At 67.7% G+C, this 56,658-nt stretch carries 59 protein-coding genes and 3 pseudogenes; 44 read left to right on the forward strand and 18 right to left on the reverse strand.

Features of this window, described 5'->3' with window-relative positions; all coding sequences use genetic code 11:
* The 4 genes from M8H82_RS32235 to M8H82_RS32250 form a co-directional block, all read left to right on the forward strand.
* The coding region (locus M8H82_RS32235) for a hypothetical protein (RefSeq protein WP_250078649.1) at positions 1-529 on the forward strand (529 nt) is incomplete at its 5' end.
* Between the two features lie 119 nt (positions 530-648).
* Positions 649-948: a hypothetical protein gene (locus M8H82_RS32240; protein ID WP_250078650.1), complete on the forward strand. Its 300-nt coding sequence runs from the start codon at positions 649-651 to the stop codon at positions 946-948.
* Between the two features lie 866 nt (positions 949-1,814).
* Positions 1,815-2,063: an RRQRL motif-containing zinc-binding protein gene (locus M8H82_RS32245; RefSeq protein ID WP_308293295.1), complete on the forward strand. Its 249-nt coding sequence runs from the start codon at positions 1,815-1,817 to the stop codon at positions 2,061-2,063.
* Between the two features lie 131 nt (positions 2,064-2,194).
* Positions 2,195-2,824: a class I SAM-dependent methyltransferase gene (locus M8H82_RS32250; protein WP_250078652.1), complete on the forward strand. Its 630-nt coding sequence runs from the start codon at positions 2,195-2,197 to the stop codon at positions 2,822-2,824.
* A gap of 1,320 nt (positions 2,825-4,144) precedes the next feature.
* Here M8H82_RS32250 and M8H82_RS32255 read toward each other — a convergent pair.
* Complete coding sequence (locus tag M8H82_RS32255; protein ID WP_250078653.1) at positions 4,145-5,077, reverse strand: hypothetical protein; 933 nt, start codon at positions 5,075-5,077, stop codon at positions 4,145-4,147.
* Between the two features lie 158 nt (positions 5,078-5,235).
* Here M8H82_RS32255 and M8H82_RS32260 point away from each other — a divergent pair, with 158 nt between their 5' ends.
* From M8H82_RS32260 to M8H82_RS32335, 16 genes are all read left to right on the forward strand, one after another.
* Positions 5,236-5,391, forward strand: a complete 156-nt coding sequence (locus tag M8H82_RS32260) for a hypothetical protein (RefSeq protein ID WP_250078654.1) — start codon at positions 5,236-5,238, stop codon at positions 5,389-5,391.
* Positions 5,388-5,738: a hypothetical protein gene (locus tag M8H82_RS32265; protein WP_250078655.1), complete on the forward strand. Its 351-nt coding sequence runs from the start codon at positions 5,388-5,390 to the stop codon at positions 5,736-5,738. Before M8H82_RS32260 ends, M8H82_RS32265 begins: the two co-directional genes overlap by 4 nt.
* Positions 5,735-6,712 (forward strand): ATP-binding protein, encoded by a 978-nt coding sequence (locus M8H82_RS32270; RefSeq protein WP_250078656.1) that lies wholly within the window; start codon positions 5,735-5,737, stop codon positions 6,710-6,712. The genes M8H82_RS32265 and M8H82_RS32270 overlap by 4 nt, the downstream gene beginning before the upstream one ends.
* 163 nt (positions 6,713-6,875) lie before the next feature.
* A complete protein-coding gene (locus M8H82_RS32275; protein ID WP_250078657.1) occupies positions 6,876-7,646 on the forward strand; it encodes a hypothetical protein in 771 nt (256 codons plus the stop codon).
* A 95-nt stretch (positions 7,647-7,741) separates the two neighbouring features.
* Positions 7,742-8,047, forward strand: a complete 306-nt coding sequence (locus tag M8H82_RS32280) for a hypothetical protein (RefSeq protein ID WP_250078658.1) — start codon at positions 7,742-7,744, stop codon at positions 8,045-8,047.
* A gap of 93 nt (positions 8,048-8,140) precedes the next feature.
* Entirely contained in the window at positions 8,141-8,818 is a 678-nt protein-coding gene (locus M8H82_RS32285) for a GGDEF domain-containing protein (protein ID WP_250078659.1), read from the forward strand.
* On the forward strand, positions 8,815-9,255 hold the full coding sequence (locus tag M8H82_RS32290) for a hypothetical protein (RefSeq protein WP_250078660.1): 441 nt from the start codon (positions 8,815-8,817) through the stop codon (positions 9,253-9,255). The genes M8H82_RS32285 and M8H82_RS32290 overlap by 4 nt, the downstream gene beginning before the upstream one ends.
* A 139-nt stretch (positions 9,256-9,394) precedes the next feature.
* On the forward strand, positions 9,395-9,541 hold the full coding sequence (locus tag M8H82_RS32295) for a hypothetical protein (RefSeq protein ID WP_250078661.1): 147 nt from the start codon (positions 9,395-9,397) through the stop codon (positions 9,539-9,541).
* Positions 9,542-9,559: 18 nt separating this feature from the next.
* Positions 9,560-9,763, forward strand: a complete 204-nt coding sequence (locus M8H82_RS32300; RefSeq protein WP_250078662.1) for a hypothetical protein — start codon at positions 9,560-9,562, stop codon at positions 9,761-9,763.
* Positions 9,763-10,233: a hypothetical protein gene (locus tag M8H82_RS32305; protein ID WP_250078663.1), complete on the forward strand. Its 471-nt coding sequence runs from the start codon at positions 9,763-9,765 to the stop codon at positions 10,231-10,233. The genes M8H82_RS32300 and M8H82_RS32305 overlap by 1 nt, the downstream gene beginning before the upstream one ends.
* Entirely contained in the window at positions 10,233-10,415 is a 183-nt protein-coding gene (locus M8H82_RS32310) for a hypothetical protein (RefSeq protein ID WP_250078664.1), read from the forward strand. The genes M8H82_RS32305 and M8H82_RS32310 overlap by 1 nt, the downstream gene beginning before the upstream one ends.
* Before the next feature lie 22 nt (positions 10,416-10,437).
* Positions 10,438-10,866, forward strand: coding sequence for an NUDIX hydrolase (locus M8H82_RS32315; protein ID WP_250078665.1), 429 nt, complete (start codon positions 10,438-10,440; stop codon positions 10,864-10,866).
* A 500-nt stretch (positions 10,867-11,366) separates the two neighbouring features.
* The gene (locus tag M8H82_RS32320) at positions 11,367-11,639 is read left to right on the forward strand and encodes a hypothetical protein (RefSeq protein WP_250078666.1); all 273 of its coding nucleotides are present in this window, start codon (positions 11,367-11,369) and stop codon (positions 11,637-11,639) included.
* A 57-nt stretch (positions 11,640-11,696) separates the two neighbouring features.
* Positions 11,697-12,206, forward strand: a complete 510-nt coding sequence (locus M8H82_RS32325; protein WP_250078667.1) for a hypothetical protein — start codon at positions 11,697-11,699, stop codon at positions 12,204-12,206.
* Between the two features lie 3 nt (positions 12,207-12,209).
* A complete protein-coding gene (locus M8H82_RS32330; protein WP_250078668.1) occupies positions 12,210-13,172 on the forward strand; it encodes a hypothetical protein in 963 nt (320 codons plus the stop codon).
* Between the two features lie 115 nt (positions 13,173-13,287).
* Positions 13,288-13,539, forward strand: a complete 252-nt coding sequence (locus M8H82_RS32335) for a hypothetical protein (RefSeq protein ID WP_250078669.1) — start codon at positions 13,288-13,290, stop codon at positions 13,537-13,539.
* A 345-nt stretch (positions 13,540-13,884) separates the two neighbouring features.
* On the opposite strand, the gene M8H82_RS32340 is transcribed toward M8H82_RS32335, so the two are convergent.
* Both M8H82_RS32340 and M8H82_RS32345 read right to left on the reverse strand, forming a co-directional pair.
* Entirely contained in the window at positions 13,885-14,160 is a 276-nt protein-coding gene (locus M8H82_RS32340; protein ID WP_250078670.1) for a hypothetical protein, read from the reverse strand.
* Positions 14,161-14,219: 59 nt separating this feature from the next.
* Positions 14,220-14,522, reverse strand: a complete 303-nt coding sequence (locus M8H82_RS32345; protein WP_250078671.1) for a hypothetical protein — start codon at positions 14,520-14,522, stop codon at positions 14,220-14,222.
* Positions 14,523-15,067: 545 nt separating this feature from the next.
* Here M8H82_RS32345 and M8H82_RS32350 point away from each other — a divergent pair.
* The 3 genes from M8H82_RS32350 (at position 15,068) to M8H82_RS32360 (ending at position 20,045) form a co-directional block, all read left to right on the forward strand.
* The gene (locus M8H82_RS32350) at positions 15,068-15,871 is read left to right on the forward strand and encodes a hypothetical protein (protein ID WP_250078672.1); all 804 of its coding nucleotides are present in this window, start codon (positions 15,068-15,070) and stop codon (positions 15,869-15,871) included.
* Between the two features lie 1,760 nt (positions 15,872-17,631).
* Positions 17,632-18,891 carry a ParA family protein gene (locus M8H82_RS32355; protein WP_250078673.1) on the forward strand — a complete coding sequence of 420 codons (1,260 nt, stop codon included), beginning with the start codon at positions 17,632-17,634 and terminating at the stop codon, positions 18,889-18,891.
* Entirely contained in the window at positions 18,888-20,045 is a 1,158-nt protein-coding gene (locus M8H82_RS32360; RefSeq protein WP_250078674.1) for a ParB/RepB/Spo0J family partition protein, read from the forward strand. The genes M8H82_RS32355 and M8H82_RS32360 overlap by 4 nt, the downstream gene beginning before the upstream one ends.
* 284 nt (positions 20,046-20,329) lie before the next feature.
* Here the strand turns inward: M8H82_RS32360 and M8H82_RS32365 are convergent, their stop codons facing one another.
* On the reverse strand, positions 20,330-21,310 hold the full coding sequence (locus tag M8H82_RS32365; RefSeq protein ID WP_250078675.1) for an ATP-dependent DNA ligase: 981 nt from the start codon (positions 21,308-21,310) through the stop codon (positions 20,330-20,332).
* A 615-nt stretch (positions 21,311-21,925) separates the two neighbouring features.
* Here M8H82_RS32365 and M8H82_RS32370 point away from each other — a divergent pair.
* A complete protein-coding gene (locus M8H82_RS32370; RefSeq protein WP_250078676.1) occupies positions 21,926-22,267 on the forward strand; it encodes a hypothetical protein in 342 nt (113 codons plus the stop codon).
* A 58-nt stretch (positions 22,268-22,325) separates the two neighbouring features.
* On the opposite strand, the gene M8H82_RS32375 is transcribed toward M8H82_RS32370, so the two are convergent.
* From M8H82_RS32375 to M8H82_RS32395, 5 genes are all read right to left on the reverse strand, one after another.
* Complete coding sequence (locus M8H82_RS32375) at positions 22,326-22,472, reverse strand: hypothetical protein (RefSeq protein ID WP_250078677.1); 147 nt, start codon at positions 22,470-22,472, stop codon at positions 22,326-22,328.
* A 905-nt stretch (positions 22,473-23,377) separates the two neighbouring features.
* A complete protein-coding gene (locus tag M8H82_RS32380) occupies positions 23,378-23,581 on the reverse strand; it encodes a hypothetical protein (protein ID WP_250078678.1) in 204 nt (67 codons plus the stop codon).
* Positions 23,578-23,883: a hypothetical protein gene (locus M8H82_RS32385; protein WP_250078679.1), complete on the reverse strand. Its 306-nt coding sequence runs from the start codon at positions 23,881-23,883 to the stop codon at positions 23,578-23,580. The genes M8H82_RS32380 and M8H82_RS32385 overlap by 4 nt, the downstream gene beginning before the upstream one ends.
* A 335-nt stretch (positions 23,884-24,218) precedes the next feature.
* Positions 24,219-24,392, reverse strand: a complete 174-nt coding sequence (locus tag M8H82_RS32390; RefSeq protein ID WP_250078680.1) for a hypothetical protein — start codon at positions 24,390-24,392, stop codon at positions 24,219-24,221.
* Positions 24,393-24,523: 131 nt separating this feature from the next.
* Positions 24,524-25,417 (reverse strand): replication-relaxation family protein, encoded by an 894-nt coding sequence (locus tag M8H82_RS32395; protein WP_250078681.1) that lies wholly within the window; start codon positions 25,415-25,417, stop codon positions 24,524-24,526.
* Positions 25,418-26,089: 672 nt separating this feature from the next.
* Here M8H82_RS32395 and M8H82_RS32400 point away from each other — a divergent pair.
* A complete protein-coding gene (locus tag M8H82_RS32400) occupies positions 26,090-27,508 on the forward strand; it encodes a hypothetical protein (RefSeq protein ID WP_250078682.1) in 1,419 nt (472 codons plus the stop codon).
* A gap of 256 nt (positions 27,509-27,764) precedes the next feature.
* Here M8H82_RS32400 and M8H82_RS32405 read toward each other — a convergent pair whose 3' ends face one another.
* The gene (locus M8H82_RS32405) at positions 27,765-29,015 is read right to left on the reverse strand and encodes an IS256 family transposase (protein WP_250078710.1); all 1,251 of its coding nucleotides are present in this window, start codon (positions 29,013-29,015) and stop codon (positions 27,765-27,767) included.
* A 316-nt stretch (positions 29,016-29,331) separates the two neighbouring features.
* On the opposite strand from M8H82_RS32405, the gene M8H82_RS32410 reads away from it, so the two are divergent.
* From M8H82_RS32410 to M8H82_RS32435, 6 genes are all read left to right on the forward strand, one after another.
* A complete protein-coding gene (locus tag M8H82_RS32410) occupies positions 29,332-30,120 on the forward strand; it encodes a hypothetical protein (RefSeq protein WP_250078683.1) in 789 nt (262 codons plus the stop codon).
* A gap of 38 nt (positions 30,121-30,158) precedes the next feature.
* Entirely contained in the window at positions 30,159-31,442 is a 1,284-nt protein-coding gene (locus tag M8H82_RS32415) for a hypothetical protein (RefSeq protein ID WP_250078684.1), read from the forward strand.
* Between the two features lie 187 nt (positions 31,443-31,629).
* Entirely contained in the window at positions 31,630-32,085 is a 456-nt protein-coding gene (locus M8H82_RS32420) for a hypothetical protein (RefSeq protein ID WP_250078685.1), read from the forward strand.
* Between the two features lie 646 nt (positions 32,086-32,731).
* Positions 32,732-33,274 (forward strand): hypothetical protein, encoded by a 543-nt coding sequence (locus M8H82_RS32425; RefSeq protein ID WP_250078686.1) that lies wholly within the window; start codon positions 32,732-32,734, stop codon positions 33,272-33,274.
* Positions 33,275-36,049: 2,775 nt separating this feature from the next.
* A complete protein-coding gene (locus M8H82_RS32430) occupies positions 36,050-36,301 on the forward strand; it encodes a hypothetical protein (protein ID WP_250078687.1) in 252 nt (83 codons plus the stop codon).
* Positions 36,302-36,656: 355 nt separating this feature from the next.
* Positions 36,657-37,205: a pentapeptide repeat-containing protein gene (locus M8H82_RS32435; protein ID WP_250078688.1), complete on the forward strand. Its 549-nt coding sequence runs from the start codon at positions 36,657-36,659 to the stop codon at positions 37,203-37,205.
* A gap of 79 nt (positions 37,206-37,284) precedes the next feature.
* Here M8H82_RS32435 and M8H82_RS32440 read toward each other — a convergent pair whose 3' ends face one another.
* Positions 37,285-37,464 carry a hypothetical protein gene (locus M8H82_RS32440; protein ID WP_250078689.1) on the reverse strand — a complete coding sequence of 60 codons (180 nt, stop codon included), beginning with the start codon at positions 37,462-37,464 and terminating at the stop codon, positions 37,285-37,287.
* A 411-nt stretch (positions 37,465-37,875) separates the two neighbouring features.
* Between M8H82_RS32440 and M8H82_RS32445 the strand changes: the two genes are divergently transcribed.
* The 7 genes and pseudogenes from M8H82_RS32445 to M8H82_RS32475 all read left to right on the forward strand — a co-directional run bounded on the left by M8H82_RS32445 (position 37,876) and on the right by M8H82_RS32475 (position 42,822).
* Positions 37,876-40,002 (forward strand): DNA-binding transcriptional regulator, encoded by a 2,127-nt coding sequence (locus tag M8H82_RS32445; RefSeq protein WP_250078690.1) that lies wholly within the window; start codon positions 37,876-37,878, stop codon positions 40,000-40,002.
* 4 nt (positions 40,003-40,006) lie between these two features.
* Entirely contained in the window at positions 40,007-40,231 is a 225-nt protein-coding gene (locus tag M8H82_RS32450) for a hypothetical protein (RefSeq protein ID WP_250078691.1), read from the forward strand.
* A gap of 2 nt (positions 40,232-40,233) precedes the next feature.
* Complete coding sequence (locus M8H82_RS32455; RefSeq protein WP_250078692.1) at positions 40,234-40,794, forward strand: XRE family transcriptional regulator; 561 nt, start codon at positions 40,234-40,236, stop codon at positions 40,792-40,794.
* Positions 40,795-40,988: 194 nt separating this feature from the next.
* Positions 40,989-41,651, forward strand: a complete 663-nt coding sequence (locus M8H82_RS32460) for a hypothetical protein (protein WP_250078693.1) — start codon at positions 40,989-40,991, stop codon at positions 41,649-41,651.
* 50 nt (positions 41,652-41,701) lie between these two features.
* Positions 41,702-41,959, forward strand: a pseudogene (locus M8H82_RS32465) (XRE family transcriptional regulator); the annotation flags it as partial.
* 354 nt (positions 41,960-42,313) lie between these two features.
* A complete protein-coding gene (locus tag M8H82_RS32470; protein ID WP_250078694.1) occupies positions 42,314-42,559 on the forward strand; it encodes an ecdysteroid 22-kinase family protein in 246 nt (81 codons plus the stop codon).
* Positions 42,559-42,822, forward strand: a complete 264-nt coding sequence (locus M8H82_RS32475) for a hypothetical protein (RefSeq protein WP_250078695.1) — start codon at positions 42,559-42,561, stop codon at positions 42,820-42,822. The genes M8H82_RS32470 and M8H82_RS32475 overlap by 1 nt, the downstream gene beginning before the upstream one ends.
* Positions 42,823-43,255: 433 nt before the next feature.
* On the opposite strand, the gene M8H82_RS32480 is transcribed toward M8H82_RS32475, so the two are convergent.
* Both M8H82_RS32480 and M8H82_RS32485 read right to left on the reverse strand, forming a co-directional pair.
* Positions 43,256-44,200 (reverse strand): hypothetical protein, encoded by a 945-nt coding sequence (locus M8H82_RS32480; protein WP_250078696.1) that lies wholly within the window; start codon positions 44,198-44,200, stop codon positions 43,256-43,258.
* Positions 44,201-44,405: 205 nt separating this feature from the next.
* The gene (locus M8H82_RS32485; RefSeq protein ID WP_250078697.1) at positions 44,406-45,119 is read right to left on the reverse strand and encodes a TIGR02391 family protein; all 714 of its coding nucleotides are present in this window, start codon (positions 45,117-45,119) and stop codon (positions 44,406-44,408) included.
* A gap of 265 nt (positions 45,120-45,384) precedes the next feature.
* Here M8H82_RS32485 and M8H82_RS32490 point away from each other — a divergent pair, with 265 nt between their 5' ends.
* Complete coding sequence (locus tag M8H82_RS32490) at positions 45,385-46,263, forward strand: hypothetical protein (RefSeq protein WP_250078698.1); 879 nt, start codon at positions 45,385-45,387, stop codon at positions 46,261-46,263.
* Positions 46,264-46,315: 52 nt separating this feature from the next.
* Here the strand turns inward: M8H82_RS32490 and M8H82_RS32495 are convergent.
* Positions 46,316-46,495, reverse strand: a pseudogene (locus M8H82_RS32495) (hypothetical protein); the annotation flags it as partial.
* A gap of 1,012 nt (positions 46,496-47,507) precedes the next feature.
* On the opposite strand from M8H82_RS32495, the gene M8H82_RS32500 reads away from it, so the two are divergent.
* Together M8H82_RS32500 and M8H82_RS32505 are read left to right on the forward strand one after the other, a co-directional pair.
* Entirely contained in the window at positions 47,508-48,191 is a 684-nt protein-coding gene (locus tag M8H82_RS32500; RefSeq protein WP_250078699.1) for a hypothetical protein, read from the forward strand.
* Between the two features lie 48 nt (positions 48,192-48,239).
* Positions 48,240-48,665, forward strand: a complete 426-nt coding sequence (locus M8H82_RS32505) for a hypothetical protein (protein ID WP_250078700.1) — start codon at positions 48,240-48,242, stop codon at positions 48,663-48,665.
* A 284-nt stretch (positions 48,666-48,949) separates the two neighbouring features.
* Here M8H82_RS32505 and cdgB read toward each other — a convergent pair whose 3' ends face one another.
* From cdgB to M8H82_RS32520, 3 genes and pseudogenes are all read right to left on the reverse strand, one after another.
* The gene (gene cdgB, locus M8H82_RS32510; protein ID WP_250078711.1) at positions 48,950-50,476 is read right to left on the reverse strand and encodes a diguanylate cyclase CdgB; all 1,527 of its coding nucleotides are present in this window, start codon (positions 50,474-50,476) and stop codon (positions 48,950-48,952) included.
* 87 nt (positions 50,477-50,563) lie between these two features.
* A pseudogene (locus tag M8H82_RS32515) lies at positions 50,564-51,208 on the reverse strand (caspase family protein); the annotation flags it as partial.
* 2 nt (positions 51,209-51,210) lie between these two features.
* A complete protein-coding gene (locus M8H82_RS32520) occupies positions 51,211-51,600 on the reverse strand; it encodes a hypothetical protein (RefSeq protein WP_250078701.1) in 390 nt (129 codons plus the stop codon).
* Between the two features lie 320 nt (positions 51,601-51,920).
* Between M8H82_RS32520 and M8H82_RS36670 the strand changes: the two genes are divergently transcribed.
* From M8H82_RS36670 to M8H82_RS32535, 3 genes are all read left to right on the forward strand, one after another.
* Positions 51,921-54,419 (forward strand): serine/threonine-protein kinase, encoded by a 2,499-nt coding sequence (locus tag M8H82_RS36670; RefSeq protein ID WP_250078702.1) that lies wholly within the window; start codon positions 51,921-51,923, stop codon positions 54,417-54,419.
* Complete coding sequence (locus tag M8H82_RS32530) at positions 54,341-54,709, forward strand: hypothetical protein (RefSeq protein ID WP_250078703.1); 369 nt, start codon at positions 54,341-54,343, stop codon at positions 54,707-54,709. Before M8H82_RS36670 ends, M8H82_RS32530 begins: the two co-directional genes overlap by 79 nt.
* Positions 54,710-54,978: 269 nt before the next feature.
* On the forward strand, positions 54,979-55,500 hold the full coding sequence (locus M8H82_RS32535; RefSeq protein WP_250078704.1) for a hypothetical protein: 522 nt from the start codon (positions 54,979-54,981) through the stop codon (positions 55,498-55,500).
* Positions 55,501-55,783: 283 nt separating this feature from the next.
* Here the strand turns inward: M8H82_RS32535 and M8H82_RS32540 are convergent, their stop codons facing one another.
* Positions 55,784-55,930 carry a hypothetical protein gene (locus M8H82_RS32540; RefSeq protein WP_250078705.1) on the reverse strand — a complete coding sequence of 49 codons (147 nt, stop codon included), beginning with the start codon at positions 55,928-55,930 and terminating at the stop codon, positions 55,784-55,786.
* Positions 55,931-56,658: the final 728 nt, after the last annotated feature.

Consider the following 56,658-nt stretch of genomic DNA (forward strand, 5'->3'; position numbering starts at 1 on the left):
CTCCCCCGTCAGAGACCATCCCGCCCCAACTACCCCGGCCGCGCCAGCGGAACTGAGCCTCGAGGAACGCCTCACCCTCGTGAACGCGGCGATGACCGCGCGCCTGGACGAAGCGGCCGTCGCCTACGAGGTCAACACCGCGCACATCCCCACAGAGCACGTGGACCTGGCCGACGTCATCACCGTCCCGCTGACCCCGACGCTCCAGCCCCCGCCAGCCTCCTACCCGACCCCGGTCGCCGCCCTTCTGCAGCGCGCCCACCACCGGCTGCTCACCAGCGGCTGGTGCTCAGGCGCCCTGGTCGACGAAGACGGCGCCCGCTGCATGCTCGGAGCCATCCGAGCCGAGGCCCGCGGTGACAGCGGCCTGGAAGCCGACGCGGCCTCCGTGCTCCTGGACGCGATCCGCCGCAAGTTCGGCGACGACGTCGACTCCGTGCCGTCCTTCAACGACGCCCACGGATCGGCCCGCACCCCGCTGCGCATGGTCGACCACGCCGCCGGTCTCGCCGACACCCGCGGCCTCTGAACCTTTGCTCCGGACCACCTGCCTCGCACCCGAACCCTCCGCGGTCGGGGGCGGGCCAGGCCCTCCGGCCTGCACACCACCAGCCACCACACCCGCCCGGACAAGGGAGACGCCCCGCCATGCAGTTCCACGACAAGCCCATCACCGGCCAGCACCACCCGCACACGGAGCTGCGCACGAACGAGTTCTGGGTCGGCACCTACCACGGCCGCCACGACGGTCGCCCGGCCACGGTCACCGCCACCCGCGACGACACCCGCCCCGAGCCCTTCGCCTGGACGTGCACTTGCGGAGCCTCCCGCAGCTTCGCCACGGAGGACGGTGTGGACCGCACCGCCTGGCGGCACACGCACCCGACCCTCTTCGACCAGCTGAAGCAGAAAGCCGCCCGACTGCTCCGCACCCGCAGCAGCCGCTGAAGACCTGACGCCCTGCCCGGTCCTCGCCCGTCCCGTCCTGGGGCTGGGCGAGGACCGGACAGGCCGCCCGGCCGCACGTAGCGCCCCGCCGACACCAGCACGGCGCCGGCGGGGCGCAGCGCTGTCCACCGACCACTGGAGGAACCGCTCGTGCTCATTCCCCGCCCGCGCCGCCGGATCGGCCGACCCCGCCCGCAGCGCCCCGGCCCCCGCTATCCGCACCGCCCCGACCGGCTGCCCGGCGTCTGGAGCCGCTGATGCCCAGGAGGCGCAGGAAGCGGCACCGCGAGATCAAGCGCTGCCCCGCTCGGAGGCGAGAAGGGATGCTTCCTGCTCTGCTCAGCTGCTGTTCAAGGCAGTGAGCACGTGGTCCAACTCATTCGGCATCACAGCGACAAGAAGAGGTCCCTCGGGAGAGCTGCATTCGACGATTCTGGACCCACCGTTGATTTTCACCGCCTCGCGCCATGACGGTGACCGCACGCTGACCTGGCGCAGCCCCTCCGGGAGGGACACTGCCGCCCCGGCTTTGCTCCGTGGCTCCCAGCCCATTTCGGAGGGGCCTATCAACAGCCGCCCCCGAAGCCATCGTCCTTCAATGGAAGGGTGCTGGAGCAGACAGGGAATCTTGATCACATTTCCCTGGGCGGCACTGTCTGCCCGCTGCTTCACTCTGCGACGGAACAACCACGCCGTCAGCCCTGCCGCTGCCAGGGCAACCACCAGTTCGATCACTGGAGCATCCAAGCAGCACAGAACCTGAGTGCCCAGCCCTTCCAACGCCCGCCATCTCAGCGGGTCCGCTTCCGGCGGGCCCGAAGTTCGATCGCGGCGCGGTCCCCGAAGGACTCGTCACGTGACGGCAGCTGAGGAACATGGGCCTCAGCCCCGGCGACAACGACGGACCGGTCGCGATCCTGTGCTGCAAGTGGTGCTCGTACCGGCCGCAGTGGTCGTGCAACCACCCCACCCGCGGCTTCCTGCTCCGCGTCGACCTGGCCAAGCCCAAGCGGATGCCGACGCTCGTTCAGGAGTGGGCCCTGGACCGGGCCATGTCAGCCCGTGAGACCTGTGGGGACTGCGGGAGGCGGTTCGTTTTCTGCCTGTCGAAGTAGCTCGGCTGCTGCATTCTCCGAACTACCGGGGCGTCCCGTGGTCAGGTGACAGGACGATCAGTCCTGCGGGGAAGGGGCCGGTATGGGGCCGGAGAACTGCTGTGAACGGCGCGGGTGTTAGCTTCCCTCCCGTGTTAAAACACCAGGACGAGACCAGGGCGGCCTACGACGGGGTCGTCGACCTTTATGCGTCGATGTTCGCTAATCGGTTGGAGACGCAGCCGTTCGCACGGAACATGATCGGCACCTTCGCCGAGCTCGTGCGTGGCACGGGGAATCTGCGGGCAGCCGACGTCGGGTGCGGACCCGGCCATTTGACCGCCATGCTGCACGACTTGGGGTTGGACGCCTTCGGGCTCGACCTCTCCCCGGCTATGGTCGCCCACGCCCGGCGGGCCCATCCGGCGCTGCGGTTCGACGAAGCACGAATGGAGGCCCTGCCGGTCGAGGACGGCGCGCTCGGCGGAGTGCTGGCCCACTACTCGATGATCCATACCCCACCTGAAGAATTGCCCGCGCTGCTCGCTGAGCAGGCGCGTGTCCTGGCACCAGGGGGCCTGCTCCTGGCGTCCTTCTTCGGAACCGAGGGGCCGGAGCCTGTCCGCTTCGACCACAAGGTGGCGCCTGCCTATAGCTGGCCGGCGGAGCAGTTTGCCGAGTTGCTGGCCGGGGCCGGACTCCCCACGGTGGCTCGGTTGCTCCACGACCCAGCGTCCGAGCGGGGCTTCCTCGACACCCACCTGCTGGCCCGCCGCCCGTAGAACGTGGTGCGTGGCCGGGGTGGTGTAGATCATCCGCGTGGATGAAGCTCGTCCAAGCGCCGCGTTCTGTGACTGTGGCCGCTGAGCACGCCAGAGCGACAGCCGTTCAGTCACGCAGGCCCCGGCGGGGTGGCCGCCGTAGTGGTGCGAGCAACGATCTCCCGGAATGTAGGAATGCCCAGGTCGACAGACTCTTGCTTCCGGGAGATCTGGGCGTCGAGTTGGGCAAGCTTCTCCTCGGCGTGGGTCAGGCTGCTCTGCAGCCCCTCGATCTCGCCGAGCCACCCTTCCCTTTCGGCTTCCAAGATGCGCGTGAGGAGGTTGTCGCGGATTTCGACAAGTCGGGGACGCTCTGTCGCGTGGACGATCAGGACGGGGCACCGGACACAAGCGTGTTCGTGAGCACAGTCAGTTCCGTATGCGCGGCCGCAGTCGCCCAGGGCGAGGTCGGCAGTGAAGCCCTCAAGCGGGCGAACCCCTCGGGGTCGCGCGTGGTCTCCAGAGCCGGCCGAAGATGCCGCGATCTTGACCCGATGAGGAATTCTGGGTCGGGTCTCCCAGAAGGCCAGCAAGGCGCGGTCACGATGAGAACGGAGCCCGGCGAAGACCTTGGTGTATATCTCGTCGGGAATCCGCCGTGGGACCCGCTGCGGAACCGTCGGCCGGCTACCTCAAGGAGCTGATGGCGAGGGACAGCTCGGTTTCGGTGCTTCTTCTCACTATCACGCTGTGTCCCGAGCTGGTTGGACGGATCCAGCTCGCCTACACCTGGCGGCGAGATCAGGAGAACCCCAAGCATGCATGCTCACCGTCCCGCCGTCTTCGCCGCCCTGCTCGGGCAACAGGCCGGCCGCGCCGCGATCTACCCCACTGATGCCATCGAGGCACATCGAGCGTTCATCGCCCGGCGCCGGGCTCTGCGACCTGCCGATGAATACCGCACCGTCACTGCTGAGGAATGGGGAGCCCGACTCCTTGTCCATCCTCTCCGGTCGGGACGCGTCATGACGAGCACTGCGACTGCTCATCAAGCACCTCGGGAAGCTAGCAGATAGGCGATCGTCGCCGGAGCCGGGGCCCGTGCGCTCGGCATCCTGACCACAGTCGGCTCGCGACCCGTCTGCGGAACATCGGCCTCCCGTCCGAAGCCGGACGATGCGCCGCCCTGCTCGACCTTTGCACACAGATGCCGCCAGCTGTGCTGCAACGGCTGCTCGGTATCAGCCCTATGGCGGCCGAACGATGGTCTGCCGGCGCGGTCAGAATGGCCTACGCAGCCGAGGTGGCCCGTCGGTCGTGAGCTGCACGTCTCGGCCGCTATCAGGCTTCGATGAGAAGCCACGTGTCGCCAGCGCGAAGCCATAGAAGACCGTCGCGACCCTGACCGCAGCGCATGACCACCCGTCCGGGCACTCGAATCTTGCGCCGCTCGGTCACACTCCAGGTATCACCGTCCAACTCGGCTCGCACCACCTCGGTTGACCTCTGGTTGTGAACACGCTTGGTCAGGACCGCTCGATGGTCCCGCACGGCGAAACCGTCCGGGTCACGTACGGGGCTGGGCCAACTGTTCACCTCACCGGTCGACGGGGTGATCCGCGTCAAGAACGTGCCTCGCCGCCGACTACCGGAATACCAGATCAGCCAGACCTGGTCCCCCTCGGTGGCAGCGGTGCATCCCTCCAAAGGCACGTCAGGAAGGCGACCTCCTGGAGCCCAGGTTGCCCGACCATCGGCACTCCAGCCGGCAAGGCCGGCTGCAGACTCCGGATGCCCTCCATAGATGCCTTCGTCCCCGTAAGCCGTCCAGATCGACCCCTCGCGATCGGTCACCAGAGCAGGGATGTCGTCGCCGATGCAGAAGGTGGCTTCTTGGTCACCACTTTCCAGAGAGAACACCACGGCGTTCGGGCTCCATGCTCCCGACTCCTCCTTGCCCGCTCGACCGCTTGCGATGAGAAGCCGGGCCTCCGGGAGAAGAGCGATGTGGCTCGGCCTGACCGGGACGTCCTTGATCAGTCGACGTTGAAGCGACCCGTCAGCCTGGCGAATCACGAGCACCGCATCGAAGGGGACCTGCGGGCCCCATCCCACCCAACCCTTCACGTAGCGGCTTCGGCGTAGGCACTGCCGATGGACGAGCAGTACAGCCAGCTCCCCCGCCGGGCCAACGGTCCACCACAGAGGGCGTCGTCCCGCCCAGAGGTCCGCTACGGACGGCTTCCAGACCCTCTGCACGTCGACCGTCGACATCACATCCCCCCTGCTTTCAGATGCAGCACCCGAACGTAAGTGCTGATGAGAGGAGTGTATTGATGCCAGAACCAGGAACCGCGCTCGCGTCGTCCGACTGCCCTGCGGTGGGCTCACAGACGCTATTCCGCACAGTCGAATATCCGAACCTGCCGACATTGCTGGAGAGGCTCGCCACCAAGACCGGCAACGGCGGCTTCTACAAGTTCGCCGACTTCGGCATGAACGGCGCCTTCCACCTCGACTCCGCCTGGCACCACGGCTGGGAAACGGTCGCAACCGTGGTCGCCACCAGCAAGGCGACCACCCGATGACCGGCCGCTCCCGCACGCGCCTGGACCGGGTGCGTGCCTCGCTCGGCATCGCCCAGCTCGCCCTCCAACAGGTTCAGGACGACCTGAGCGCCGACGACGTCGACGCCCGCGAGCTCGCCGCGATCCTGCGCGAGCTCCAGGAGGACGTCGACGTGCCCGGCGGTCTCTTCCCGATGCTCGCGCAGGTGGTCAGCACCGCAGCGCGCCGGGCGGAGCAGATCGAGCCGAACGGCGACGGCGACGCCTCCTGCCCGCTGCACGAGGCCGCCGCCCTACTCACCGACACCGCCGGGCAGCGCCTGAACTGGGCTGCCCGCTCCCTCGACCCGCAAGGAATCCCCGCATGACCTCGGTGCTGTACCCGGACCTGCCCGAGAACGGGCTGATCGTGCTCATAGGGGCCTCCGGCGCTGGCAAGTCGACGCTGGCCCGGACCTGGCCGGCGTCCCAGGTCCTTTCGCTCGATGGTCTGCGGGGCGTGGTCAGCGATGACCCTGGCCGGCAGGACGCCACGGCCGATGCCGCCGACGTTCTCAAGCTGATCCTGGAGCGCCGGATGGCCAGGAAGCTCAACACGGTGATCGACGCGACCAACGTCGAACAGAGCGTGCGGATGGAGCTGGTGATGGCCGCCAAGCGGCACGGCATGCCGACCGTCGCGGTCGTCGTCGCCACGCCGCTGGACGTCTGCCTGAAGCGGCAGGGCCCGCGGCCGGACAACCGGCGCGTGCCCGAGGCCGTCGTCCGCGCCCAGCACCAGGCCATGGTGCACTCGCACCAGAGGCTCGCTGCCGAAGGATTCAACACCGTCGTCTTCTCCGACGTCCTGTACCGCCTGCAGCCGTTCCTGAAGCGGCTCTCGCAGGCCCGGGAGGCCGAACTTGGGCGCGACGGCAGCACCGGCTTGGGCGATCTGCTGCTGGTCCGTCGCTTCTTCGGTCCGGAGATCCTGCCGCTGTGGCGGTGGCGGCCGGGATCGGACCTGGTGACCGGCCGGGACCGCGTCGCGGAGATCCGCCTTGGGCAGCAGTACCTCATCCTGGCGTTCCGCGACGACGTCGACGGCGAAGGCGACTTCGGCTTCGACGTCCTGCTGCCCTGCCTCGTCGACCCGGAGTGCACCGGCCAGGCGTGGGCCCCGGTCCACTCGGTCACCGACCTGCACAAGGCGCTGACCGGCGCCATGGACAACGACCCGGACATCGTCTGCACCATCCACGGCGACCCCGTCGACGTCGCCCAGGAAACCGACGACCAGGACGACGACCCCGAGGGCCGCGCGGACCTGGAAGCGCAGGTCGCCAGCGCAGTCCGCGCGTGAGCCGTTCCGCCGACGCTGCGACGAACAACCCCCAACCCACCCGCGAACTCCGTGCCGGAGTCCGCCCGCCCGTCTATCGCGCCTGACCGCCGACGTGCGCACTCCGACCAACACCCGGTTATCGAGCGGCCCCAGCCGCCAACACCCCTTCATGGAGGACCACATGGCCCGCAAGCCTGTCACCTGGTACATCGCCACCCCCGCCGACGGCATCATCGAGATGTCCCGGCACGCCGGAACCCCGGTGAACCTCGCCGCCAACGTCGGCCAAGTCGTCGACCACCCGCAGCCCTGCACCAACCTGTGGTTCGACGAGAGCCCCTTCTCATACTTCCGCATGGTCAAGCGCGTCGGCGAGGCGCTGGAGGACACCGGTATCTGGCCCATCACCTGGCCCGTGCGGCTGTGGATCGTCCAGCCCCTGGGCGAGACCGGCAACTGGGGCCAGCGCCACTACCCCTACCGGCTGCTCTCCCACCGGATCCGCGTCCTTGAGGAGACCGACGCCCACCGCGCGCTCGGCGCCGCCGGCCGTGACGTCCTGGACGTCGTCCAACAGCTGATCCCCGAGCAGGCCGTCCGCTGGGCTGCGGACTGGGACGCTGACCCCGAGGGCATGCGCCAGCGGCAGTGGAACTGGGTGCAGTGCGGCGGCCGAGCCTGCGGCAGCGGACAGTGGGCGCAGGCGGTGGCCCTTACGACGTCGCACGCCCGCCGCGAGTCCGCCGCGCAGACCTGGATCGAGCACCTTGCGCGCCGCGCTGTCGACCAGGCCCTCGCCCACACCGACGCCAGCATGCACGCGTACAGCTACGCCTACGGACGCGCCACCGGCCATGCGGCCGCCGCCCAGCACCAAGCCCGCTTCGACGCGTACGTCCTGGACGCACTCCGCGGAGCAGGCCTCGACTCCCCCGCCGCTGTCGCTGCCTGACGGGCTCTCCGTGCCGCCCCGGCCCTCCCGCACCACGGAGGCCAGGGCGGTCGCGGTGGCCCCTCAAGCACTGGCACGGAGAGGAGATGGGCGTCATGCCGCGCACCGAGTTCTATGAGGTCGACGTCCCGATACACGACACCACCAACCCGGCCCACAAGGGCGTGCACGTCTTCACCGGCGTCGCCGACTCCCCCGCCGCGGCCCTGCGCCGCGCCCACGAGGTGTACGACGCCGCCCTCGCCGCGCACACGGCCGGACTCGAGATCCCCGGCAAGCAGCCCGACAGCTGGGGAGCGCGCGGGCTTCGGCCCGGCTGGCAGATGGAGTGGCCCGCCGCGCAGGCCGGCCCCTGGAAGAGCCCCCACAACTGGACCACCCGCAGCGACTTCGCGCTGTAGCTCCGCCCCGGGACAGGCGCACAAAGGCGTCCAAACCAGTCCACCTGTCCCGGGCCTACCCACCCCGTACGAGACGAGAGTGAGATCCCCAGTATGGACTCCGTCCTGCGCGTGCAGGCCCGAATCGGGCAGCGCGCACTCTTACTGACCACCGCCGCCCTGCCATTGACCGGCTGGGCCGTGCACGCGGTCGCCCTGCACAAGCAGCTCGCCGCCACCCGGAAGGATCCACTGACCGGCCTGCTGCGCCGCGACTCCTACACCGCCCGCGCCCGCCGGCTCCTTGCCCGCCACGGCGACGACACGACCGTGGTCATGGTCGACGCCGACAGGTTCAAGGAGATCAACGACAGCCTCGGGCACGCGGCGGGCGACACCGTCCTCGCGTCGATCGCGGCCCGCCTCACGGCCTGGGCGGGCCCGCGCGCTGCGGCCGGCCGGCTCGGGGGCGATGAGTTCGCCGTGGTCCTGGAGCTGCCTGCCGCCCGCCGCGAGCAGCGCCTCGCGCAGCTGGTCCGGATGCTGCACACGCCGGTCGTCCTGGAAGACGGCCGCACCGTCGACGTCGCCGCCTCGGTCGGCGCCGCGTCCCCGGACGTGATCGGCGCACGCGACCTGACGCGCCTGCAGAGGGCGGCCGACGCCGCCCTGTACGACGGCAAGCACTCGGGCCGGGCGGTCCTGGCGACCACGGCGCACGCCACCGTGCCGTCCGTCAACAGGCGCAGGGCGGGCAGGCCGGGCACGGCCGTGTGGGGGCGGGCCGCATGAGCACCGTGACCCTGCCCGAGGGCGACTGGATCCGGGGCATCAGCATCCGGCAGCCGTACGCGGCCTGCATCCTCGCCGGGGCCAAGACGGTGGAGAACCGGGCCGCGCGGTGGCGGCCCGGCTGGGTGCTGCTGCACGCGAGCAAGACCGTCGACCGGCCCGCCCTGCGAACTCCGCTGATCGGCCGCACGATCAGCGACCGTCAGCTGGTCACCGGCGCCGTGGTCGGCGTCGCCCGGATCACCGAGTGCCACCAGGACCCCGACGGTGCGCCGCCCTGCTCGGAGTGGGCGCACCCGGGCGCCTGGCACCTGGTGCTCGACGACGTCCAGGAGCTCCCCCTGCCCATCCCCGCGCGCGGGCAGGTCGTGCCCTGGAAGCCGACGCCGGACCTGCTGGAGCGTGTGTTTCAGCAGCTGCCCGCCTTCCGGCCGTGACCCGCAGGCGACGCACGAAGGAGAAGCCGCCGTTCGAGCCCGGCCTGATCCCGGCTCCCAGCGAGCCTCTCGTCTGGCGCGACAGCCAGCACTTCGACCGCTAGCAGGACCCTGCACGCTGTGCGGCCAGCCCACGCCCATGCGCTCCCACTCCGGCGAGCCCGCACACAAGGCATGCGCGCAGGACCGGATCACCGCCAACCCCGTTGAGGCCCGCCGCGAGCGGTTCGCCTCCGACCTCGCGCCAAAGCCCAAGTCCAAGAAGGGCCAAGGCGACCACGCCTGACCTCCACCTGGAGGACCCATGAGCAGCACCGACCGCGACGTCGACCACGCCCTCGCCTACCCCGAGCCGCCCCCCTCGCCGCTCTGGCACCGCCACGGCGCGAAGGCCCGGCCGATCACAGACGCCCAGCAGAAGCGCAACCGCGACCTGCTGGTGCTTGCGCAGCGCACCACCCGAACCCGCACCCCTCGCCCCATCGACCCCCTGGCGGAGACCAACTGATGGACACCAAAAACCTCACCGTCGACGGCTACCTCGACACCGTCCCCACACCCGGCGACGCGCCCTACACCGCCCGGTTCCAGCTGGTCGTCTCACCCACCGACGACGCCGTGGACGACGTGACCTGGTCCTGCACCACCAGCAAGCCCGGCATCGTGCACGAGCTGCTCACCAAGATCCAGCCCGGCGACCTGTTGCACGTCTCCGGCGTCCTCACCCAGCCCCACAACGCGGCGGAGCCCGCCCGGCTCACCGTCGATTCCCTGGAGGTTTTGGCCACCGCACCGGCGCGGGCCCTGAAGGAGATGGTCCTCGACCGGTACGGCGATTACGCCGTGGTGTTCGATGCCGACCGCGACCAGGTACCCGTCTTCACCGCGCTCGGGCAGTGGGTCGGCCTGGCGGCAAGCCCCGACGCCATCGCCACCCTCATCGACATCCACGAGCGCGTGAACGGCGGTGACGCCTGATGGACACCACCAGCACGCAGGCCCGCACGGTCCTCGAGCGGTTCCCCGCCGGAAGCCCTCGAGGCTCATGGCCGGCGGAAGAGTACGCCGCCGTCCAGCGCGCACAGGGCACGGACGCCCAGGTCGTGATGGACCTGCCCGGCGACCAGTTCCTCGTGGTCATCGAAACCGCCACCCACTGACCCACCTAACCGCGAGATGAACATGACCGAGACCGAGACCGAGTCGTTCGAGACGATCCGCTACACCGCCGACGTGGTGGCCATGACGCCCGACGGCAGCGTCCTGCTGATCGAGCGGGGCTGGCCGCCCCACGAGGGAGCTTGGGCGCTGCCCGGCGGGCACGTCGACCAAGGCGAGACGAGCCTCGCGGCCGCGGCCCGAGAACTAGCTGAGGAGACCGGCGTCCACGTCACCGCCGACAGCCTGCGCCCGATCGGCGTCTGGGACGCGCCCGACCGCGACCCGCGCGGCCGGTACGTCACCGTCGCGTACACGGCCGTCGTCCCGGTCGGCACCCAGATCGTCGCCGGAGACGACGCCCGGATCGCCCGCTGGTGGCCCCTGGACCACCTGCCGGAGCGCCTGGCGTTCGACCACGCCGACATCCTCCGTGCGGCCACGGCCTCCTGACGCACCAGCACGACACGACACACCACAGCGCCGCGCCCCCGGACCAGACGGCCGGGACGCGGCGCTCGGATCTGCGTCTCCTAAGCACCAACTTTCGTAAACACCGGTTCGCCGCATCAACCGACAAACAGCCGCCCCGCAAAGGAAATCCTCACCATGGCGACCTCCGTCATACTCCACACGCGTCAGGCACTGACCCTCATGCAAGCCGTCGCCTTGGGCCTGCTCCGCGATGGCTTCAAGCAACGCACCATCACCGCCCGCACCGGCGTCCATGGCGACGAGCTGTACCCCCTCGCCGTACTGCACGGCATCACAGCTCCCTGCGGCACGGTAGAAGGTCACGACTGCCACGAAGCGCGCGAAGAAGAACCCTGCACGCCCTGCTCGCACGCCCACGGGCGAGCACACGCCCGCCAACACGCGCAACGCCGAAGGATGCTCGGTGCAGTGCCCCAGTCGCTTCGGCCTCGCGGCCGAGAGGGAAGGAGGGCCGTGCGATGACCATGCCCCAGCCTGCCCCACCTCCCGGTGAACCCGACGGCGTGATCGTCCTTCACGGCTACCTCGACGATGAGACCCTCCCCGACGACCTGACCGGCACGTTGGTCCGGATCCAACTGGTCGTCTCCCCCACCGAAGACCGCATCGACGAACTCGTCATGCCCTGCACGGTCACCAACCCCGAAATGGCGCACGCGGTTGTGAACGATGGAACGTCTCGACGAAACCAGGGGCAGTGTCGGTACTTGTCTGATGGAGTGACGTGGTGACGGCTCTGGTGCAGCGCACCCTGGGCCGGATCTGATCTCTCGGGAGGAAGGGCGAGGATGCTGTCGGAGGCAATGACTGCGCTGGCAGCGGCGGGAGGCACTGCGGTGGTGCAGGCCGCTGGCACAGACGCATGGGCGGTGTTCCGTCAGCAGGTGGCCCGTTGGTTCGGCCGAGGAAACACGCAGCGCGAGAGTGCCGAACTGGAGCAACTCGACCAGACTGCAGGCGGACTGGAGGCGGCCGGGCAGCCTGAGTTGGAGCGAGCGTTCCGTTCGGCGCTGTGGCAGGCCCGTATCGAGGCCCTGCTGGAAAGCCTGGACAACACCGAGCGGGACCAGGCCGCCGAGGAGTTGCGCGCGCTGCTCGCCCAGCACACCTTTCAAGACGGGGCGTCGGCTGGCCAGGACGAACCGGCCGCTGGCGGCATCGTGAACATCATCGCTGACCATGGCTCGATCGCGGCCGACGTTGTGCACGGCAAGGGGGCCTCGGGACCGCCCGTTGTCAGGCACACCTCTCCCGGGCCGGAGAACGATCCGGACGACGACTGGCCGCAGGAGTCCTAATCCGTGGGTGACATCGCCAAGGGCGTCCTTGGGGGCGGATGGGCGCTGGTCGTTGGCTGGGTGCTGCCCACCGCGCTCAACCTCGCGGTCTTCTTCCTCACCGTCGCTCCCAGTCTGCAGCGGACTGCAGCCATCAAGCGTGTCTGGCCCGACACGGGCAGTCAGACGGCCTTGCTGCTCCTCTGTACCGCCGTTCTCTTCGGCATCGTGCTCAATGCTCTCCAGACCCCTCTCTACCGGATCCTTGAGGGTTATCTGCTGTGGCCGCGCAGTGCGTACGACCGTGGATGCCGACGGCAGCGGGCCCGGAAAGAACGGATCACTGATCTGATCGCCCGCCCGGCAGGCCGTACTCCGGTACAGCGTGCACTGCTCAACGAGCAGTTGGCCCGCTACCCGGCGGACACCGACCAACTCGCCCCGACCCGACTCGGCAATGCGATCCGTCGATTCGAGGAGTACGGTCACAACCGCTTCCGCCTCGATACCCAGGTGCTGTGGAACGAGTTGAGCGCAGCTGCGCCCGTACAGGCACGCCGCCAGGTGGAGACGGCACGTACCAGCGTGGATTTCTTCGTGGCGCTGCTATACGGACACGGGGTAGTGGCCGTGCTTGCCCTTCTGGCCCTGACGTCAACCGTCGCCGAGCGGCCCCTGCTGGTCGTCACCGCCACCATGCTGTGTGCACTCATTCCGTTGTGGTACCGCTCCGCTGTGTACGCCACCGATGAATGGGCCGCTGCAGTGCGGGCCATGGTGAACCTGGGCCGCAAACCGCTGGCTGACGCGCTCGGACTGGTACTGCCGCAGCAACTGTCCGAGGAACGCACCATGTGGCAGCTCGTTACTCGGATGTCCCGGCGTCCCTATCGGGATGCTGCAGACACAGCCTTCGCACCGTACCGGGCTGCGCCACCAGATCCGAACTGTCCATTGCATCCACCGGTTCCCGGTCCGGGTGCGTGAGACCTACCGCGCGCTGGACGTCCCTGGCAGAGGAGCCGTACCCATCCCCGCATAGCGCATGCTCCGAACACTGCCTCTTCACCAGTCCCAGTCGTGTGAGCAGTGCACCCAGCACGTGTCCGGCACCACCGTGACCATGCATCCGTTCATCCCCGGTCTCGCTTACACCACCCCGCACGTAACGAGAGATCCCGACGAGCTCGCCCTGCTCATGGACTGCGAGCCCGGCGGAGACGGCACCAACCGCGACTTTCCCGACCTCTGGGACCGCCTGCAAGCTCAGGAGGGATGCGAGGAAGCCGCACGTATCTGGAAGAAGGCATGCATCGCGCGCGACGCGCTTACCCGAACTGAGGACGCTGATTGACCCCCGCCACCTTCCGGCAGCCAGGGACGTATGCCCACTGACTGAAAGGCCCCGCTCCCTGGACACTACGACAGCGCCATAAGCGTGCTACTCCCCTGTGCTCAGGCGCGCGTGCCGCGCACCTGTCTCGAACCGGTGGGTGAGGGGCTTTACCGCATTCAGTGGCGCCATCCTCAGATGGGAAGGGCTGTCTGACGGTCATGGGCGTGTTGCCCGGCGTTGAAAATGCCGATGAGGCGGCGTTCGCGTTGCCGACGGGTTGTGACAGCGACGCCCCGCCGGTGGGTGGTCCGGCGGGACGGTCGTCGGCAAGGTGTCGTCTTCGTCGGCGAGGTGCCGGTCGCGTCAAGGTGCTGTGACTGCTACCCGGCGGATTTCGACTCCAGTGATGGTGACGCCAGGGGCCGTCCAGCCGCTTGCCGGCGGAGTCGCTTGGCGAGCTTGTTCCTCGGTGTCGAACAGCATCATTGAGAAGCCGCTGCCGTCGGCCGGCTCGAGCCAGTAGCCGGTGACGAAGCCGGGTGCTGAACGGATCTTGGGCAGGATGTCGTTCATGAGCGCGCCAGCGGCAGCCGGGGCCTGATCGGGGTCAATCGTCAATGTCACTAGTGCTGCGTGCATACGTCCTCTCCTGTTCGGACTTCATCCTCGTCCAGTAGGACGGCACCACGAGGCAGAAGTCATCGGTGACTTGGCCGAGTGGGTGTAGATCCGTGGCCTGGTTGAGCTTGCACAACTGGAACGAAGAGCAGGGTTGAGATCTTCTTCAGGACCCCGCACGGGTGGTTCAGTCGCCGACCACCTCGCTCACGGACGCGGGCGGCGGCTTCGTCGACCAGGTTCTTGCGGGTTGCGAAAGCGGCGACGAGGGCTTGGAGGGCGAGGTTGTTGACTGCCCTCGGATAGCTGGTGAACAGCTGGTCCGGGCGCCCGGCGATCTTCAGGTGGCGGGCGACGTAGCTGGTCGTCTCGGTCGAGGTCATGCCCGGCATCGTGTAACGCAGAGCAGTCCGCTGTTCCAGAGCGGCCAGAACGGCTAGCTCATGGTCCGTCTCAGCGTGGGCTCCCGCTACCGGAAAGCAGTCAGACCAAGGGCCCGGGCTCCGCCTGGTCACAGCAGGGGGAGCAACAAGCCACCTTTCATGCCGTCCAGGTCGTTAGGGCGCCATGGGGCCCGACCAGCCAACCCCAGTGGTCCGCTGCATCCATCGCGGCCCTCATCGCCAAGCGCCGACGCGGTACAGCGACCGTAGAGAGGGCGCGGCAGCGAAGGCCCGCCGAGACACACACCGGCGAGCCCAGGACGCTGCACAGGGACGGCATCAATCAACCTTGCATACCGACGGCACACCGGTCCCCACCGCCGAGACGCCGTCGGCAAACCGGGCACGAGGCAACATTCCGGTTGCCGTCGGGCGCGTGAAATCGGGCCTGCGGGCTGGACTCCCCGATTGCGGGTCCTCCGCAGGACTACCAGGTCGAGCGATTCACATTCTGTGAATCGCTTCAGTCAGGCAGACTCGACCTCATGGCCCGTCCCACCCCGAAGTCAACGCGTCCCACAAATCCCCTGCTCAAGCCCCCAGTCCGGCTCGGCAGCATCGATACCGCAGCCGTCATCGGTGAGTTGCGACAGCTGCACGAAGACGCTGAGGACAAGAACGTCGCCAGGATGCCGGCCGATGAGGAGCTGTTCCGGGCTCTGCTGTACCTCGAAGCAAACGCGGGCGCGCTAAAGAGCGAAAAGGCACAACGCAAGGCCGCGATCGAACGCGTGAGGCTGTGGGAGTACCTCCGCGAGCAGGCTGACCTCCACCAGTCGAAGGCCATCGAGCACGCCCGGGCTGCGGGCGCTCAATGGACCGACCTGGCACCGGCGCTCGCCGTCAGCGCCCCCAGTGCGGCGTACAACAAGGCGAAGCGGATGCAGGCTGCAGTCCTCACAGAAGCCTCCCGAGGTGACCGGCCCGTTCGCCGCACGCCCGAAGCTGTCCGTGAGGCCGAGCGGCTTGCGGCTGCCCAGGCCGCCGCCGAGCGCCGCGCGGAGCAAGAGGCGGCACGCCGCCACACACTGCTCGCCCCGGTGGCACAGCGGCTGCTTGAGCATCGGGCCGGCCTGGACGACGACGGGGAGGTCACCTTCTGGCTGGACCAGATCGCAGCGGTGCTTCCCAGCTGCACTACCCCCACTCAGCTGGTCAGCCTCCAGACCTATCTGACAGCCGTGGTTCGTGAGCTGAGGACGACCGAGCGCACCACTGCCCGAGCAGCGGCGACGACCGACGACGCTCTGTTTGCCTATCGGGCCGCGGCCGAACTGGTCATGAAGTGACGTAGTGGCGTCCGCGCGCACCACACTCCCGTGATTGGAGGCACGTTCTCCCATCGGATGTGGTTCGCCTCGGTTCGGGAGGGTCCGGATCGAGCTGCCCGCTGAAGCAGTAACTCGACGAACTGCAGCCACAGCAAGATCGACCTTGCCGACGAGGTCTCTTCGCCAACGCCACGGCTGCATCGGGTACAGCACCCGCAGCGAGATCGACTATGCCCGCGGCCTCGATGAGCCCATCCGCCGCACGCACACTCTGCAGGACGGCATCACGCGCAATGGACCGGACGGTAGTCGGCTCAGGCCAACGCCTCATCACAACCCGGCACTCGGGATGACTCCCGGCGAGGACTGCAGGGAGGCTCCGTATCCCCCACGCAGCTGCGAGGGGCACAGGCCCTTCGTTTGCAGACCAGTCATGAGGCGACGTGGGGCTCGCATCGCCGATGAGGGACAGCACCGTGATGATGGACGAGGCCTTCAGCGCGTTCGCTGGCTATTACCGGGTAATGGACGCAGCACTTGCCGAGGCACCCGACGACAGCGGACTGACCGCCCCGCCGGTCAATCGCCTGTAGCAGCACAGGGATCCCAGTGGCCGGCCCGTTACACCGTCCGGTGGGGCTGGCCGGCGGCCACCACAGCGCGGCATCACACAGCTGGATGGTGCCGTCGGCGAGCAGCTGACGGTAGTCGGCCATCGCCTGCAGCTTCCCGGAGCTCGACCAGCTGGCTCATGACGACAGAGCTACTGTCGGCCTCCACGATCTGGTCGAGTAGGCGCTGCGCTTGGCAACTTCAGCCCGATCCTGGAAGCAGGCGGCCCGCGGGGGAATCGTCCCGGGCTCGAGAGTGCCTGTTCGGCCAAACCGGCAACGGGAGGTAGGCCTAGGCTCGACGCCCCCTGACAGAGACCCACACCAGCGAACTGACGCGGGTGCTGGGCGAGAGCCCCCCACAGCCTCACTGCCCGGCAGTGTCTGGCCCCCCGGACACCGTCCTCACCCCAGCTGCCCCGTAACTACCCGGCCTTCCACTGCACGAGCACTGCCTTCACCTGCTAAGGCTGCTCGAAGGGACGGCTCTGGCCGGGTTCGGCGCCATCTGGACCGACTTGCTGTCGTGTAAGTCTGAGCAACATGGGCGTGATCGCCGCGAGGTGAACCTCGCCTCGATGACCAACTCGCGGTCCGGGCCAGCGCCTGTGAGGTGTGCGGCCGCGGCCGCACACCCGCCATGCACACGATTCTTGACATGCTCACATCGCTTCCATGTTCTAGCAGCATCGAGACTGCCGAGATTCACCGCCCCCCGGCTTACGCGCTCCGCCACCTTCTGTCTTCCGGCGGCAACGTGGTGCCAGGCGAGCTCGCTAGCGCGTGAGCGTGGCAAGCCTCGGCGGCCTCGCGGAGTAGTCGTGCCGACTCACACCATCGCAGCCCCCTTTTCGCAACGACTCTGACTCTGGCCGCCGGCATCGCGAGTGCCCTGGCGGAGGTTGGCACCAGCTGATGCAGAACGGGAGGACGGTGTGGGTCCTGTGTGGCAACCTGCGCGAGCGATCCAGGCCGATCTGTGACGAACGGACGAATGCTCAGAATCCGTCCACGGGACGGGCGCTGGCTGGGGGCGTCAGAACGGGCGAGGGCTATTACCGGGTAATGGACTCAGGAAGTTGAGTCGCGGACCGTCACGCCACGCCGAATACCCTCAACTAACATGCCGGTCCCCCGCGGGATCATGAACGTTAGTAAGGTGTCCCCATGAGTTCTCCAGCCACCTCCAGCGACCGCGAGAAGGTCGTCTCCAAACTGCCGGGATGGCTCCGGCAGAACCTCAAGATCAGAGCCGCGCAACACCACATCGAGATCCAGACCGCCGTCGAACAGGGCATCAGGGACTGGTGCAACCTGGCCTCCGCTACCGCGGCCATCGATACATCCGGCGCCGACTCCTTCTCAACCTTCCTGCCCCCCGGCCAGTGGGAAGAGTTCCGCCAGGTCACCACCGACCGACGCGTCTCCCTCATCCAGGGGCTCGCCCAGTCCGTTCAGCTGTGGCTCGACGCAAACCCCGCCCCGGACGTCGAGCGTCCCGAGATCACCCGCCGCATCGTCGTCTGCAACCAGAAGGGCGGCGTTGGCAAAACGGCGATCACCGCGGGTCTCGGCGAAGCGCTCGCCGAAGACTCAAACCGCCTCCACGCCGTCCAGGTAGCCAAAGCGCTCGCCAACGCCCTCCGCGCCAGCGACACCCAAACCGACACGCTGCCCAGCGACCCGCTCGACATCGAGAACCTGCCCGGCCTGGGCATGCGCGTCCTCCTCGTCGACTTCGACCCGCAGTGCCACCTCACCAACCAACTGGGCGCCGCACCTCTGCCGATGGACGGTGACAGCCTTACCAACCACATGGCAGGCACACCCAAGGGAGACCTGCGCGACGTCATCGTCTCCGTCGACGAGGAAACCTTCGGCGGCCGCCTCCACCTGTTGCCCGCCTGCCATGACGCGTTCCTCATCGACGTACGCCTGTCCGCCGTGCGCGCCCGAGAAGCTGCACTGGAACGCGCACTCGCCCCGTTGGAAGCCGACTACGACGTCATCGTCATCGACTGCCCACCCAGCCTGGGCATGAGCATGGACGCCGCCGCCTACTACGGCCGCCGCCGAGACGGCGAAAGGCCCGGCCAGTCAGGCGCCCTGATCGTTGTGCAGGCCGAGGACAGCTCCGCCGACGCCTACGACCTGCTCACCAGCCAGATCGACGACCTCCGCGGCGACCTCCAGGTCGACATCGACTACCTCGGCATCGTCGTCAACCTCTACGACTCCCGCCGCGGATTCATCGCAACGTCCTCGCTGCAGGGATGGGTCGACATAAAGGACCCCCGCGTCATCGGCCTCATCGGTGACCTCAAGGAACAGAAAGAAGCAGTACGGATGAAGCAGCCCCTGCTGTCCTACGCACCGAAATCACAGCAGGCAATCGGCATGCGCGCCCTCGCAAGGGAGATCGCATGAGCAAGGCCGACCAGCTGGGCACCGGCCGCTTCAGCGGGGGAGTGCGCCCAGTCAGCGCCCGCCGCCAGGCCATGGCAGCCGCAACAGGCGTACCCACCGAAGGCGTCGCACCACCCACCGAACTCCCCCCGCACCGCATCAGCCTCAACCCTGACAATCCCCGCTCCAAGCTCGGCGATCTCACCGACCTCTCGGGCAGCCTCCGAACCCACGGCCAGAAGCAGGCAATCACGGTCATGAACCGCGACGCCTACCTCCAGGCCAACCCCGAGCGCGCACCAGACCTCGAACCCGACACCACCCACGTCGTCATCGACGGCAGCAGCCGGCTCGCCGCCGCCCGCGAGGCGCAACTCGCCACCATCAAGGTCATGGTCAGCGACGACCAGGGCTCCACCTCCGAGGAACTCCTCGAGTCCGCCCTCGTCGCGAACATTCACCGCCAGGACCTCGAAGAGCTCGACGAAGCCCGTGCACTCGAACGCCTCCTCGCCATCCACGGCAGCCAGAGCGCCCTCGCCAAACGGCTCCACCGATCCCAGGGCTGGGTCTCACAGCGCCTCGCCCTGCTCAACCTCACCCCCGAACTGCAGGCCCGGATCGGTGAAGAGCCCATCAAGCTGCTACGCGCCGTGGGTAACAAGCCGCATGCGGAGCAGGAAGAGGCTCTCAGGCAGCTGAAGGAGGAGCTCGCCCGCAAGGAAGAACCGAAGCAGAAGCGCGGCCCCAAGAAGGCGGATAGCGACGCTACGCGTGCGGCGAAGCAGTCCACGGAGGGCGACAGCTATTACTCGGTAATAGAGGGCGGCCCCGCCGGGACGCCGGAGGCGGATGGCATCCCAGACGGAGAACGTTCTGCCGACCGAGCAACCAAGCAGGCGGTACCGGAACCGCGTGGGGGTCAGCAGCACGTAGACAGCAACGAGTCAGTCGCCGCCACCACAGGTGAGACCACCGCTGCGGGTGGACCGGACCAGGCCACGTCGACTGGAACCTCCCACTCGGACGACCAACGGCAGCCGAAGCGGTTCCCATACACCGACGGTGCGGAGGCCGCTCACTACCTGATTCTCAAGATGCCACCGGACGAGTTCAACAAGATGCTGGATTTGCTGATCAAGCACAGAAGCGGCCATCCCGCATCTGCCGGTTGATACCGCACGGAGTGACAAGGCCGCCGATCACGAGGGCCGGCTTCCCCATACTTGGGAAGCCGGCCCTTCGGCATCTGGTGACTGCAAGCACGAGGTGGAGCTGCTGGAGCCCGACAGCGCTCGGGGTAGAGCTTCCCAGTGAACCCGCCGCGCGAGCCGCCCAGACCCTCGCCCCCTGCACCACCTCCACCAGCCGGAGGAGGGCGGGCGGTTGGGCGGCGCGAACGCATCGGGGCGCGCTCAGCCAGTTGCGCGCCGGGCGGGGCTGCCGCGCCCGGCCGCCGTCAGCGTGGCGGTGACGTGAGGCGGGGGACGTCGGTGGGGGAGAGGTCGGGGCGTGCTCGGTGCCAGCGTGCGGGGTGTCGCCATCGGCCGGAGGCGTCGCGGGCGACGTCGACGCCGACTTCCACCACCAGTTCGGGTTCCACCAGCGTGACGTTCAAGTTCTCCTGGCTGCTCCACCCGGCGGAGAACGACCAACCTGTCCACGGATGACCGGGCCGCCCCGGGGCGAGCAGGCCGACGACGGCAGTACCTGCCGCTTGGGCGAGGGTGGTGGTGCGGCCGATGTACTGAAAGCGCCCTTGCTCGTCGTACCTGCCGAGCAGCAGCGTGCGGGGAGCGGTCAGGGGGCCGGTGATCGCGCCGACGATCGCTTCGCTCGTCTCGCGGACCTTGTATTTCTGCCAGCCCCTCACCGCGGGCCGGTAGACATCGTCCAGCCTTTTGAAGACCACCCCTTCCATCCCGACCGACGCCCACGTCAGCCATTCGCGCACGACGTCGGGTTCGGTGGTCGACGGGCACAGCACCCACGGCGCGATAAGCCGGCGGGCGGTGAACACGGATTCCAGTGCGGCCCTGCGCCGCCGGTACGGCCACCTGGTGGTGTCCGTCCCGGACAGCCGCAAAAGATCGAACGCGACGAAGTGGGCCGGCCACTCCGCAGCGGCCCGGGCTGCCGCGGCACCGCGCCGGGCAAGCCGGTTCTGCAGCCGCTCGAACGCGAGGCGGCCCGTGGCGTCCCACACGACCAGCTCGCCGTCTATCGCGGTCGCATCTGGCAACTGCACCGCCCCGGCCACGACCTCCGGAAAAGAGGCCGCCATCTCGGTGCCGCGCCGGGAACGCAGTACCACCTGGCCCGCGTCGACGGAGATGAGAGCCCGGAATCCGTCCCACTTCGGCTCCGCAGCACAACCCGGCCGCAGATCGGGCACGGACACAGGGGTGCTCAGCATCGGCTCCGGCAGCGTCCACGTCACCTCCCATCCCTTCCACCCGTCCTGTCCGCCACCCGGTTGGCTGCGCATCGCCCCTCGAGCGAGGTACAACTCCACAGCGGACAGCGGGACCTACTCCTCGCGGAGGCCGAGGACGCGTCGAGGGCAACTCGCCGTTTGACTGCCAGATCACCCGTACTACATGGCGTGCGTCGACCGGGGCATGAACCGGGCCGGGCTGCGCCCTCTGGGCTGGACGCTCTGCGAACGGTGGCCTGAACCGCACAGGCAACTGCCCGTGCCCAACCAGCTGAACACCTTGGCTCCGTTCAGCGGTACCGGCCCGTCGCGGAGCGCCTGCGCACGGCGCTGGACTCCCGGCCCGTCACCGTCGGCAGGAACTGACCTATAAGGGCAGGCCTGGCTCCGCGATCCGTGGCTCGGCGCCTCCCAGCTTGGGAGGCGCTGGGCAGGAGCCTTGGGGCTGTGCCGAACGTGCGGCGTGTGGTCACGGTGGTTCTCGCACGGGCGCCGTGGGTCAGGTTTCGGCCGGTTGCCTCGGTCTCGGCATCAACGGCTTCACCGCGTGGGCAGGATGCGCCCATGGCCTTTACTTGGAAGATCCCTCCATGGCAACGCAACGAGGACTGTACGCACATGGCCGTCCTGGTGACCGATATCGGCAGCGGTCAGATCGGCTTCACCACGGAGAGCGTGCGTGGCGACGATGCGAGCGAAGCGCTCGCGGATCTGCTCATGGGACCGGGGGGCGTCGGCGGTGCGGCGGTGTTGCTGCCTGGTCTGGTTGCGGTGGTGGTTCGCCGAGGGATCGACGTGATGTGGATGGCGCAGCCGCCGATTCAGGTGTCGCCAACAGGGAACGGCGAGGTGGAGATCACTGTCGCCGGGGCCACGGAGGAGGAGCAGGTGACCGTCTTCTCTGCAGCGGATGCACGGACCTTCCTCGACCAGCTCCGAGCCGATTACGGCCCCAAGTAGCTGTGTTCGTGAACTGTGGGCCTACGCCGGTGACGGGGTAGGCCCACAGCTTTACCTGCTACTCCTCGCCAGGGGTCGTCTGGTCTTCCCTGGTGGCAGCGCGGCCGCAGGCTTTGCGGACGGCCCAGGCGCCGATGGTGACGACGAGGGTGGCGCAGAGGCTGCCAAGGAACTCAGGCAGAGCCGCGGAGAACAGGCCGATCACGAAGACCCTCCATCAGTGGGTGCGAACTTCCGCACTGACGGGGCGGCTTTCCGCAACGGGCATCGGCCGCTCCAGTGATCTTGCGATCACCAGGCGGTTCACCCGCTCGGATTGGCTAGGGCGGGCCAGCACGTTGCGTGCCCTCCGGCGGTCACGAGCCGCCTGTCGGGCGTGGTCCCGACGAGAGCTGAAGGCAGATTCCCACGACGGAGGCGCCGAGATATGTGACTCTCACCGAATCGAGGTGTGGTCCGCGTCACGCATCAGAGGGTTCCGCTCCAAGGAATGGGTGGACCTCCCCTCTTCATGCGGTGCTGGGCGCCGCTGGCGTCTCCAGCTCGTCAAGCAGCCGCTCCAGTTCCGTCCAGGAGCGCACACGCTGACGGGCATACACGGGATGCAGTCCTGCGTCTGGGGCGTCGTCTGCAAATGGCTGCTGAGCTGGCTCGAGTGGCTCGTGTACGAGATCGGCGTACCGCCCGTACGAGTCGAACTGGACGAGGCTGAAGCCGGGTGGAGGAACTCTGCAGCCCGTGGTCTATTTCTTCAGCAGCCGCCGACTCCGCCGGTGCCCCCGCGGAACGCCGGACCGCCGTGGTGGCGCCGACCACAGGCCCCCAAGCCCGGCGCGACCCCGACCGGGATGCCGGTCAGGGCGTGTCCGATATGAAAGCCGTACCTGACCCGGGCAAGCCGTGGCGACCGACGACGCGGGCAAACCCAAGACGGGCCTGGGCAAGCCCGCGTTGTCGGTGGCGGCTGCAACGCTGGTCAGAGGGACAGTCGGTACTCGTCGAGGGGCACCGTGCCCTCGACGGTGACGACGTCGGCGAAGTCGTCCTCGTACTCCTCAGAGTCTGGGTCGGGTGCGGGCTCGTGATTCATGGCGCCAGGATGGCAGACGATCATTCGCTGTCCGGCCACGCCGTCAACGTCTCGCCCGTCTGCTCGTCGGTCAGGGTGATGCAGGCGCCGGGTCGGCCCCACTCTCCAACCCATTCCTTGAGCTTGTCGCGGGCCGTCGCCTCGCTGTCCCACCACCCCTGTGCGACCGGGCGGCCGGCAGAGGCCAGGCTGAGGTGGAAGCGCCCAGGCGTATCGGTCGTCATCTGAGGCGGATCCCGCGCGCCCTGTAGGGTTCGCGCTCGATGTACCCGAGGGCTTCCATCCGTCTCAGGTGCCAGTGAACGGATGCGCTGCTGCGTAGGCCGATGTGCTGCCCGATCTCGGCGACTGTGGGCGCCTCGCCGCGGTCCGTGATGGCGTCGCGAATGCAGCGCAGGATGTGCTCCTGGATGCTGGTGAGGTAGTCGACGCGAGGCCTGGCCATATCCTCAGTAGAAACCTTGTTCGATTTATTGCGCAAGCTGGACGCTGCCTGACCTTCCCCGACTCGGGTGTCCTGTGCCATGCCAGGGTGGGAAATCCTTGAGCAGGGTGCTCCACTGCGGACCGCTTTGGTCACTGCTTGCAGCACGGCCCGTGGCCGTCCCCGCGTACTGCGGCACGCCACTATCAGCAGCAGCGAGGGCCCTGGCGGTGCGAGAACACCCCGGAGTCTGGCCAACGCTCGGACCGCCCTTGGTTGCGGAGCGCCGACAGACGGACACTACGGCTCGAGTTGTGCCCTAGCCACACCGAAGCCACGCCTGGCAGAGGGCGTTGCGGCGTGGTGACCTGGTCGAAGCGGTCACGGACCGACACCCCCAGGGTTGCCTTGAGCCCGTTGCCGGATCAGGGCAAGACCTACGTGGAGCTGAGCGGCGGGTGGCTGGAGGGACTTCTGTCGGACGGCACGGGATGGACGCGTCGGACGTCGTCCGTTGCTGTCGTGCGGGGGAAGAGGAGATTCTCCAGCGCATCCATGGCGAAGAGGAAGGCCATCATCAGGGCGGGCACGAGCAGGGCGAGCAGGGTCACAGGACCTCCCGGGGGATGGTCGGCCTGTGCAGCCGATGGTGCCGCTTCCCAGGATGAGGCCGGATGGCGGAGTGTGCATGCCGTGCAGGCGCTGTGACCTGCTGTGGTCGGGCCTGTGGTTGGATCATCTGTCAGCGCGGGTGCATCCAGCTGACTCTTTGGTCGGGGGCGTCGACGGGCCGCCACACGGGCGCTGCGGGCCCATCCCGGAGCAGGTCGACCAGCGCCGCTGCCAGGACGATGACGTCGCGGCGGAAGGCGATCTGCGACAGGCCACGGGCGGTGGCGTGCAGGGCATCGATACGGGTCTCGATCCCCGCGGGGCCGGTGCCGTCCAGGACGAACAGCACCCGGGGAAACAGCGGGTAGCGGCGGCGCCATTCTTCTTGCGGTGGCTCCTGGCCGAAGGCTTGCCGGCGCTGTCCTGGGGGAGGCGTGGGGATGTGGGCGTGGAGGCGGGCGTAGGCGGGGAGTTTCGCGGCGAGGCGTTCGGGTCCCATGGTGGCCCGGTCGACTTCGACGAACGCCCGCAGCATCGATCCGCCGTCACCGCCACGCCGGTAGTAGAGCAGAGCGTCGGGGATGACAGCTTCGCCGCCTCCGACGGTGTGGTAAACCTCGGGGATCCAGTCCAGCGGCCGGCACAGCTCGCCGCGGCGGCGGGCGTCCTGGAGGAACGCGAGCGCGGTCTCCGTCACGGTCAGCCCGTGGCCGGCCCGCAGCCGTACCGCGGTCCGGTCGGATGCCGTCTTCGGCGGCCGCACCCCCCTCAGCTCCGGCCACTGGCAGGCGACCTGGACGCCGTACGGGGTGGCGAACCACACCCGGGTCCGTCCGGCCTGCGGCAGCGTGATCCGGTCGATGAGGCCCTCACTGCGCAGTTTGGCCAGCCGACGCCTGGTCTGCTCGATCCGCACCCTGGGTGCGATCGCCAGGTGCATCTGTTCCGTGGTGGCCATCCGGTACTGCACCAGCACCGCCAAAGCCAGCCGGTCCCCGCTCCCTGCGTCCACATCGCTCGCCACGGCTTCTCCCGCCTCGCATCAGTGCGGCACCGGCTCATCCGGTGCCGTGCGTACGACGAAGCGCAACAGCCACCCCCGACCAGGACTGCGACCACGAAGGCCCGACCACGGTCACGGTGCGACAACACCTCCCCCGACCGGGCCGGCAACCCCGCCGACAACCCCACCCACAGCCGCCTGCTCGCTCGCGGGACCCGTCCGTAAAACCGCAGGCCACCCCGCAATTCCTGCCGTGGTCGGTAGCCCGACATCCCCTCTACGCCCCCGAGTCCTCGCCCCACAGCAGGAAAAGGAAAAGGGTGGGGGTGGGACAGCTCGGCCGGGCGGCGGGCGAGGGGATTGGGCGCCCTCAGGTGTCCTCGCGCGACGGCGGGGCCGCGCGCGCCGCCCCGTGTCCACGTCGTCCAGGACGGCGACAGCCACCCGGCCAGACAGTGCTGACGGCCGAGCCGAAGCCGCCGACTGGCTCACCACCATGGCGGCCGGATAGATCTGGCCCACGTGCGCGGGTTCGCTGATTCATCGGACGCGATCGGGTGACGTCGTCAGAATCGGATCAGCAGGCGGCACGGCCCTCTGCCAGTGGCATTCCGACAGGGATACCGAGTGGTGCTGAGGGTGGAGGGCGATGCCGCGGGGTGGAGCTGGCGTGCCGGGGTGCGAGCCACCCTGGTGGTCCGGGAGTCGCAGAAGGAAGGCACTTTCGTGAGCATGATCCAACCGGTTGCCAACGGGTTACGCACCGATCACCCGGTTCCCGGACTGCCGTTCATCAACGACGAGCGGCTGCTCCTGGACAATCCTGACGCGATTGAGCGGACGGGCCGTAATCAGGGTGAGGGGCTGTGGGGGCGCACGGACCGTCTGCGCGGTGGGGGATGGGTGGCGTTTACCACCGAGACGAAGAACCGTGACTACGCCTGGGCGGTCCATCAGCACCCCGAGTATGGGCGGACTGTTCTCCTGATCCGCGACGAAGACATGAGCGGCCTGCACCACGAGTGGATGTACGGGAACAACGGGTTCCTGTACCGGCATGGCGGCTACTGGTGGGAGGGAACCCGCTGGTACCGGCCCCAGCAGGTCGTAGACCACGCCTACGAGGGGTACGACGCGCGGCCGGTGGCGGACGCCGTCACCGTCACGGCCATCGACGTCCTGGCCCGCCCGGCGACGTCACACACCGCGCAGATTGCGAAGATCGCCGACTTCCATGCCCTGGAGGGACCGTTGCCGCACTGGCGTGAGCATCTCGCCCTGTGGGCCTCCCGCCGCGAGCCTGGCTCCAGGCCGCTCGATCAGTGCACCGTCGATCTCCAGGCACCGGAACTCGACCCGGCCCGTTTCGTCGACCGCGCCGGCCTGGCGCAGATCGCCGACCTGGAGCTGGAGGACCTGCCGCATCCGAAGCACGGGCGGAGGAACCTGCCCCCGCCCCAGGCCGAAACGGCCGAGGGGCCACGGTGGTCCCGACCGGTCGCCCGTGACTGGGCCGAGCAGTACCGCCGGACCCACGGCCCGGAGAAGCTGTTGTCCGCCACTACGGCATTCGGCACCGAGCAGCCCCGGGGATTGGTCGAGGACCACAACCGCCTCACGAAGATCATCGCCGACAGCCTCGAGGATGCTGAGGAATCCAAGAAGAACCGCCTCTTCACCCGTGGCAGCAGGACGAGTCACGAGGAGCTGGCCGCGCACCTGGCCTGGTGGCCCGCCGTCGCCCTCAACGACGGCACCGACGGCTTCATCCCCCTCGCCGCCGTGCGCACCACGATCATCGAAGCGGTCCTCGGGGGACTCGCCCAGGATGCCGAAGCTCTTGACGATTCCAAGGGTGTCCTCCTGGGCGACATCCGGCGCGATGTCGTGCGCCTCATCGACTGGTACATCCTGCGAGAGCCCCGACTCGCCCCCGCACTCTTCGGCGAGATCTGCCTGGACGCTCGTGTGCGCTTGGGACTCGACCCGAAGGACGTCGGAAACCTTTTACGACGCTCTCTCAGCCTCGACAGCGGCCTCGACCGCCAAACCCGCAATGCCCTCCTCGACCTGGCGCTCCCGCCCTCCGCGCAATCCCCCGAGGGACGATGACCATTCCAGTGATGACCGACGCCCAAGCCGCCGGCTGGCTCACCGCCACGGCGGCTGGGGAGATCTGACCCGCGTCCGGACGCACCACGGGGCCCGGTGTATGGAGTTGTGCTGTGTAAGCGAGCTGGTCGAAGAACACCTCGACCTCCTGTCGAGAGACGTGTTGCGGCGAAATTCCATGAGGCACAGGCCAACCGACGTCTAAAAGGAATCGCCCGGGTCTGTCAAACGAGTGGTGTAACTGGTGCAGTTGAGGTTACTGACGGGCCGCCGAAAGGCGGCCGTCGAAGGTGATGTCGAAAGCGTTCAGCGCGGTCTTCCAGCGCATCGTCCAGCGGGCCTGTCCCTTGCCAGTAGGGTCGAGGGACATGATCGCCATGTAGACGCACTTCAGAGCGGCCTGCTCGTTGGGGAAGTGACCGCGGGCCTTGACCGCCCGCCGGATCCGCGCGTTCACCGACTCGATCGCATTGGTCGTGCAGACGATGCGGCGGATCTCGGTGTCGAACCGCAAGAACGGGGTGAATTCCTCCCACGCGTTCTCCCACAACTTCACGATCGCCGGATACTTGCGGCCCCAGGCGCCGGCGAACTCCGCGAACCTGTCCAGGGCGGCCTCCTCGGTCGGGGCGGTGTAGACGGGCTTGAGAAGCTTGGCGATCTTGTCCCAGTCCTGGCGGGCGGCATAGCGGAACGAGTTCCGCAGCAGATGCACCACGCAGGTCTGCACGATCGTTTGCGGCCAGACGGTCTCCACCGCCTCGGGCAGGCCCTTGAGCCCGTCGCAGACCAGCATGAGGACGTCGCTGACGCCGCGGTTCTTGATCTCTGTGAGGATGTGCAGCCAGTGCTTGGCGCCCTCGCCGCCGTCGCCGGCCCACAACCCCAGGATCTCCCGACGGCCCTCGGTAGTGACGGCCAGGGCCACATAGATGGGCCGGTTGGCCACCGCGCCGTCACGGATCTTCACGTGGATGGCGTCGATGAAGACAACCGGATAGACGGCGTCGAGCGGGCGGCTCTGCCATTCGGCCATGCCCTCGAGGACCTTGTCGGTGATGGTGGAGATGGTCTGGCGGGAGACGTCGGCGCCATAGACCTCCGCCAGGTGGGCCTGCACCTCGCCGGTGGTCAAGCCCTTCGCGGCCAGCGAGATGACCATCTCGTCGACGCCGGTCAGGCGCTTCTGCCGCTTCTTGACGATCTTCGGTTCGAAGGAGCCGTCACGGTCGCGGGGCACGGTGATCTCCACCGGGCCCACGTCGGTCAGCACAGTTTTGGAGCGTTTGCCGTTGCGGGAGTTGCCGCCGTTCTTGCCGGCCGGGTCGTGTTTGTCGTAGCCGAGGTGGTCGGTGATCTCGCCTTCCAGGGCGGACTCCAGCAGCCGCTTGGTCAGCTGCTGCAGCAGCCCGCCCTCGCCGGTCAGTTGCAGGCCCTCGGCCTGGGCGCGGCCCACCAGCTCGTCGATCAGCTGGTCGTCCACGGCCTTCGGCGACGCAGCCTTCATGGGCTCCACGGCCTGGGACTCGGACACGTTCTCACTGGTCATCGATGCATCTTCCATGATCGGGAGTTACACCGAACGTCTTACAGTCCCAATCGCCCCTCTGAAGGCGCTGCCGCTGTCACCCCAAAGCTGGACGTAGAAATCCTGGGTGCGCTCGTTGTGGTATGCGTACAAAGCTCACCCCCTGCAGTGTGATCAGGAGCAGGATGGTGGCAAGGCGTTGGTTAGGAGTGGAGGGCCTGTGGACGTGGGGGAGCGGTGGGCGTACCGGGTGGCGCCACACCACGGACCCGTCGCAGAGGTCGAGGTTCTGAAGATGGGCACGCAACGCCCGGTGCGTGTCAAAGTCCGCTTCGTCGCGGAGGAAGCCGAAGGCCGGCAGGAATGGGTACCGCCGGCCCGGCTGCGTGTTGCTTGGAAGGACAAGGACGCCTGGCTGGCTCGCGAGGAGCGGTGGAGCGAGCTGACGCGGGACAGTCCGGACGATGACGACACCGCCTTCCGGGCGGTCGTCATCCTGTTCGACGAGCGTTTATGGGAGGGGCTGGTGTCTTTCGGCGTCAACTACCGTGACCGGGGACTGCTGTACGTCGACGATGTGCCCGCACTGGCCGCGCTGCTCGACGCGCCCGAAAGCCTCTTCTTCAGCGATCCACGGGCCTTCACCGACACCGACGGCGCGCTGACAGCGCCCTGGCCCACCACCGTTGAGGTGGCACGGCTCCTGGCCCGCACCCGGGCCGACCACCTTATGGCCGTCGCGGACAAACACGAACGCCAGGCACGCCAAGACGCGATCTACGGCCGCTACTACCCCGGCCGCGGCAAGAATCCAGGCACCCACATCAGCCCCGAGATCTGCGCAGAGGTCGACCGCAGCAACCAACCCGCCTACAACCTGCTGCGCCAATGGTGCGGCGCCGACGTGGTCGAGAGCTTCGAAGAACTCAAGGCCCTGCGCGACGAAGTCCTCCGCATCGGCCAGCTCATGGAGCAGGCCATCGGCACCCTCCGCCAAGCCGGACAGACCCGGGCAGCCGACCGCTTCGAACGGGAACTCGGCATCCCCCTCGAGACACTGCGCCAGGCCGAGCGCGACGACTGACATCCCCGACCGACCGGGCACCGACGACAGGAAGAGCCGTGGCCCGCAACAAACTCAACGAGCGCCAACTCGACGTCCTGCGCCGTATCTGCCACGGCGAGACACCCGTCACCTCCGACGACTCCGGCCTCGCCACGACCGTCTACGCCCTGCGCAATCGTGGCCTGGTCACCATGCCCCGGGCCGACGGCCGCTGGAGCGCAGTCCCCACCGAGGCCGGCCGTCAGCACCTCGCCCACACCGACACCACGCTCGCCCCACGCCCGAGCGCCCCATCGACGGCACCCGAGGCGGCAGAACTGATCACCAGACTTCAGCAAGCAGGCGGCACCCTGCACATCACCAACCCCACCCCGGACGAGCGGGCCCACTGGCGCCGCGTCCTGCACGCCGCACGCGCAGACCACCTGGTCCCCGACGGCCACCACCTTCAACACACCGGACGCGACAAAGGCGACCTGACCATCACCCTGCGCCCCGGGCCACCGCCGCGACGCTCCACACCCCCAAACGAGACCGTCCCCGTCCCCGACGACCTGCCGCCAGAAACCGTGCACCCCGCAGCCGCCTCAGCACCCATCCCGACCTGCCCCGACTGCCAGCCCCGCGCCCGCCGCATCCTCCACGCCCTCTGCCACGCAGCCGAAGCCAAGAATTTCACGGTCAGCGACCCCGAGACCGGTTCAGCAGCCAGCCTGGTGATCACCATTGGCGGCAGTTCCTTCCCTCTCTCCTTCCACGAAGGCTCCTACGAAGTCCCCGACCTCAGCGGCGCGAAGTACGCCTGGCAACGCGTGACCGCGCGCACCACACGCCCATCCCACGAACTCGAACTCAGCCTCGAGCACACCTACGCCCATCGAGGCCGACGCTCTCACTGGGGAGACCGGCAACGCTGGCGCCTCGAAGACAAACTCCCCGCCCTGCTCCGAGAGATCGCCCACCGTGCACACGCCGAATACGAACGACTGCAGGCCCAGCAGCGTAGGGAAGAAGAGACACGCCAACGCTGGCTCACTGCGATGCAGCAGGCTCGCACTGCCCTTCTGGAAGATCACCGGCTGAAGGCCCTGCGCACGCAGGTACAGGCCTGGCAGGAAGCCACTGCCATCCGCGCCTACTGCGACGCACTCGAAGACCACCCCACCACCACCGAGGTGGCCGAAGCAACCACTGCCTGGACCACCTGGGCCCGGGCCTATGCGGACCGCATCGACCCCGTACCTCAGAACCCAGGACTACCGGACCCTCCGACGATCACACCAGAGGACCTGCGCCCGTACTTGCGTGGCTGGAGCCCATACGAGCCTAAGCGGAGATGACAGAGCCCTGCCATGAGAACACCGGCTGACACGCCGACGCCTGCATGACGGGGCTGGTGGAGCAATGCCAGCTGTACGAGCCAGTGTCCTCGGCAACCGCCGCAATGCCCTTCGGGCTCGCACCGATCGGGCGACAGGGGAGCGGGGCGGGGCGAGGATGGGGCCGTAGATCATGGAGGGGGCGGGTGTGCGACTGACGATTGATACGCAGACCGATACGTATGAGCAGGCGATTGCAGCCGTGCAAGCCGCGTACGGACTCAACCCCGCCGCGGAGGCGAGCGGTTGGCCGGACGCGCCAGTGCCGGCGGCCCGGCCGGGACCGGAGACGCTGGACAGCGAGGACATTTGGCAGGGCTGGACGGAGCGGATGCTGTTCGACACTCTCGCCTCCGTACGGCCCGGCGCCCGGGCAGTACTGCGCCGCCTCGTCGAACTGGGCGGCACCGCTACCTTCGACAGCCTCCAGGAGCACTTCGCCGACCATCCACAGACGCCGATCCCACCGAAGAAGATCGGCGGGACACTCACCAGCCTGCGAGCAGTACGCCGCAGGGTCGGCCCGCACAACCGGTCCAACCTGCTGCACGGGACGAGGACAGGCGCATCTACCAGATCGAACCCGCCCTCCTGGAGGGCCTGAAGCGGGCCTTCGCCCTGGCAGATGTCCGCCCCGACCTGCTCCGCCAGGAATCTGCCACTCCGTGACCAGCCAGGGAACCGAGTATCCGGTGTGCTCGGGTAAGCCCGTCGCTGCTCCGCAACCCATAGCCGCAGCGCTGGCTTTCCCCCGTCTCGCGCGTCGGCGGGGCCGTGCGTGGCCGGGACGGCTGGGGTGTGCGGGAGCCTCCAGTGCTGTGCCTGGTGCCGCGGTACCGGGCGGGCCCTTAGGCTCCAGCGTCCAGACCTGCGACTCGGGCACAGCAGTGACTGCGCGGGCCCGAGCGAGCGGGATGGGCAGAGCGAAAGGCGGCACCGGGACCTCCTGCCGGGGTCTTCAGCGTAGATCGGCGTGCCCTCGCCTGCGCCCCAGGAGCAGCGGAAACAGCACCCCTGCCGACTGGCCCTCGGATGGGACCGGGCTTCGCGGGCGGCCTCTGCGGGGCTAGCTGCTCGATCTATTTCACCAGCCTCGACGACAGGGTCCGCAACCTCACCGCCGCCGAGGCCACAGGGCTTCTGACCAGTAGAAGCACGCCGCCCCGGCGCTGGCTGCCGACCGGACCGCCGCGGTGTCCGGCGCTAGGCGCTCTGGCTTGTGCTGCGGACTCGGGGTCTAATGCGCGGTGATGGACGCGAGCGTGGCGGGTGTGGTTGGCGCGGCGATCGGCGTGCTCGGAGCGGTGGCTGGCGGCTGGGTCTCGGTGGTGGGTCAAGGGCGCCAGCAGCAGCGGCAGTTGCAAGCCGAGCGGGAGTACCGGCGAGAAGCTGCACGGCGGGAGGCGTACGGCGCACTCATCGCGAGCACGAAGCTGCTGTCGGCGTCATGGTGGCGGTTTTCCGATCTGGTCTGGGACGAGCAGTCCACGCCGGAGCAGTGGAGGGCCTCCTTCGCTGAGGTGCATGAGGCGTGGGTCCAGTTCAGCACCGCGGTCGCAGCCGTAACTGTGGCCGGCCCGGTGGCCGCAGCGGAGGCGGCCGAGGACCTGCGCGTGGCGATGTACGACTGGGAGAAGGCCGGGATGGACTGGTTCTCGGCGGCCCGGCGGGAGGGACACGGGCAGCTCACCGAGTATGCCGAGCGCTTCAAGGAGGCGTGGCAGGCAAAACGTGCACCGGACCGCGCCTTCCAGCAAGCCGCACGGCGAGCCCTGGGGACAGAAGAGCCATAGAGAGCGCCGCACACGGCCGTGACTGCGCGGGCCCGAGCGATCGGGGCGGGTAGAGCGTAAGGCGGTACCGGGACCTCCTGCCGGGTCTTCAGCGTGGGTCAGCGCCCCTTCGCCCGAAACGCGGGGCGAGGCGCAGTACCGCGTACTTACCGCCCTGGCGGGAAGCGGGACTGGACGTTGCCGACCGCGCCGACGAGAAGTGAGGGGGTTGTCGCTGGAACGAGTGGTGCCGGTTTCGCCTCGTCGCCATGACGCGCGAGGTAGGCGCGCGACGAGAATCGGCCAACTGCCCGACTCGCTGCCCTGCTCTAGTTGGCTCTGCCTAGCTCTAGTTAGCAGGTACTTGCGCCTCTCACGCAGCAACGTGGAGGAACCTGCAGGCGAGGGCCGGTTGATCTGCGCTGGCGGCTCTGGTGGCTGCGAATTGCAGTCCCCTCAGGCACGGGTTGGTAGATGTGCCCTACCGTTCCCGGCAACTACTTCGAGCCGAGCGCTCGGGAGGGAGGTACAGCCATGCCAGGAAAGTGTGGGGACCGTCACATTGGTGGCGGTGAAGGAGGCGTTCCACTGGCGTTGGGTCCGCATGAGTGCGCATGAGTACGCATGTGTAGGCACGCGCCCATGACGAGCAGTAACAGCGACGGTGCGGAGGGTAGAAGTTGTGGTCCCTTGGGTCTTCGGACCTGCGCGCCCTCTATAGACTTCTACACGCAGAAGGAGCCCATTCCCGACGTGAGTTGTCGAGGCCCAATGTCGGAAGGGGCTCCCTGCGCGATGTTCGATCACCAACCGGGTATTGGAAGGATTCGGAACACCTTGGAAGAGACTAACAAGCATTCCCTACCTAGGGACAGCCGCCTGCGTCGTATGGCCCGTGGCCTGCGCAAACGGTTCGCCAGTCCGGGGCGCATCGCCTCGGAGGAGCTCCTGCGCGGTGCGTCGAGCCGTGTCGGGTCCGGCGCTGTGACCCTGCTGATCATCTGGTTCCAGTCCCGGCACTGACCGGCTGGGATGCCGTGCGAAGGCCCCCACCACGGTGGGGGCCTTTCCGCGTTCTGCTGTCTGCTTGCGGGCCTCCCGCCAGGCCTCCAACTCCTTGAAGCAGAGCACGCAGAGCGGGTTCCCGCCCGTGCCGTAGCGGTGGCAGGGCTGCTGGCTTCTCTGCACTACGCCGACTTGATGGCACGGAGCCGACGGGCGGGTGCTCCCAGTTTCCCGCTGTGTTGCGGGAACGACCGCAGCGCCGGCATGTGCGTGCGCTCCTCGTTCTTCCCCGTGCGCACACCTGCGTGCTCCCAAAGGTGGACAGAGATGACCTGCATTCAGGGCCAATCCCCTTCTGAACAGGCACCTCATCACGAACCCGAAACCGGTCCTTGCACGGTTGCTTCGGGCTGGCTGGAGGGCTGACTGGAAGGCTGCCAACATCGGTTCGGCCAGCCGCAGCAGTCCGATCGAAACCGGTCTGCGAGACGCAGGCGCTGTTGTGTGCCATCCCAACCACGCTCTCCGGAGGTTTTCCTGTGCTCACGCCTGACGCGCCGAGTGCGCCAGCGGTTGACGAGCCTGCGGTGTCCGCACCCTGCGTTCTGGCGCCGGCTGAGGCGGCAGTGCTCATTAGCTTGATCTTGTCCGTCACTCTGCTGACATGGTCCGGTCGGCCCGTCCCGGCTGTCCTGACGGCGTTGTGCGCGGGGGCTGCGGCCATGTTGGTTCCGCTGAGGGGTATCTGTCTGGCCGCGCGCTCCGGATCGGGGTCGCAGAGGTGACAGACCACCGACCCGCCCGCTACGACATCATCCAGGCCATCCGGGACCAGGCTGATCACCCCCTGATGAGGTTGATTCGGGTCGGTGAGGAGGCTGAGCTGGATGCCGCCCCTATGGACCCCGGTGACAGCCACCTCGTTTACTGGCTCGGCGGACTTAGGTCTGCAGCGGGACTCAGCTACGAGCAGATGTCTCGCGCGAGCCGCAAGCGGGGCATGTACATCAGCACCAGCACGTTCCGTCGCGCTGGGGCTGGCGTGTGCTGGATGTCCGAACGCACAGCGGTCATCTTCGCCGAAGTCTGCGGTGGTTCCGCAGACGAGGCGCGGATGTTGTGGGCTCAAGCGCGAAAGGACCGGGTTGTTTGCGCCCTGCATGCTCCAAGAAGGCGCCGCCCGAAGGCTGTCCGTACCAGAGGGCAGTTCGCCGCTGAGCTACGGCGCATTCATGCCCGAGCCGGCGCTCCAACGCTGCGCCAGCTCGAAACGCTCGGCGGCAGAGACCACCTCGGCAGACACAGATTGCCGCGGAGCGGAGTGTCGCTTGCATTGCGGAAACGAGGCACGCGTCTGCCCTCGGTTTCCCTGCTGAGGGCGTTCCTAGGTGTATGCGGCGTGGGTGACTCAGAGACGAGAAGGTGGGTGGTCGTTCGTCACCGCCTGGCACGGGCAAAGAAGTTGTCGGCCACCACGCCCAGATAGTGCAGTTAACAGGTCACTGGGTGCAGGAGCCGATCTGGGCCGACGGGCACTCGGGCAGGGGCGGCGCCGGTCTCGGTGCGGGCGAGCTCATGCCCGCCATCGCACGTACGAGCAGGGGAAACCCCGCTTCGCGGGCCGGGACACCTTCGGCGCGCAGTTGCTGACAGTCCTGTCGACCCACACCCTTATGCGGCAGACCCCGGAAGACGATCCGGACCGGACACCCTTGCTGCGGGAACGCTTGAAGGGCGAGCGGGAGCGATGGCTGCAGCAGCTCGACGACGCCACCCGATGGATGATCGACGATGCCGTCCAGCAGCTGGCCCCTGCAACGCCATAAGGACTTCGATGTCTCCTACGCGGCCAACGCCCGGATGGTGGCGCTCTCGGAGCGGGAGGAGGCCACCAAGCTGGAACTGCTGGTCGAGCTGACCATCCCCGTGCAGCGCCAGTTCTTCGCCCTCTGGTGGACCCGGATGCGCTACTACATGGCCGACCAGCGGGCGTTCACCGAGACCATTGCCCGCCTACGCCCCGAGGCGCCACCCGCGTCGTAGAGCACCAACGCCGCGGTGCGACCCGCACTCTCCGTCTCATTCACGTACTGCTACAGCTTCGCAACATCCGACACACCGGCCCGCTGCCGCCCATATCAACGTCTTCATGGCCGCCACACCGCCCCGCCGCTCCGGCCGCACCGCCCGTCTGCAGCGCGTCGCCCGCCGTCGCGCCCCGACCCCGCCCCGCCGCGCTGCCGCTCCGATCGGCTCTCGCCCGCCAGGGCGACGACACCGCACCCGTACCGCGCTTCCGCCACGCGCCGCCCAACAGCCAGCCGTCATCGCACCAACGGACCGGTGGACGCGCATCCAGCAGGCCGCTGGCACCCTCGCCGCCCTGGGCACCCTCGCTGTGCTCGTCTTCACTTGGATTTCGCTCCAACAAGTCGACAACGAGCACGCCCTCACCCGGGAAGGGCAGGTCACCGACCGCTACAACAACGCCGTCGGCAACATCGGCGACGATTCCCTGGAGGTGCGCCTGGGCGGCATCTACGCCCTGCAGCGCATCATGGAGGACTCCCCCCGCGACCAGCCCTCCATCGTCAACGTCCTGTCCACCTACATCCGCAACCATGCCAAGGAGCCGGGACCAGCCAGCGACGTCCAGGCGGCCCTCACGGCACTCGGCAGCAGGGACCGAGCCCACGACGGCACCGCCAACGTGCACCTGCGCAACACGTACCTGTTCGGCGCGGACCTGAGTAACGCGAACCTGGGCGGCGCGGACCTGTTCGGCGCGAACCTGACCGCCGCGGACCTGAGTGGAGCGGACTTGACCGCCGCGGGCTTGAGAGGCGCGGACCTGAGAGACGCGACCCTGAAAGGCGCGAACCTGACCGACGCGAACCTGATAGGCGCGAACCTAGACGGCGCGGACCTGACCGACGCGAAGCGGTAGTGCGCCGCCCTTCATGCGTGCTGACGTCGGAACGGGCGCCAGCTGGGGATGTGACGAGCAGGCCTTCGCCAGCTGCGGGTCAGATCACCGTCTTCTCGTCGGTCTCGAACAGTTGCTCCTCGGTGTGGGAGAGCATCAGCTGCACTGCGTGCGAGCCGCCGCCGCGCCCGACCTTCCACTCTGCGCCCAGCAGCGTGCCGGGTGACGTACGGCTAACCGCTGAAGTCGACGGTGGTCGTGTGCCGCAGCACGTCGTCATTGGATCTCCAGGCACACCCGGGCGGTGGAAATCCCGAAGTCGCGGGCCTCCTGCTCGTTGACCTGCCGGGCCGAGCTGCCGGTGACCATCCGCACTGTCCCGGCCGGTGCACCCGGCGACGGCTCGACAGCACCCAGCCGCGCCCGTCCCGACCGCGTCTCCGCCTCACCCTAATCCGCCATGATCGGCACTGTAGTGAGCCTGCCCAGCCGACGGGATGATCTCTCGGCAACTCGCGCCATCGACGAGCCTCGCGCCGTATTTCCCCAGGTCAGAGCGTCGCCGACGGAGTCTGGCAGCTGTGAGCCAGCCACTCATCCCGGGTCGGGACACCACTCTGTTGAGGTTAAAGAATCAGGCTAAAGACAAGGTAAATACTGTTAGGGTGTCGGTGCGAGAGGAGATTCACGCATGGCATCCGAGGAAGAGCTGTTCGCGAATATCGACGCACTGCTGGCGGAGGAGCCGCAGCTCCCGCCCCCGGCAGAACGCGCCCGACTCCGCGAGGCCGCCGGCATCACCCAGGCCCGCCTCGCGGCCGCGTTGAAGACCACGACGCAGACAGTCAAGAACTACGAGAACGGCCGCTCCGAGCCGAAATCGCCCCGCATGGAGGCGTACCAGCGACTGCTGAAGGGATGGGCGGCGAAGTACCCCGCCCACGGCATCCCCGCCGCGCCTGCCGCCCCCGTGGCTGCGGCCGCCGCGCCACAGCCGGAGACGTTCACGGGCCAGGCTGCACCCGAGGTGAAGGCCGCCGAGCCTGCGGAGGCTCCCGCCGCCCCGGCCGCTTCGACGCGCCCCGCCCGCCCGGCCGGACGGGCGGCAGAGTTGCGGCTCCCGGCGATGAAGAAGGCGGCGAAGCCCGCCATCGACCCGCGCTTCCCGCACGGCCCGCTCGCCGTGCTGGATGGCGACGGCTCCGCGTACGGCGTCAACGGCCTGGTGCTGGACTGCCCGGCGACCACGGTGGTGGAGCTGGTGGAGTGGACGCTACGCGAGTCGGGCCTCGGTGCGCCGAAGCTCAACCGCTACGGCAAGGACTCCGACCCGCTGATCGTGCTCACGGCGGCGGCCGCGGTGAAGCTCGGGCTGCCCGAGCGCCTGGAGGGCCATGAGCAGCGCCGCTCGCTGCGCCTTCCGGAGGACCACCCGGTCGTCCAGCAGGTGGCGAAGGCCAAGTGGCAGCTCACGCAGCGCGGTTTCGGCCCGTGGGCGCGGATCTACCGCAAGGCCCAGGGGCGCGACCGGCAGTGCGTGCAGCTGGCGATCCTGTCGTGGGATGCCCTCGATGAGCGGTCCTGGCCCGGCGTTGCCGAGATGGAGCCGGCCGACATCGCCCGCGTCCTCGGGGTGTACGCCCAGCGGGTCATCACCCCGCGCGGCTCCACGGCCGTCTCCGGGCTGGAGCTGATGACAGCGCTGCGCCCCCCGACGAAGCCGGAGCGCGATGAGGAGACCGGCAACTGGGTGTCGGCCCACAACCCTGGCTCGCTAGGGACGGAGCCGATGGACCCGGCGCCGCCGGAGGCCACCGCGGAGCACCCGGTCGTCGTTCAGTCCGGCTGGACCGGCGGGTTCCTCAATGAGGAGGCGTACCAGTGGGTGCGGCCGGTGGACTCGCTCAGCGATGAGGAGTGCATGCTGCCCTTCGCGGTCGGCCTGGACCTCAATACCGCGTTCCTCGCCGCCGCGGCCCGCCTGGTCGTCGGCCTGTCCGCCGCCGACCACTTCCATGCCCCGAAGTTCAACCCGAAGATCCCCGGGAGCTGGCTGGTCGACCTCTCCCACATCGAGCTGGACCCGCGCCTGCCCTCGCCGTTCACGCCGGACGGCTCCCAGCCCTCCGGCCCGGCCTGGTACCAGACGCACACCGTCGCCTACGCCCAGGAGCTCGGCTACAACGTCCATCCGATCGAGGCGTACCTGCGCCGCGAGACCGGCGCCTATCTGGACCCGTGGCACGACCGCCTCAAAACCGCCTACGTCGACACCCTCGCCGACCTCGGTGTCACCAAGGACCTCACCGACGCGGAGTTCCTGGCAGTGATGGAGCAGCACAAGCAGGTCGACCCGGCCTTGGCCGCCGTCCTCGCGGCCATCAAGGCCACGGTGAAGGGTGGCGTCGGCAAGCTCCGCGAGCGCCCGCAGGGCAAGCACTACAAGCAGGGCGAGCGGTGGCCGGCCCTGGAGCGCCCGACCTGGCGCCCCGACATCCGGGCCGCCGTTATCAGCAAGGCCCGGGTCAACATGCACCGCAAGCTCAACAACATGGCGAAGATGACCGGGCTGTTCCCGCTCGCGGTGCTCTCCGACTGCGTCGTCTACCCCTCGCCGGGCGCGAGCCCGCTGGACTTCCTCCCCTACGCGGCGTCCGGCAAGCCGCAGCCGGGCGGCTTCCGCCTCGGCCCCACGCCGGGCCTGGCGAAGCTGGAGGGCGTCCAGGAGATGCTGTGGGCCATCGACCTGATGGAGAAGGGCCTGAACCCCGCCCGTCACATCAAGGGCGGCGACGCCGTCCTGGACGAAGGGGAGTGAGGACGTGACCACCGGCGCCAGTGGCGCACGGTCCCTGGAGGCCGACGCGGAGTGGGAACGGACGCTGGACCGCCTTCAGGCGCGCATGGAGGCTCTGCAGTTCTCCCTGCGCGCCCACCCGGCCTCGCTGCGGTTCGCACTGTGGCGGCATGACCTGCGCGAGACGCGCGAGACCTGGTTCCAGCTGGTCGACCCCGACGGCCAGGACCCCATCCCCGAAGGGAGCTGACCGTGGCCGGAGAAATCGAGGACGCCATCGAGCGCGCCGACCGGGAAGCCTTCACCAAGGAGCCACCCAAGACCCTCAAGGGCCAGATCAGCTTCCTGATCAAGCAGTTCGGCAGCGCCAAGGCCGTCGCGGCGGAGATCGGCGTCACCGCCGACTCCGTCAACCGCTACCGCCGCGGCGCACGCAAGCACGCCCGCGCCGACGTCGCCACGAAGATCGACGAAGCCGTACGGCAGCGGTGGCAGCCGCTGGTACGCAAGCGCCGGCAGAAGAAGGCGGCCACCAGCACCGGGATCACGGTGGAGACCCGGGCCCGGTTCGGCTACACCGCACCCGTCGGCACCACCGACGACGGACGATTCCGGCGACTCACCGTGCACCTCCCCCCGGCCTACGCACAGCGCCTCTTCGACGCCCGAACCGCCGGCGCCAGCGACCAGCAGATGCGCGGAATCATCGCCGAAGGATTCAAGGAGATCTATTTCCAGGACGGCGGCGCTCGCGCCATGGGACTGTCAGACGTGGAAATCAACGACATCGACTACATGGACTTGGACTACTAAGGGAGAGGAAGGGAGACCGCTGAATTTCCGTGACTGCGCGCTTCAGCTGGCGTACGGCGAGTTGACGACTGGAGCGCTGGGTGTCGCAGTCGGGTAATGCTCAGATCACGCCGAGTAGAGGCACGTACTCCTCCACAAAGAGTGCATGGAAACCGCACACAGGTGATTCGTCACCGGTTTGAAAAGGATCCTTTATGGGGCGGCATGAACGCCTGAGTATGATCGCTGCAAGGAGGCGGGCCGAAGCCCAGGATGCCGACAGGCGTACGAGATTGGTAGATTGGGCGCAAGTAGCAGCAGTGGGTCTAGCTGGTATTGGCCTTGTCCTCAGCGGCTATAGCGGACTGTTGCAGCATCAAGCAACGCGAGATCAATTGAAGCAGAGTGAAGAGGCGAGGGAGCGCGAAAAAGCGGAGCTCGCCTCCCTATTCGAGGTTCAACTTGGACATAGCGGCACCAAGTCGGCTGGTGTCGTGATGACCAACTATGGTCGGCACTCCGTCCACTACGTGACAGTCTTACTTGAAACCCCTGATGAGAAAAGATGGGCTCTGCAGGCTACGAGCGTCGCCCCTTGCACGACAAAATTAATGACCTTCGAATCCGTAAAAAAACTCAATCCCGAATTCGCGACCGAGCATGACGGGAATGTTCAGGATGGCTGGGAGAATGCCATCAGGGCGGAGGGTATATTTTTTCACGATTACGAGGGGCAGGCGTGGGTTCCAATTCCATTGCGGGATGTCTCGTCGGATGCAATCGATGACACCATTGATGCGGGAAATTATAGGTGGGTAACTGTTGATAGAGGTGCGATGGATGGGATTTCGAAAGACTCGACTTTGAAAGCCTGTTAGGCGCGTCTCGACCCCGACGGCCAGGACCCCACCCCTGAAGGGAGCTGACCGTGGCCGGAGAAATCGAGGACGCCATCGAGCGCGTCGACCGGGAAGCCTTCACCAAGGAGCCACCCAAGACCCTCAAGGGCCAGATCAGCTTCCTGATCAAGCAGTTCGGCAGCGCCAAGGCCGTCGCGACGGAGATCGACGAAGCCGTACGGCAGCGTTGGCAGCCGCTGGTACGCAAGCGCCGGCAGAAGAAGGCGGCCACCAGCACCGGGATCACGGTGGAGACCCCGGCCCGGTTCGGCTACACCGCACCCTTGCCGTCGTGCACGCGGACTGCAGCTGGCCTGGCCGACGAAGTCCAGGGCTAGGCGAGCCCAGCCCTGCCTGAAACTCCCCCCGCAGTGATGACGGTGGGCGCTGGTTCAGGCGGACCTGGTCGGTGACGTGGTCCAGACGCCACTGGCACGGCAGTAACTGCTGGCGCGCCGTGTGCCCAAGGGGGATGAGCCACCAGCACGCGGCCATCGTGGAGACCTTGCCCGGTCTGGCCGACGAGGGGCATGCCGCCGTGATCCAGCTGCGCCAGATCCGGGCCATGTCGCGCCAAGCAAGGCCACAGCACCGCCATCCGGCGCTACCGTAAGTCCCAACAGCGACGCAGGAGCCGACCGATGAGCGAGCACACCGAACACAAGGCGGGGCAGCCGGCACCGGCCCGGGAGCCGATGAGCCCTGATGGTGCGCAGGCTGTGCGCGCGTATGCCGCCCGCAAGCGTGAGCAGGCCGACCAGGTTGCGGCTGTCCTGGAAGACCTCGCCGAAAACGGCCTGCCGACTGTCGAGGACTGCAGGCCCTGGGAAGACCTGCGCGAGGCCAAGCTCGCCCAGATGCACGCCCAGCGGGGCCACGTCGCCTAATGGCCCAACACTCGCGCGGCCGCGCCCGCATCTTCTTCTCTGACGCCGCTGCCAAACAGATCGAAGCCATCACCAACGAAGCCGAGATCCATGCCCTGGACCGCGCCCTGACCGCGCTGTCCGTCGCCCCCGACCTCGGCAGCCCTATCCCCCGCTCCCAGCCCGAACTGCGCGAGTACGCCGACGACGTCGACGACGTCCGCGTCATCTACTTCCTGACCGCACTCCGCACCGTGGTCATCGTCGCGTACGTGGAAGCCTGACCACCCCACAGGCGAGAGCCCGCCCCACGGGCCGCGGTCAGGCCCCTTCCTGTGTAGAAGCGGTGTCCGCTCCCAGCTCAAGCACGCCCTCGAACGTGAGGACGGCCAGGGCCAGGAGGCGGCATAACCGAGGCCGACACGCCACCCGACTTGCTCGAAGCGGGTGCGTGTGGAGTCGCGGTTGACCCGGGTGTTGCGGGCGCCGCGCTCAACGATCCGCTTCTTGACCCGAGGCGGGACGGTGAAGTCCTTGGTCGTGAAAGGTGGTTCCTCGTCGACGCGCGGCGGCAGTTCCCCCTCGGTGAGGACCGTGTGCCGGGTGATTCGGTAGGGGACCGGGGCGTTGGCCGGGGGCGGGGGCAGGAGCCGTTCGTCGTCGACGTTCTCGGCGTCAAAGACGGTGTCGTACAGCTGGTCGCTTCGGTCGCTGTCGTCAGGGCTGCTCCGGCTGCGCGCTCTGTACGGGGCGTTGAAAGAGGTGAGAGTCCACAGTCGAACACTCAAGGCACATGCCAGCGTCGTCTGGCCTCGGGGCGTAGTGGCACCCACAGCTCTCGCACAGCAGCAGGGCGGCGTAGCCGCGGCCGCAGGCGAAGCATAGCGAGTGCCGGTGCCCCGGGGCCGAGGCCAGGGAGGCAAGGCCGACCAAGACCGCTTCTTCGCAGCATTCCGGGCAGTCAACGACTTCGATGCCATCTACCTGCACAAGACCAGCGTCCACGGCTGCGAGGGTGGCGGAGGACCAGCCATGGTGGCAGAAGCGACACGACAGCGGTCCGATGCCGGTGCCGAGAACCACGGCCCACTGAGCGCACAGCGGGCACTGGACCGTGACGTCGCGCACCTTCTCCAAATCGGCGCGGAGCTCGTCGTGCCGCTGCTTGAGAAAAGCCTGGATGTCGCTGAGCCGTGCGCGGACGTACGCCAGCTCCTCCTCGACCTTGGACTCCTCCTCCACAGGCAGTTCGGCGTGGATGAAGTCCATCAGGAAGCTAAGAACTTCCGCGGCGCGGGCCTCCACGGCACGGGCCGGGGTGGTGAGACCGAAGTGCTGAAGTGCGTTGCGGGACTTGACCAGCGCATTGAGGGCCTTCTCGCCCTTCTGATCCACGGGAACCCCGGCTACGTTCCGCAGCCGTGCGATGGCGGCCTGAGTGCTGCAGCTTTCGAAGTCGCCGTCCTCGAATTTCTTGCGGGTGGCGGTGCCGGGCTCCTTGAAGATCTGACTCCAGTGCTCCTGCAGCAAGCGGGCCTTGAGCAGGACTTCGGCCGCGGCCTGGAGATGAAGTACGGCGTACTTGAGGTCCCGCGGGGCCGGCGGGTCGGCGGCGGTGAGGTGGTCGACGACGCTGCGCAGATAGTCGACGCCGTTCTCCACCGGAGGGAAGTCGACATGCCCCCTGTCGTCGGCCGCTGCCTCTTCATTAGATCCACTAACAGCCAAGACCTACATCCTTGCTGGCGCCGGGTTTTCTGAAGCTCCGAAGATTTCTTGCATGGCGGCCGGCCGCCATCAGGCCTCGGTCGCCGGGCGCTCCCGTTCTATCCTGAACCGGCGCTGCCCCGGCCTATTGCGCGGGTGTCTAAGTGGCGCGCTCCACAGCGCACTGCTCGATCCAGCGGGCCAGGACGCTCAAGGTCGCCAGGTGCTCCAGCGCCTCCTGTTCGGTCCAGGTCACCGCATCCTCGTGAGCGGCAACGTTCCGCAGGGCGAGGAAGGCGCCGGCCGCGAGGTACTTGGCGCCGTCCTGGCGGGCCCGCCACGTAGGTGTGTCGCGGTCACCGTCGAAGCGCAGGCGCGGTTTCCCCGCGACGGGGTCCTTCATGTCGAAGGCCTGCATGCACAAGTCCGTCTCGCCGATGTCGTGGCGCCCCAGCTTCTGCTGGAGTCGGCGGTTGACGGTGCGGGCAGCAGCCAGGACGGCGTCCTGCCGTGCCTCTGCGCCCCACAGTGGGGCGGCCGGCTCCCACACCCAGGGGTGGAACTGGTCGGCGGGCAGAGTGGGTGCATCCGGTACGAGCCGGGCGGCCCATTCGTCCATGTCGGCCAGAATGCCCAGGCCCCGATGAACCTCGTTGCGGGCCATGTCTTCGCCTGCCATCTGATCTAGATTGATCCGCTCAGCAAGCTGCGGGTCCAGGAGCCGCAGGATCCGCTTGACCGTGGGCTCAGCCCGGTGCAGCTGCTCATACAACGCCGCATCGCCTATGTAGTCGCCGGGCGGCGTACTTCGTACATAGCGCATGGCCAAGTCGTCGAACTCCTCAAGCCGCTGTCGCATCCAGTCTCGATCCACGGGCCGCATCCTAGGCGCGGAGGCCGACAATCCCTGCCCACAGGCTCGGCAAAGCCGAGGAGCTCCAAGGGCCCGAAGCCAGACGTGTGACTGAGCGCCTCGGTTGGCGAGTTGAGCCCGCCGGTCCAGCTGTGTGCTGCTCCCGGCGCTGGTCCCACGGTGTGTGCGTCGCCGCTCGTGTTGGGTCCGTGCGATCAGGCTGTGCTCGTGCGCCGTCGGGTCAAACCGATAGCCCTCGTTCCCGTGTCCGGAGGATGATGTGCGCATGCAGTCGGGCAACGAACTTCCCAACGACCGCCGGGCCGAATATTTCGGCCAGTGCGCGGTGATGATGCTCAACGCGCTCCGGCAGGAGAATGACGCCGACCCATTTTCCGAGGTCACCAGCGTCGACCTGTCCGCAGAAACCGAGCCCGGGCATGAAGGAATCTACGACCAGGCCCTGTCCAACGCCCTGGCCGCGATCGTCGCAGCGGAGTGGCCAGGGGAGGAAGCGAATGACAAGGGCCGTGTGCACTTTGCGAGGACCCTGCTGAAGGTGATCGCCGAGAAGATTCCGTCCGACCCGACGACGGGCCTATGCGTTATACCCGACCGCGACGCCGACGTCCGCTCCCGGTGGGACATGGAAAGCCGTATGCCCGAAGGTTTCTGGGACACCCGGATCAACGTTGACCTCCTGACCGATGCGCTCGATGTCAGCGGTCAGGCCCGCCATGGAAGCGGAACGGGACGCCTGCAGCGCCGTCACGTCCAAGCCCTGCTTGCCCTCGACCACCACCCCACCCTGAGAACGCTCCTCGAGGCCCAGTCTGACCGCGACGACGAACGCGCCCAGGACGAGGACGCGCGGTCGGTCGATCAGGCGCGCGCGCTGCTAGAACTCATTGGTGATGAAGAGGCCCAGCGCCGTGCAGAGTCGGCCGAGAACCCCAACGAGTACCACCCCAAGCACAACCCTGACGGTCACGACTTCGAGGAGTGCCCGGTGTGTGGGTACGAGACCTTCTGTGTCCAGGGCTTCGACATGTGGGGGCGGGTCGGCTTCGGGCAGTGCATCGTCTGCTCGTACAGGCGCAGTCCCCGGGTCGCTGACCAGGCAGGCTTCGGCGAGCACGTCGCATGGCAGATGGGAAGAGACTGAAAACCGAACACTCAACTCGTCAAGTGTCGCGCTCACTCCCCAAGTGAAGCCGTCAGTCACAAGACGGCAGTTCGCCCCTTGCTGCTTGGAAAAGCTGCCGCTCAAACTCGAGGTGCTCGGTGTCCGTGAACCGGACCTCTTTCAGGCTTCCGGCGCGGCGGCCGCCGTCCTGGAGGTAAACCTCCTTGAGCGCTTCGGCCGCGACCTCCTGCAGGCGGGAGTCGCTGGCTCCCCCGTCCGCGAGGATCTGCAGGATGCGGCGATCGCCGGCCTGCTTGTTGGTCACCCGGGACCCTTGCTCGTTCATCCTCAGCGGGCTCGATCCGAGGACGGCCGCTTCGCGTTGCGGCATGGCGCCTAGGTGCTCGAACGGCAGGCAGACCAGCGGCTACTGGCCTGTGTGCCACTGGCCTGTGTGCCGCACGTCCGTGCTCAACGGCCCGTCTTTCGTCACCAGTCCTCTTGATCCGCTTACGTGAGAACCCACTCCGTGGTTTCGCTCGCTTCGCGTGCGGCGCCGTGGAGTCCCGCATGCGGTGGACAGCACCAGCGGTGCCGAGTCTCGGGTGGATACGACCGTGACGACTTCGAAGGAAAGGCGTGGCTGGTCACATCGGTGGTACAGGCACCTCCGCTTGCAAGTGGGCAGCCTGCCTGCTGACCGGGGTGCTGTTCTGTGGTGCGGCGACGTTGGGGCTGAGTGAGTGAACACCACGGAGGGTGGGAGCACCAGTTGGTCGCTCAACAGCTGGTCGGAACAGCCGGTGAACGGTCGACTCGCGGTTGCACACAGCATCCCTCTTTTTTAAGAGGAGCGCGCGGAGCCAGCCCTCTGAGCTGGTGTTTTGCTGGTCCGGTAGTGCCCTGGAGAGCACATTTGGTGTGGGGAAATGTCACCCTGGCGGGCACATCAGACTCTGAAACTCAAGCAGTACTTGATTCTTTCGCGGGTGCATCCCAGTGAGGAACGTTGCAGGTCACAGGCCTGAGGGCCCACCGTGACGATGCGGAGGGAGCGGGGTGCTGACCTCGGAGATGTGCCACTACTGCGGCACATGAAATCAAGCAGTGGTTGATTTCTGCCGCAAGCTCGTCCTGAATCTCAAGCTGTACTTGATTTTCAGATCACCCAGCGCCGACGACGAGTCTTCGAGGTGCCCTCCGGCGCGCCGCTGCAGCAAAAGACAAGCCCTGCTTGATATTTGAGCTAGTCTCTGGATCGCCTGAGTAACGAAGGAGGTCCTGTGACATCTGATCCACCAGCACGCCGACGGCCCCGAGCTGTCCCTGACGCCGCATCGGACGATGCGGGCTTCGACGACCTCCTCCACGTCCTCGGAGAGCAGCTCGGCGACGTCACCCAGAACACCGACCCCCGCGGCCGCCGCAAGCTGAAGAACGTCACGTTCGAGTACGAGCCCCACCCAACGGCCGTCCACGACATGGCGGGCGATGCCGGCTACAGCCTGGCCTCGAACTGGTTCACCCAGCTCCTGGCCCAGCTTGCTGTGGCCAACTCCATCACCAAGTCCCAGCTGTGTGTGTTCCTCTACGTGGCCGGCGGCCAGCAGCGCGGCACCGGCATCGCCCAGTACACCCAGCAGGAGATCACCGACGGCCTCAACAAGCTCGCCGACAAGAAGGGCGGCAAGCGCATCACCCGCTCCACGGTCAACCGCGCCATCAAGGCATTGGTCGGCTACAAGTGGGTCGAGCAGCTCGGAAATGGCGTGATCCAGCTGAATGTCCGCCTGTGGTTCCACGGCAACAGCACCGCCCAACACGCTGTCCTTGAGCAGATCGCCGTCCAGCACAAGCGTGACCCCGAGGCCTTCCCGAACGACATCGGACCCGATGTCCACCAGGAGCAGCTAGACCTCGACTTCACACAGCACCCGGACTATGGAACGGGGAGGCGTACAGGGTGACACGCGTCCACCAACCGTTCTGCTGGCCCATACGAGGAAGGGAGACCGATGGCTGAGGTCATGTCGCCGGTCGTGTCCGAACGCATCTGGGCCCTGCCCGTCTCCGGGGCCACCGTCAAATTCCTGCAGTACCTGCTCTACCGCTCAGACTTCGGCGGCCACCTCCCTGTACGGCAAAAGGGCATGGCCACCGAGTACGGCGTCACCCCGCAGGCCATCAGCAACCTCATGGCCCCGCTGGTCGAGCTGAACATCGTCCTGCGCCCGAAAAACGAGGACGGCAACCGCGGCAAGGGCAACTCCTACCGTCTCCATCCCCTGGCGGCGAAGTACGCGAGCCATCAGGACATGGAGGCTGCCTTCCGGGCAGCCATCGCCAGCATCAAGGCCGGCGACATGCCCAACCTCAAGCTGCCCGCCTACCGCGCGGTCCCGCCCGCGGCTGACGGTCGCCCCAACCTGCAGGTCGCCTGACCCAGGCAGACAAAACAGGGGCCCCGCCGAAGTATCGGCGGGGCCCCTGTGCCTGAGTAAGAGGTCGTACCTGCACTATACCCAGTGACCGCAGCTTCAGCGCGCCGAACGAATCCCGTAGACCGGGAAGGACAAACTGAAGTCCCATTGCCGGGCCGTGCCCCGGCTGGTCTGTGCTCGCCGGGATACGGGCCGGGAATGACATGCGGGGCTCGGTGGTGCGACGGATCAGGCCCGGCGCCTTGCAGTTCCATTGCCAGAATAGGCGGCAGTTCGAAGCGGCGTCACTCATCGACTGATAGGGGAGAGTGTTTCTCGACGTGCATGCGTTCGTTGGCTTTCTCCATTACCTGGTAGGCCGTCATGCCGCAGCGTGCCCATGCGATGCCGAAGCTGGCGCGGACGACTAGCTCCAGACCGTCGATCCTGATCGGCTGGACGATGGCGTCGTGTAGTTGTACGGCGAGGTTCTGGGCGGCGGTTTGGTTGATGTTGTCAGCGATCACGGCGAACTCGTCGCCGCCGGTCCGCGCAACTGTGTTTCCGTCCGGCGCGACACTGCTCAGGCGCCTCGCGACTTCGACCAGCACAGCGTCGCCAGATTGGTGCCCGAGGACGTCGTTGATCGTCTTGAAGCCGTCGAGGTCACAGACGAGGACGGCGAGGCCCCTGGTGTCATGTGGAGCGTTCTCGGGCGTCTGGATGTGTTGGTGTGCCGTATCAGGACCTGCGCCAGGAGGTCTGCGCGGATCATCGCACAGTCTGGAATTTAGGCGGGCGCGCAGTTCGGTGATGTTGGGCAGCCCTGTGGTTGCGTCATGGCTGACTTGATGCAGCAGCTGTAGTTCACGGAGCTTGTGGTCCTCGATGTCTTCGACGTGGGTGAGCAGGAAGCGTGGCCCGTCGGCGGCGTCGGCGACCACCGAGTTGCGCAGCGACACCCAGGCGTATGTGCCGTCGCGGCGTCCTAGGCGGACCTCAGCGCGTCCGCCTTCTGCGGCGGTGCGCAGCAGGGTGCCTATGTCCTCGGGGTGGACCAGGTCGGAGAAGGAGTAGCGGCGCATCGCGGACGCATCGCGGCCGAGGAGGCGGCACAAGGCGTCATTGGTGCGCAGGATCCGGCCGTGCTGGTCGCCCCCCATCTCCGAGATGACAAGACCTGATGGAGCGTATTCAAAGGCATGCCGGAAGGACTCCTCGCTGGCACGCATGACCTGCTGCTCGCGTTCCAGGCGGACCAGGGCACGCTGCATGTTCGCTCTGAGGCGGGCGTTGCTGATCGCGATGGCGGCATGAAACGCGTAGGACTGCAGTGCCTCACGCTGCTCTTTGCCGGGGCGGCGTCGTTTACGAGGCCACCCCACGGAGATGACACCAACCAACTCCTGCGGGCTGCCCGAGAAGCCTGGGGTGCGCATCGGTGCGAAGAGTCGATCGCAGGGGTGCCAGCCCTCCTCGGAGCTCGGTACAGGACAGTCGGCGCGCCACTCCGGCACGTCGTCCTCGTCGAGGACCGGACCATCGGTGTGCGGGATGAACCTGAGGTCGCCCCATGCCTCGCCCATGGTGAGGCGGCGGTCCCAGGCGGCGCGGGAGCCTACGCGGCCGGTGATCTGGGCCTCGGCGGCCGCATCGCCCGCGAACGAAGCGACGACAAGATCGCTGTCCGGGCGTACGAGGTTCACCCACGCCAGCTCGTAATCCAGCCCGTTCACCACGCCGTCCGCGACGGCTTGCAGGGTGTCGGCCAGGCTGCGTGCGGTATGCAGATCCTTAATTGCCTCCTCCAAGCTATAGCTCTGATCAGGCACGTGGGCCGGGTTCTTGACGAACGCGGTGCGCCCGATCTGATTGCGTTCCAGGCACTGCGGATCCGGCCGCCCCTGGCGCCTGAGAACGGACTGCAAAGCCATGAAAACGGTGTCCAGATCGAGAAACTCGGGCGCTTCGGCTATGCCGTCGCTCAGAACACCTACCAGGGCGCCGGTGAATGCCGTATACGCCTCACCCGGCGGGGCCAGGGCAACGGCGTTCTCAGCGGCGGCCGCAAGAACGTACGTCCCCTCGGCCTCGGCCAGCTCCACAACACTCGAAGGCGATGACTGCAGCCCCATGGCGCGTGCACTGAAACAGCAGTCAAGGATGACGATGCACCGCTGCGCCCTACTGGCCGACAGTCCCATGCGTACCCAGTCATAGGGGAATGCCGTCGAGTGGACTGATCTCGTGCTGCTTTCGGGCAGCGCCAGGTGCAGGCGGCCCTTGCGATCAAGCAGACCGTGCCCGGCGTAGTACAGCAGCAGAGTGTCTGACGCCTCCTCCGCAGCACGGAAGATTGCCTCGTCAACCTCTCGAACGGAAGCTGGATTGAGCAACTGCACGCAGCGTGAAGCACCCAGCCCCCAAACCTCCTGGCCGAATAGGTCAACGAGGGTCGCCAGATTCCGTCCCACTGCGGGCAAGTCCTCCAGAGTCTGGAACTTGTCCACGCCGATGAACAGCGCCCGAGACCTCTCGGGCACGGGCAGCCCGCTCACGTCCACACCTACCGCGACTCGTTCAGCAACTGCTCCAGCAGGCGCCGCGCCTCATCCGACGATGTTCCGCTGATCGTGACTTTGCTGCCGTCCGTCCGCTCGACGGTGACGGTGGGATGTTGGGGGCGGGTAGCCCGCCAAGAGGCGACCGATACGCCCAGTGAAGCGGCGCTGATTCCGTTTCCGAGAACCAGGGAGACCAAGTCGAGGATCGCCGTTCCCTGCTGACCGGCGACCGAGGGTGACGACGAGACCATCTCCAGCACCGCGGCACGGCGTATGTCCCGATCCAAAAGCAACCAGTCATGCAGAGACCGAGCTTGGTCCTCGGCCGAGTCTCCCGCGAACCGAAACAGCACCTGCATCGTTCCCCACCCCCATGCCGTGTCGACATCCAAGTGGGCAGCTTAGACGCGCCCTTGAGGCCAATCTGGCTCTTCGCCACTTCCGCACGGCCGCTACGATCCCCTGCCGACTCGCCGCGGCTCACGCCCGCCGCCTGAACACTGCCGCGCTGCCCACAACAGAGTGCCACGCCCGGTCGGCACCGACACCGCTCGCGCACTGCTGGCCACCGGCTCTACCGCAGGCGCGTTCGCCCGTCTCGACGGGTGCCGAGTCGGCAGTAATTCCCGTCTGGCTCATCGTTGGTGCGACACAATCGTGCCCGGCTGGCGCTGGCAGACGATCGCCAGGCCAAGAGTGGAGAAGGCAGAGCGTGGACGAGGTACAAGAGCTGCTGGCCGAGTATGGTCAGTGGGCCGTGGACGACACGGCGTCGGCTCGGGACCGAGCGCAGCAGCTAGTCAGCATCGTGGCCGACCTGCTGCTGCGCACGGTGCCCGCTGCGGCAGTGCAAATGTCGGAGACTGGCGCACTACCGGCAGTTTTCTTCGACTTCGAGGGCCGCGACTACCTCGTCAGCTGCACCGTCGACGAGAGCGTGGTCGCGGACGGGACGATCTCACGCATCGTGAGGGACGCCGGCCTGAGCGGACGGCCTGGTGATACCAGGTGGGTGCTGCTGTCCTGGGCCCACAAAGCACGGCAGCTCGACCAGCTGATCGACGGGATACGTGGTTTCGGCGTGGTCCTCGACCGCACGCACTTGGACGCCGCGGTGGCCGGCCTGCTGCCGCTCGCCGATCTCATCCAGGACGTTTTCCGCCGACGTGAGCCCTATCTGCCGCTTGCCGAGCTGGCAATGTCCCGCACCGCGCGGGATGTGCCCCTGACGATGACTGCCGCCGACCAGTTGACCGCACCGGTTCATGTGCCGACGCAGACCTGGTGCGGCGCCACCTCGAACGTGGCCCTCGTCGGTGAAATGACAGAGGCGCAGCCGTCGGGTATGGCCTGGCGGGCTGGTGACTCGCTGCTGGTCACGTACGAGGATGGCCTGGTGGACCTCGACCCGGTGCGGGGCCGCACAATGTGGTTCCTGACCGTTGACGGCTGCCACGGTGCACCGATCGTCGGCCCCGACGGTGCGGTGATGGTCATAGCCGGGCCTGCGGTGATCCGCTGGCATGAGGGCGCCTTGACGGCCGTCGCGGGCGGCTTTGAGCCCGGCGCGGAGCTGCTGGCTGGCCCTGGAGGCGAGCCGTGGGTGCTGTCGGGTTCGGGAGTAACCTACGGAGCGGGTGAGGGGACGTTGGCGCTGACCCGCGTCGGTGACACGGTGGGTACTCAGCTGCGCTACCCGGTCTCCTTCGAAGCCGCGGTGCGCGCGGCAACCTGGCTGGACGGGCGCCGGTTCTTCCTGGCCGCCAGCGGACACAGCGCTGTTGCAGATCTCAGCCGAACCACGGGCCTGGGGCGGCAGCAGGAGTGGATCCGCAGTGCCGGCCATTACCCCGGGCATCTGCTCGTCACCGGAGCAGACACGGTGCTGACCGCCTCGCCTGACGGGTCTGGCAACCGCATCACCCTCCACCGCACCTCGGTGAGCGAGGGTTCCAGTGAGTCGGTCGTCGAGTACCGGCTCGACCGCGTCATGGGCCTGACGCAGGCTCCGCACGACGGACCGGCCTACCTCCTGGCATCGGTGCCCGACAACGATCCCACCCTTCTGAGGCCGGTCCTCACCCGAATCATCGGGCACCGCCCGTCCCCGGGGACGGGCCAGTTGTCTGCTGGCGCGCACCCCCAGCCCACCGGTTACGCCCTGGTGCAGGAGTCCGCCCGGGGCGTGAAGAAGGACTACGCCCTGGAACGGCTGCCGATGGCCAGCGGGGGCCAGGCCGAGGTATTCCAGGCCAAGCACAAGGCTTCGGGCACGGTTGTGGCCTTCAAGCGGCGACTTCGGAAAAACTCTGGGGCACGGCGGCGGATGGAGCGCGAGGTGACGGTCGCCCAGCGGCTGGGGGGACATCCCCATGTGATGCCCGTCCTCGACTTCAACCCTGCCTACGACTGGTTCGTCATGCCGATGGCGGGCGCAACCGCTGAGGAGAAGCGAACTGAGCTGGAAAGCGATGAGGCCTTGCGTGAACTCGTCGACGCCGTGGCCGCCGTGCTGGCCGAGGCCCATAAACAGGGGTGGGTGCACCGGGACATCAAGCCGTCGAACATCCTGCTCCTGAACGGCCGCTGGACCGTGGCCGACTGGGGAATCGCGCGGCGCCCGCGTGGCGAGACGAGTATCGACAAGCCGTTGACGAACGCGTCGATCGGATCGCTTGGCTGGGCGGCACCGGAGCTCTCGACCGACCCGCACGACGGCTCCTGCCCGGCGAGCGACGTCTATGGTCTGGGGCAGGTCATCGGATGGATCCTCACCGGCACCTGGCCCCAGCCGAACATCCCGCTGCTGCCCCCGCCGGGGCCGTGGCGCGGCGTGGTGCGCCAGGCAACCTACCGGGATCCGGCCGCCCGCCCCCAGGACATGGCCGCCTTCATCGCGCTTGTCGAGCGCGAGACCCGCCGCAGACCGAACTGCCCATCACCCGGGCCCAGCGGCTGCTCGAAGACACCACCGAAGGGGATGAGGACGCACCCAGGCAGCTGGCCCAGCTCGCCGTCGACCAGCCCGACAACTATGAGCTGTACCTCGATGCCGTCGCCCGCCTCGACCCGGAAGCCACCGAATCAGCGCTCTTGGCCAATCCGGCCCAGGCCATCACCCTGGTGGAAGCCATGGCGGCACACGTCGACGGTGACCGCGGCCAGTGGCCAGCCTTCACCGAGGCCGACCGGGCCATCTACTGGCTGCTGAGGGCAAGCCGCATTGCAGCTCGCGAGGAGCAGTGGGATCTGCTGGAGGCGGCCGCGCGAGGCATGTGCACCTGGGACGACCGCTTCGACCAGTGGAAACCGCAGGATTCCATCAAGAAGTGGCTGCGCTCTCTGTCCGCTCACGGTGCGCAGGTCGTTGCCTCCGTGCTGCGGGAGTACCCCGGCAGCACGCGGCACTTCTGGGAACTGGAGAACGATCGGCGCGTCGACATGGAAATCCGCGGCGCCGTGCAGGCCGCGGTCGCGGCCAACGGGTCCGATGGAGGGTAGCGCCCCGCCGAGCCCGGGAACACGCTGTCCGGCCAGATGGCGGTCCAAGCCGTTCACCGGTCCTGTATCCAGCCCACCGAGGACGGGACGACTACGGGCACACGGCGCATCTGGTGGGCCTGGTGGTCTCTGCGGCTGATACTCAGGGCGTGAGGTGTGCGCCGTCGAGCCGCCGGTGAACCATCGACAGCGTGGTCAGCAATTCCAGCAGGCGACAGGGAAGCGGGGCGGGGGCGAGGATGGGCCGTACAAGCAGGGAGGGGGCGGGTGTGCGGCTGACCATTGACACGCAGACCGACAGCTACGAGCAGGCGATTGCAGCGGTGCAGGCCGCGTACGGGCTCAACCCCGCCGCGGTGGCGAGCGGTTGGCCGGACGCGCCCGTGCCGACGGTCCGGCCGGGACCGGAGACGCTGGGCAGCGAAGACATCTGGCAGGGCTGGACGGAGCGGATGCTGTTCGACACACTCGCCTCCGTACTGCCCGGCGCCCGGGCCGTACTGCGCCGCCTCGTCGAACTGGGCGGCACCGCTACCTTCGACAGCGTCCAGGAGCACTTCGCCGACCATCCACAGACGCCGATCCCACCGAAGAAGATCGGCGGGACACTCACCAGCCTACGAGCGGTACGCCGCAGGGTCGGCCCGGACAACCGGACCAACCTGCTGCAGCGGGACGAGGCCAGGCGCATCTACCAGATCGAACCCGCCCTCCTGGAAGGGCTGAAGCGGGCCTTTGCCCTGGCAGATGTCCGCCCCGGCCTGCTCCGCCAGGAACCTGCCACTCCGTGACCAGCCAGGGACCGAGTGCCCGGTGTGCTTGTATAAGCCCGTCGCTGCTCCGCAACCCATTGCTGCAGCGCTGGCTTCCCCCGTCCCGCGCGTCGGCGGGGGCCGTGCGCGGCCGACACGGCTGTCCCGGCACGGTGTGCGGTTGCCTCCGGTGCTGTACCTGGTGCCGTGGTACCGGTCGGGCCCCGAACCGCCAGCGGCGCGCCCGACGGCGCCTCTTCGCAGTCCGGCGCCTGCAGCACGCCCCGGTCCGGGCTCTGCACGCGCGCACCTTCGCCGGCACTCACCCCGAAGGTCGGCGCTCCCTGAGTACCTCGCGGACCGCCGACTTCGGTGACGGCTTCAGCCGCCCGGTGGCGGCCTGGTCGGAGTCGGCGCCGTCGACCGGCCACACATGGTCGGGAGCGTGGACCCCACATCCGGTACTCACGGTGTCTTCCTCCTGCAGGCCGAGCTCGGCGGTGACCACAAGGGCCGGGCGCCATCCGGGCACCCAACCCCTGTTGGATCACGCGGTTCGCCGCGATGCCCTGCGGCAGGGCTGGAGGGCATGGAGTTCGTGGGGATGTTCCGGAGGTGGGGGGCGCTCGGGCTGGCGGGGGCGTGCGCGGGGTGGTGCGGAGCCGCTCGCGATGTGATGAAGGTTACTGTACGTATCAGTTCAGTCATTTTCTGTACATGCCGGTCGGTCTCGTGCAGCTGTGGTTCTCAACTCGACTGGCCTGTAACAAAACTGACAGGGCGATAGGCGCGTGGCGGTGGCGCGGAAGTTCACCGGTGCGCCGGGGGTGCGAGCGGCGGCGGTGGCCTTGTGCACTAGTCGACAATTGCGGCGGTGGGGCACGGTTCGTCGATTCCCGTTCGATATACCGTTGATCATGGAGAGTCATTGCATTCCTGCGGGCTTTGCATTGTTTGCCGACGGGATCTCAGGGAATTGCGTGGAGGGCAATTTTGGCGGCGCGGCAGTCTGCCCCGTCGGCGGGCCGGTCCCGGGGTGGGCCCGGGGGTGGCACCACCGGGGTAAACAGGGGTTGACCGGTTCTGGCGGCTGTTGAGCGACGATTATCGTTTGATAGCGCTCTCGCGGGCCCTGCGGGTGGGGGGCGTCTCGCTCCAGTGGGAGCAAAACGGACAGATTGAGTGGTGTGCGGAGCG

Source organism: Streptomyces sp. YS415 (assembly GCF_023544665.1).
In the GTDB taxonomy this organism is placed as follows: Bacteria; Actinomycetota; Actinomycetes; order Streptomycetales; family Streptomycetaceae; genus Streptomyces.

Coding starts and splice junctions, on each gene's coding strand:
- M8H82_RS32240 (WP_250078650.1), top strand. CDS start 649: ATGCAGTTCCACGACAAGCCCATCACCGGCCAGCACCACCCGCACACG.
- M8H82_RS32255 (WP_250078653.1), bottom strand. CDS start 5,077: ATGTCGACGGTCGACGTGCAGAGGGTCTGGAAGCCGTCCGTAGCGGAC.
- M8H82_RS32265 (WP_250078655.1), top strand. CDS start 5,388: ATGACCGGCCGCTCCCGCACGCGCCTGGACCGGGTGCGTGCCTCGCTC.
- M8H82_RS32270 (WP_250078656.1), top strand. CDS start 5,735: ATGACCTCGGTGCTGTACCCGGACCTGCCCGAGAACGGGCTGATCGTG.
- M8H82_RS32275 (WP_250078657.1), top strand. CDS start 6,876: ATGGCCCGCAAGCCTGTCACCTGGTACATCGCCACCCCCGCCGACGGC.
- M8H82_RS32280 (WP_250078658.1), top strand. CDS start 7,742: ATGCCGCGCACCGAGTTCTATGAGGTCGACGTCCCGATACACGACACC.
- M8H82_RS32285 (WP_250078659.1), top strand. CDS start 8,141: ATGGACTCCGTCCTGCGCGTGCAGGCCCGAATCGGGCAGCGCGCACTC.
- M8H82_RS32290 (WP_250078660.1), top strand. CDS start 8,815: ATGAGCACCGTGACCCTGCCCGAGGGCGACTGGATCCGGGGCATCAGC.
- M8H82_RS32295 (WP_250078661.1), top strand. CDS start 9,395: ATGCGCTCCCACTCCGGCGAGCCCGCACACAAGGCATGCGCGCAGGAC.
- M8H82_RS32300 (WP_250078662.1), top strand. CDS start 9,560: ATGAGCAGCACCGACCGCGACGTCGACCACGCCCTCGCCTACCCCGAG.
- M8H82_RS32305 (WP_250078663.1), top strand. CDS start 9,763: ATGGACACCAAAAACCTCACCGTCGACGGCTACCTCGACACCGTCCCC.
- M8H82_RS32310 (WP_250078664.1), top strand. CDS start 10,233: ATGGACACCACCAGCACGCAGGCCCGCACGGTCCTCGAGCGGTTCCCC.
- M8H82_RS32315 (WP_250078665.1), top strand. CDS start 10,438: ATGACCGAGACCGAGACCGAGTCGTTCGAGACGATCCGCTACACCGCC.
- M8H82_RS32320 (WP_250078666.1), top strand. CDS start 11,367: ATGACCATGCCCCAGCCTGCCCCACCTCCCGGTGAACCCGACGGCGTG.
- M8H82_RS32325 (WP_250078667.1), top strand. CDS start 11,697: ATGCTGTCGGAGGCAATGACTGCGCTGGCAGCGGCGGGAGGCACTGCG.
- M8H82_RS32340 (WP_250078670.1), bottom strand. CDS start 14,160: ATGCACGCAGCACTAGTGACATTGACGATTGACCCCGATCAGGCCCCG.
- M8H82_RS32345 (WP_250078671.1), bottom strand. CDS start 14,522: ATGACCTCGACCGAGACGACCAGCTACGTCGCCCGCCACCTGAAGATC.
- M8H82_RS32350 (WP_250078672.1), top strand. CDS start 15,068: ATGGCCCGTCCCACCCCGAAGTCAACGCGTCCCACAAATCCCCTGCTC.
- M8H82_RS32355 (WP_250078673.1), top strand. CDS start 17,632: ATGAGTTCTCCAGCCACCTCCAGCGACCGCGAGAAGGTCGTCTCCAAA.
- M8H82_RS32360 (WP_250078674.1), top strand. CDS start 18,888: ATGAGCAAGGCCGACCAGCTGGGCACCGGCCGCTTCAGCGGGGGAGTG.
- M8H82_RS32370 (WP_250078676.1), top strand. CDS start 21,926: ATGGCCGTCCTGGTGACCGATATCGGCAGCGGTCAGATCGGCTTCACC.
- M8H82_RS32380 (WP_250078678.1), bottom strand. CDS start 23,581: ATGACGACCGATACGCCTGGGCGCTTCCACCTCAGCCTGGCCTCTGCC.
- M8H82_RS32385 (WP_250078679.1), bottom strand. CDS start 23,883: ATGGCACAGGACACCCGAGTCGGGGAAGGTCAGGCAGCGTCCAGCTTG.
- M8H82_RS32405 (WP_250078710.1), bottom strand. CDS start 29,015: ATGAAGGCTGCGTCGCCGAAGGCCGTGGACGACCAGCTGATCGACGAG.
- M8H82_RS32410 (WP_250078683.1), top strand. CDS start 29,332: ATGGGCACGCAACGCCCGGTGCGTGTCAAAGTCCGCTTCGTCGCGGAG.
- M8H82_RS32425 (WP_250078686.1), top strand. CDS start 32,732: ATGGACGCGAGCGTGGCGGGTGTGGTTGGCGCGGCGATCGGCGTGCTC.
- M8H82_RS32430 (WP_250078687.1), top strand. CDS start 36,050: ATGCCGTCCAGCAGCTGGCCCCTGCAACGCCATAAGGACTTCGATGTC.
- M8H82_RS32440 (WP_250078689.1), bottom strand. CDS start 37,464: ATGACGACGTGCTGCGGCACACGACCACCGTCGACTTCAGCGGTTAGC.
- M8H82_RS32445 (WP_250078690.1), top strand. CDS start 37,876: ATGGCATCCGAGGAAGAGCTGTTCGCGAATATCGACGCACTGCTGGCG.
- M8H82_RS32460 (WP_250078693.1), top strand. CDS start 40,989: ATGGGGCGGCATGAACGCCTGAGTATGATCGCTGCAAGGAGGCGGGCC.
- M8H82_RS32470 (WP_250078694.1), top strand. CDS start 42,314: ATGAGCGAGCACACCGAACACAAGGCGGGGCAGCCGGCACCGGCCCGG.
- M8H82_RS32475 (WP_250078695.1), top strand. CDS start 42,559: ATGGCCCAACACTCGCGCGGCCGCGCCCGCATCTTCTTCTCTGACGCC.
- M8H82_RS32490 (WP_250078698.1), top strand. CDS start 45,385: ATGCAGTCGGGCAACGAACTTCCCAACGACCGCCGGGCCGAATATTTC.
- M8H82_RS32505 (WP_250078700.1), top strand. CDS start 48,240: ATGGCTGAGGTCATGTCGCCGGTCGTGTCCGAACGCATCTGGGCCCTG.
- M8H82_RS32530 (WP_250078703.1), top strand. CDS start 54,341: ATGGCGGCACACGTCGACGGTGACCGCGGCCAGTGGCCAGCCTTCACC.